The organism is Persicitalea sp. (assembly GCF_041751555.1).
Taxonomy (GTDB): domain Bacteria; phylum Bacteroidota; class Bacteroidia; order Cytophagales; family Spirosomataceae; genus Persicitalea.
In genome coordinates, this window is record NZ_JBGSXF010000540.1 from 1 (window position 1) to 42,492 (window position 42,492).

Genomic DNA, 42,492 nt, shown 5'->3' on the forward strand with positions numbered 1-42,492 from the left:
GCAGTCGGGCCAGCAGAATACGGGTACTGCCCTGCAGTCAGGCAACGTAGCACGCAGCACGATCAACCTGACCCAGCGCAAGGACAACAACATGGCCACGCTGACCCAGACCCAGGGTGATCTGAACGTGATCGCGGTTCGTCAGATTCCTGACAACTTCGACACGCAGATGAACACGACGACCATCAGCCAGGCTGGTAGCGAAAACGAAGCTCGCCTGACGCAGACGGGCTACAACAACTCGTTCTCGCTGACCCAAACGGGAAACGAGCACAGGGTTCGGCAGAACGGTACCAATCTTTTCGCCCTGCAAAGTGGCAACGGCAACACGGCCGATCTGACTCAGTCGGGCAATGGTGATGGTGCGGCCGGTGGTCACACGATCAACTTCGACCAGTCGGGTACGAGCAACACGGCTGACATCGACCAGTCGGGTACGGGTGACAACGAAATCACGCTGATCCAGCAGGACGACGACAACGACGCCACGCTGTCGCAGGATGAAGGTTCTAACAACATCATTGTGGTGAATCAGAACCCTGACAACGCCGGTACAATGGGCGGCATGGTGATGATCAGCCAAACGGGTGGTAGCGACAACGAGGCTCGTCTGAGCCAGACGGGCAAGGAGAACGAACTGACGCTGACGCAAGACGGCGACGGTAACATCCTCCGCCTGAGCGGTGCTAACAACACGGCTGTTCAGGCTGGTGACGATAACACAGCGTTGTTGAGCCAAACTGGTGAAGACCATATCATCAACTTCAACCAGGGTGGTATGCGTAACTCAGCCACCATCACGCAAATGAATGGCACCTTCTAAGGAGTAGCCAATCATTCTGCGGAATAGTGCAGTACGGCATGAAGACCGGGCCGAAAGGTTCGGTCTTCATGCTTTTTTTATGTAAGCAATATTTCCCCCCAATGGGAGTTCTATAACTGACTCCCCAATAGCCGGAAGACTGAAAATTCCGAGGCATCACAAACTTTAACCTTTTAGACATAACCAGATGAAAAATACACTCCTCATTCTGGGGTTGATCGGTTCCGCCACGGCGGTATCCGCGCAGACTACCCCCCAAAAAAATCAAATCGTGCAACAAGGCAACAACAACGTCTTTCAATTGGAAGTAAAAGGCACTCCGGGCGACACGCTTCCCCGCACCCGGGTCATTACCCAAAACGGTACGAATCAAATCCTGATCGACACGACTGCCGTGTCTGGCTCCGCCGAAGGAGTCATGGAAAACGTAGCCGTGGAGCAGCGCGGCAAGAAGAATGTCGTAGCGATCGAAACCAAAGGCGGGAAAGGAAACTCGGTGCAGGTAACGCAATCAGGATCAGGCAATACGGTTTCTATTAAGCAAAACTGAGTCCGGCAGTTTTTCGTAATTGCGTTAGTGGATGACCATTCGATAAATCGATTGGTTTTGTTTATAAAATTTTAAAAAAATTACGATACCTTTGCAACTCTTTTCGGGAGGGGCGCGTACCTTAATGAAACACACATAACAAATTAGCTATGGCCAATACTATCAAACAAACCGCCGGGTTGGCTTTCTTGCTGCTCATGGGTTCGACTTTTGCCCAGGCTCAGCAATTGGGTACCGACCCGGAACTTACCGTTCTCAACAAATCAGACCTGATGATGCAGAGCAGTCTTACAAACGCTTCTTCTTCTTCGGTGCAGGTGATGCAGGTAGGGCAAGTCACAAGCTACCAGCAGGGGGACGGCAACCGTCAGTACGTGAATCCCAACGCCGGAGAAAACAACCTGCGTCTGGTTCAGCAGGGCGACTTCAACAACATGGATCTGAACTTGCTGGGTGAGGGCAACACTTATCAGTTTTCACAACTGGGTAATAACAATGACCTACAGCTTCGCAGCCTGGAAGCCAGCAACAATACGCTGCAGATCATCCAGCGCGGCAACAGCAACCAACTCATTGACAATGGTTCCGGCTTACTGGATCGCCCCATCAGGATTGAACAGAGCGGCGGCATGAAAGTGTTAATCAATGGGCAGTAAATCGAAAATATTTCCGGCAATAATGTGCCTGCTGGGCATACTGCTGTTCGGAGAATGCCGGGGACAAGATGTGGAGAGTGGAGGAAGTGTGGAAGGGTATTTCGATGAAAGCCAGGCTGTGGCGCAGGAACAAAACCTTTTTCTGGAGAGTGCTACCGGTATCTTTTTGCTGGATGAAACCCGCACTAAAAACGGGCGGGATTTTTACGAGTACGTTTACCAGAGGTGGCTCACTATTCAGTCGGATACCACTCTTATTTCACCCACTGCCTTTGCCGATATTGGCGAAGAACTCACTGTCTCCATCGACGAGCAGCCCGTGCCGGGTGGCATTGGCACTTCTACCATCGTCTCGGTCTCCGTCAATGATGTCATGATTTACCAACAGTTCCTCCAGCCGCGTCTCGGGGTGGTGGAAGAAATGGCGGGTGATGCCGCCAATATGTTGACGCAGTACATACAATATTTTCAGGAATACCAAAAACAGCTAGGCAGCGAAGACCAAAAGGGAAACGGAATTTACTAGACGATTTAGGCCAGAGATAAATGTTACTATGAAAAAAATCACTTTACTTATCTTCTTCATGATGTTGGGTGTGACAGCCACTATGGCTCAGCAGCTCAACTACCGCCCCCAAAACCCTGCTTTTGGCGGGAATACTTTCAACTACCAGTGGCTGCAAAGTTCCGCCACGGCCCAGGATAAGCTAAAAGATCCTAACGCAACCGATTTTACTACTTCCCGAACCAGCTCGCCTACCAACCGTAACTCGCTGGATGATTTTTCGCAGACCTTGAGTCGGCAGATCCTCAACCGGATTAGTTCTCAACTACTGGCTAATCAATTTGGCGAGGACGCTTTGCAGGAGGGTACCTTCCAGTTTGGCGACCTGCGTGTGGATGTCACCAACGGCTCCACCGGAGTGAATATCCGTATCGTGGATGGTAAGGGTGGCGAGACCACCGTCACTGTTCCCTATTTCTGAAAGCAGTTACTGCTCCCCTTCCTCATTTCCTCATTGTTTTTTAGAAAATGCATCTGAAAAAGTACCTGGTCAAGCCTGGCTTGATTACCCTCATCGCCTTAGTGGGCGGCTGCAGGGCCTATTTTCATCAGCCCACCGCCCTCCACTCGGCTCGCCTGGGTGAAGAAACTACGATCACTGATGAACTGCGACTACTTCCTCCACCCAAGGAAGCTCTGGCGGCGGCGGTGTACAAGTTCCGCGACCAAACCGGACAATACAAGCCCGCCGAAACCTCCAACTTCTCCACTGCCGTCACGCAGGGTGCTACCAACATTCTCCTCAAGGCGATGGAGGATAGCAAGTGGTTTCTGAACATCGAGCGGGAGAACGTAAGTAACCTGCTCAACGAGCGGAAAATCATGCGCTCCAGCATGACGCAGTACAACAATGCCAACGAACTGCTCCCGCCGCTGCTGTTTGCGGGAATGATCCTCGAAGGAGGCATCGTGTCCTACGACGCCAATATCATCACAGGCGGTGCGGGACTCCGGTACTTCGGAGCGGGCGGTTCTACCGAATACCGGCAGGATCGCGTGACGGTTTACCTGCGGGCCATCGCCACCCGCAACGGTAAAATTCTTAAAACGGTTTATTCTTCCAAGACCATCCTTTCGCAATCCGTGAATGCCAGCTTGTTTCGTTATGTGCGTTTCAAGCGCATTTTGGAGGCGGAGACGGGTTTTACGACCAACGAACCTTCGCAAATGGCCGTGACAGCGGCTATCGAAAAAGCCGTGCAGGCGCTAATTATGGAAGGAATCAAGGACAACTTGTGGTTGGCTGATGAAAAATATGCTGAACAGACCCAGCAGCAGATGGCCGATTACGAAGCTGAAAAAGCCGAAATGCAGGGAACCGATATTTATGGCGTCACCAACTCCACCGAGCGGCCGCGCCTTAGCATTACGCCTTATGTATCGATGCTGCGGCTGAACGGCGACTACGCCATTCGTAGCTGGAAGCCCGGTTATGGACTGAACGTCAACTACAATATAACCCCAAAGTGGGGCGTTCAGGCAAATGGCTTCATGAGTTCGTTTTCGACGTTCACGAAGGATCGCTCTTTCACCTTAGATCGCAACTGGCGCAATGCCGACCTGTCGGTCGTTTATCAAGGATTGCCCTACCAGCGCATTACCCCATTTGGAAGCCTGGGCATGGGTCTGTCGCAGACCTCCACGGGGAATGGCTTTTCCAATAATCTCAAAACCTTCTCGTACGCCAAAGCGGGCGGAGGGCTGGAGGCACTGGTGAGTAATAAGATCGGTTTCCGGATGATGGCCGATTACTATTTTATGACCAACGACCAGGTGGACGACATCGCCAATGGCCAATTGAATGACTCGTTCTTGCGGCTCTCGGGCGGCATATCGTTCTACATTGGTCGGGGCTCCAAAAAGCGGGCCGTAACAGCACCCGTGTTGAATCAGACCCCCGCTACAAACTAGGAGACGATCCCCTTTATTCGATAAAATATTTCTGATAACAACATCATTTCTATGTCATTCATGAATTTCAAATTTAGCCGCATTGCAGTGTTCCTGGTGGTTGCGTTGACTGCGCTCTGGTCAGCGTCCTGTACCGAGGATGTGTTCGTAACTCCCAAAGTATTCGGTAAGATTACGGGCAAAGTAATCGATAACGTGACGAAGAAGCCTTTATCGGATGTATTGATAAAGCTCAATCCTTCGGGAAGGAGCCTATTGACTGACACGACGGGTAATTTCTTGTTCGATAGTCTCACGGTTGGAAGCTATACGATCAGCGCTGAGAAAACATCCCTTTTCAACGAGTACGTCACTGTGGAAGTCGCTGATAGCCAGAATCCGGTCGTTACGATTTATATGTCGGAGGACATCAAGTCCAACCGTGCTCCGACTCAGCCCACCAGACCGATTCCCGCCACGGGTACTACGCTGAGTGGCGTCAATGGCCAGTTGTTTGCCTGGACCGCTACCGATCCGGATCGTGACACGCTTACCTTCGATGTGTACCTGTTCAAGGAGGGCAGTTCGCCTGCTACGCCTTTCCGAACCAATTATGGCAACGACACTTTGTTTGTCGATAATCTGGAATACGACAAAACCTACTACTGGCAGGTAGTGGCCAAAGACAAGCGGGAGAAGGTATTCAGTGAAATCTGGACGTTCAAAACGCCGAAGTTCCCCTCGCTTAGCTACGTCTTCGCGCGGGAAACGGGCGGGATTTACCAAATCTACGCCGCCAACGACGACAAAACTGTGGTACAACTGACCACGGAAGGAAGCAACTGGCGACCCATTGTCAGCCCCGACGGGGAGAAAATCGCTTTCATTTCCAACCGCTCGACTAACCTGCACATTTTCACGATCAACCGGGACGGATCGGGGTTGCGCCAGGTCACCGACGTACCCGTAGGTGGTCTGCTAGCTCTCGACCTTTCCTTTTGCTGGGCAAACAACGGTTCTAAAATCATTTACCCCAGCAACAACCGACTCTATTCAATCAATATCGACGGGACGGGACGAACTGAGGTGGCCCGCGCCCCGTCGGGACGGCAGTTTGCCGGTTGCGATTGGAATGAAGCCACCAAAGCCATCGTGGCCCGCACCACCGGAGAAACCGTGTACGATAACCAATTGTCGATCATTTACAACGGCGGTTTCTCAACAACGATCTTCACCACTGACAAACGGATGAGCAATCCCGCAGTTTCAATCGATGGCGGCGAAATTTTGTTCTCGTTGGACACTAACCCATTGCGGAGTGAGAACGGCCGACAAATAGACGCCCGGATTTACGAGTTATACCTCGATCAGTTGCCTGAGGTATCTTTGCGAGATCTCTCGTCTGCCACGGGAACCAATAGCAACAACGCTGTGAAGCCAGCAGGCACTAATGATTTGGATCCGCGTTACTCACCCAACGGGCAAAGCATAATTTTCACGAACGTGAACAACGTCGTGGGATCGGTACCGAGCCTGTACACCACGCCCCTGGGCGGCAGCCGGAACCGAGTCAAGATCGTCTCCACCGCCGAAATGGGCTACTGGCGGCAACAGTAAAGAAGTAAGGTGCAATGAGCGGAATTGTGGGGCTAATCCGGTGGGACGGTGAAGAGCCATCCGCCGGATTAGCCCGGCAGATGGCCGACCGGATTGCCCACCGGGGAGCCGATGGAGTACACGTTCATAATTTACTGAACGTCTCTGTAGGTTATTTACACCTGAATGTTACGCCGGAGTCGTTTCAGGAAGCCCAACCGCTGGTTAATGAGCGGGGTAACGTGCTAGTTGCCGATGCCCGCATTGACAACCGCGCCGAGTTAAGGAGATTTTTGAATTTGCCCGTTGAAATCGCTGGTGATTCGATTCCCGACAGCCAATTGATCCTGAGTGCCTACGAGAAGTGGGGGGCAGATTGTCTGGATCATCTCATTGGCGATTTTGCATTTGTCATCTGGGAACCTGTTACCCAAACTATCTTTTGCGGACGCGACCATTCCGGGGTGCGTCCGTTTTATTTTCATTATGTTCCGGGCAAGTACTTTCTGTTTGCCTCGGAAATAAAAGCCCTCTGGGCATTTCCTTCTTTACCGAAAGCGATCGACAAAAGTCGTGTGGCCAACTATCTGTGCCATTGGGGACAATTCAACATTTACCAGCGCAACACATTCTTCGAAGCGGTGAGTAGTCTGCCCCCCGCACATTGCCTGCTGGTCAACGAGCAGGGAGCATCGGAGAAGATGTATTGGCGAATAGACGCCGAGAAGTACCGTTTTGAAACAGATGTGGAGTACCTGGCTGCCTTCAAAAAGGCTTTCCTCGAAGCAGTTGCCTGCCGAATCCGGACTCCATTTCCCGTAAGTGCTTTTCTGAGCGGTGGTCTGGATTCGTCTTCGGTGTCTGCCGTGGCAAGTACCTTACTGGCAGAGGAGAAGCGGACGCTTGATACCTACTACATTGATACGGAACTGGAAGAAACTTCCGAAAAGGAGTACGTTGCGCCTTTTCTAGAAATGCACCCGGTCCAACATCACGAGCAGACGGCCGACCGTGATTACTATGGCTCTTTGAAGGAAATAGCGAACATCACTGATATGCCGGAGATGTTCTCACTGACTTATAATCATTTCGCTCCGATTTTGCGCGGAGTGTCTGGCAAGAACAGCCGGGTAATGCTGACTGGGAGTGATGGCGATACCGTAGTGGGTTACGGGACGGAATGTATTTACGAGGCCATTGGACGGAACGATTGGAAAGAAGCCGTTAGACTGATGGATATGGCACACAACAGGCAGTACTACCAGGAAAAATTTGGTCGCAAAAAGGGACATGAACTGTACGCCGGACGAATGGTAAGCGTATTCTGGAAGCGTCTCCCGGCAATTTTTCCAGGACGCATCAGGTCGAGGTGGCATTTCATCAAGGGCATGTTGTTCTACCTGAAAATTTCGCCGCTATACCTGCTACGTATTGCAATCAAAAGATTTTCCAGGAAGACTAACACCGCAGCCAGCTACGAAGTTGATCCTGAGTTGGCGGCCCAATGCACTCCGTTTATGAAGGAAGGGCCGGATCACCCTCCGACTACGAATTTGCTCATCAATAGTGGCTTGTATTACCAGATGATGAGTGAGATCAGCGAGTACTACGACATCATTGGAGCGCGTCACCAAGTGCAGATTTGCCACCCTTTCTTCGATAAGAGACTGATCGAATTATGTCTGTTCATTCCTGCTAAATTGAAGTTTTACGAGGGGTACGGTCGAGGCCCACTTCGGGTAGCCATGCGTGATTTTTTACCAGAAAAAATTTTGCAACGAAAGGGAAAAGCCGACTTTACGGCGAGCGTCGATGAGCAGTTGAACAAGCAAGAGCGTGACCCACTCACCGAGATCGAGGAAAACAAACACCTGCTAGAGGGCTTTATCGTTTCCAATAATGAGAAGCCCGAAAATGCCTCCCGAAATATTAAGGACTGGCAACGTCTGCACCACAGAATCTTGTATTTCCTGCATTGGCGCAAGGCACAGGGAATCTAAAAAAGAATTGGCTTGTTCCTAAGTTTTCGGCAACTTTATAGCCGAAAAATGATAGAGCTACTTCTATTCTTTTATTCTTTCCTAAATGGAGCAATACGCCAAAATCCTGACCATCGCCATGCCCGTTTTTCTGCTCACAGTGATGGGAGAAAAACTGTACGGCTGGGTCCGCTTCCGGCATCATTTCAAAAACATGGATATGATCTCGAGCCTTAGCTCGGGTTTCACCAATAGCCTGAAAGACGCGTTGGGATTGGGCATTTCCATCATTACCTACGCATGGATGGTGGAGCATTGGGCGGTTTTTGAAATAAAATCGACGATTTGGGTGTGGCTCATTGCTTTTGTGGCGCTGGATTTAGCGGGGTATTTAGGTCATTTGCTCAACCACAAAGTCAACATCCTGTGGAACCGCCACCTGATCCACCACAGCAGTGAAGAATTTAATCTGGCCTGCGCCCTGCGGCAGAGTATTTCAGGCATTCTCAATATTTTCACCATCTTCCTCATTCCCGCCGCCATCGTCGGGGTACCGGCCGTGGTCATCGCGGTACTGGCTCCCATTCACCTTTTCGCGCAATTTTGGTACCATACGATCTATATTGGCCGGATGGGGTTTTGGGAGAAATTTCTGGTCACGCCCTCGCACCATCGGGTTCATCACGCCATCAACCCAATTTATATCGACAAGAACCATGGGCAAATTTTTATTATTTGGGATAAAATCTTTGGTACTTTCCAGGAAGAACTACCCGACGTACCGCCTGTGTACGGCATCACGCGCCCAGTAAGTACCTGGAACCCAATCAAAATCAACTGGCAGCATCTTTGGCTACTCGTACAGGACGCCTGGCGCACCCGAAGCTGGTACGACAAAGCCCGCATCTGGTTCATGCCCACGGGCTGGCGACCCGCCGACGTCCCGGAACGCTATCCGGTCAAGAAAATAGAGGACGTTTACAATTTCGAGAAGTATGCCCCCGCTGCCTCCCCTACTCTTATCGCCTGGACCTGGATACAATTCGCCTTCACTTTTCTGCTGATTTTCACGCTGTTCAGCAATCTCATGCAGATCGGACTCCCCAATGCTATTCTCTGCGGGGCGTTTATATTTCTGGGGATTTATGCCTACACCGAACTTATGGATCGCAACCCTCAGGCCTGGCTTTGGGAAACCGCTCGCAACGTCCTCGGTATGGGCATCTTATTTTACATGGGGAATTGGTTCGGCGTTGAGACACCCGGCAGTTGGCTCAGCTACCTCCTCGGCAGCTATTTTGTCCTGGCCACGGGCTTAACTATTGCCCTCACCGTTGTAGACATAAAAGTAAAGCCCACTCAAGAAGCGGAGCGTGTTTTAGAATGGGCAGAGTAGTTTTTGCTTAGCAGGCCCCTGCGGTGTACCGACCCCGTGGCGTGTGTAGATGTTTAGAGGCGTCAGCAACTTTGTACCTTTGGAACTTTGCCCCTCCCCTACCTTATCGCCGAAGCATACCGCACTTCGTAACGATTGATCCAGTCGAGCAGACGGTTGACATCAGGAACATGAAATAATTCGCTACCGGGATTCATGGTAGCGGCGGTGCCACAGGCCACGCCCATGCGGGCCGCTTCGCGTATTGTCCTCCCCTGCGAAAGCGTCCACACCATTCCGGCAACCATACTGTCGCCCGCGCCGACGGTACTCTGCTTGGTTACGGGCGGGGCGGGGACGTGTTCAACATAGTCGGCCGTAACGAGCATTGCTCCCATCGGCCCCATCGAAATCACCACAATTTCGCAGTTCCCCCGGATGATCAGGGCGCGAGCGGCTTCGTCCAATTCATCCATTTCCAGATGTTCTACTCCAACCAGTTCGCTCAATTCGGTTACGTTGGGCTTTAACAAGTACACTCCTGCCTCCGAAGCCAGCCGCAACGATTCACCCGAGGTATCGGCAATGAATTTGGCACCCTGCCGCTTAGCCAATTCCGCAATCTGTTGGTAAAAATTGGTAGGTACGCCCGGTGGTAAGCTTCCACTGGCAATGATGAACGATGGGTGCGGATCGATTTCTTCCAGGGTGTCGAGTATCGCTTCGACTTCGGTGGGCATCAATTGGGTGCCGGGCATGCCAAAGCGGTATTGTAACCCGGTGGTAGTTTCAACGATATTGAGGTTTTCCCGCGTCCATTCCTTGGTTTCTACAATGCGGATAGAAACATTCTCTGCCTTGACAAGTTTTTGCAGACGCTGCCCGGTGGGGCCACCGGAGGTGAATACTGCAATGGGGTCGCCTCCCAGACGGTGAATGGCCTTGGCGACATTGATGCCGCCACCTCCCGCCTCGAAAAGCGGCGTTTTGCAGCGGAGTTTACTATCCGGCACCAACCGCTCGACGGTGGTACTTTTATCCACGGCTGGACTGACCGTGAGGGTGACAATTGGTTTCTTGAGAGGCACGGGAGCTAATTTTGAATTGGTAAATTAGAAAATGAGTAAATAATGCGCTTATCTTCGCTTGGAGGGAAGCTAGTCAGGCCAAATTCGCTCTCGTTCAAATTTATACTTTTCTATGGAAGAAAGAAGAGGATTCTTGAAAAAATTGGGGGCTGTGTCGGCGGGGATCACTTCTCTTTCTCTTTTGTCCACTCCATCGGCTGTGCCGTCTTCTACACCTGAAACGATTTCCAGCGACCGTATGAAAGTCGCTTTTGTACTCTTCAACGGCATCACGATGCTGGATTTCGTAGGGTTTTACGATCCGGTTTCACGACTGAAATCTCAGGGTTACATTCCGAATCTCAGTTGGGATTTTTGTTCGTTCACCGACACCGTACAGGATAGTTTCGGACTGTCGATTGGGTCAACGCGGGTACGGCAGTCGCTGGACGCTTACGATCTCATTTTCGTGCCGGGAGGCTTCGGTACCCGCGCTTTATTGAATGACCGCGATTTTCTAAACTGGCTCAAAACGGCCCAGAATGTACCGCATAAGATATCGGTATGCACGGGAAGTCTGTTGCTCGGGGCCGCTGGGTTCTTGCAGGATCGGATGGCAACTACCAATTTCAAAGAGTACGAAAGGCTGAAACAATACTGTCCCAACGTCCAGAAAGTTCGTATCGTGGAAGACCGCAACGTGATTACCGCCGGAGCGGTGGCGGCGTCATTGGACCTTGGACTTTATGTCTGCGAGAAATTTGCGGGCGTAGAGGCGCGCGAAGCAATTCGCGCCAACATGGATTACCCGAAAGTAGAGGTGTCGGTGAAGAAAGTATAGTACTTACGGCTGGCTCTCACTTGATTCCCATCTTCTTTGAGATCAATCTCCTTAAAAACCTCGACCACTTTCAGGCAACTCACGAACAAATTCCACAGCAGCCCCCGAAGGAAAGAGCGAATAGCAATAATAGGGCAAGGGTATTTTTCAGCCAGCAGCCTTCAATTTTTTGTGCAGTCAGCGCACAAACCCTGGATCAGCAGATTGATTTCCTGAGCGCGGTAGCCGGCGGGAAGTTGGACAGCCGGGACGTGCAGGTTCTCCAGGCAATTGGTTTCGCCACAGGCATTGCATTTGAAGTGTACGTGGTCGTGGTGATGATTGTCCTCGGTGCATCGTTCTTTACACAGAGCGTAGCGGGTGCCTTCATCATCCAGTACTTTGTGAATGATACCCTTTTCAAGAAATGTTTTCAGGGTGCGATATATCGTTACGCGGTCGAAGCGTTCTTTCAGGCTGCCTTCCAGGTCACCGTGCGAGAGAGCTTTTTCGCGGGCGAGGAAGGTCTGAAGTACTTCCTCGCGGCAGCCTGTGGTACGGAGGTTGTGTTCTTTTAGGGTGTCGTTGATTGTTGCTTCCATTGGCTTTTTTTGCTTTCGCTCTACTGATCAACGGGCTGTCAGGCAACCGTTGCTCCGACCATACCACAGGATAATAATGCAACAGCGTTGCAAAAGACTAAGTTTCATGCTACTTTTGCAACAGCATTGCATAAAACGATGAAAAATAACACTTCCACCCATCTTGGACATTCCCATGGCAAAGCCGACTTTGTGGGCATTGCAGGTTCGCTATTGTGCCTGATTCACTGTCTCATCACGCCCGCTTTGGCAATCGGTGGTTCGCTTTCTGCTCATGAACAACTGGCAGTCGGACCACTCCATCTGGATTATTTCTTCATTCTCATTAACGGTGTTGCCGTGTACTTTGCCACGCGCGATCACAAAATTCCGGTTCTACAGCTCTTCCTGTGGTCTTCCCTCGTGCTGTTTTCCTCGTCACTCCTTTTGGAAGACATCAACCCGGCATTCAAAGTAACGGGGTACTTGGGTTCCGCTTTTCTCATCCTCGGCCACGGGTATAACTTGGTGTATTGCAAGCCTTGGAGAGTCAATCGGTGAATTACTTATCGTACTCCACCTCAAAACGGCTCAAATCCGGGCGACCACGTTTTTTTCGGTTCATTTCGTACTCGAAAATGGCTTCGCCCAGATGCGCCATGAAGGGAAATCCCACGCTTTCGTAGGCGTAAGTATCGTCGTTGTAAATCTGGTTTTCGTTGCAATCGATCACGGCAGTGAGCATGAACTCGATGCCGCGCTCGAAATCGACGATGTAGGCGTTGTCTAGTAAGTACCCGTAGGCATCGCCCACCTTATTGAACACGCGGATGTGGCGGGGCATCCGCTTTTTGTTATTGCCAAAAATAAAAAACTTCACGTAGCTGTCGTAAAAGTCCTCCGAATAATGTTCGGGGTAGCTCGTCTCCATGGGCAGTTGCGACATGTACCGATACAGGAATTGGTAGTCGTCAGGCTTCAGGTCGAAGCGCTCGGTGGGTTCCAGAGTTTCGGAAAAAAAGATGGCTTTCAGCAACTTGTGTTGATCTTCCAGCGCAAAGGCATTTTTCTCCGTAAAATCGAAAGGCTCATTCACCAGATTACCATCCTTCATATAACCTTTTCCGAGCAGAATGGGCGCGGCGGGCTTTTCAACTTTCTCGGCGTAGGCTGCTGGTTGCTGATAAATCACCTTTCCGTTTTTCTCAAAGCGTAGCGGATTGGTATAGCGGTTGTTCTCAGTGCTCATTGGCAGTTGCAGACGATGCCGGATGCGGGTGTTCAGGTAGCCTTTTTCCCGCAGCTTTTCATTGAATTCTTCTTGTCCGATAAACTCGTAAAGCCGATTGAAGGCATCATTGTCGCTCACCAACAGAACTTTCTTCGCATAATGCGACACCGACGGCAAGCCGTTTTCGGCAGTGGTGTCGGTGGTGACGGCGGTTTGTTCGGGGCGGGTGGCTTCGGTAAACATCGGCGTGTCCTTATCTAGCCCCGCGATACTCAATTGGTTTATTTTTTCAAAGGCCAGCAGTACGGCGGGCAACTTGACAGTACTGGCCGGATAGAAGTACTTGTCCTTATCGATATTATAGCGATAGGTCGTAAAATGAGGTTCGTTGCGGCGATTGCGGTCGATTTTGGTGTACATGATCTGCACGCCATGAGCACTCGGGTTTTCCAGAATTTTGCCGAACCATTCCGGATTTTTCCGTAAGATTTTTTCAAGAAAAGCGTCCGAGACGGGCTGAGCGGAAAGCGTGGAGGCAAACATACATACCAAAGCGGCCAAAAGCAGACCGCATTTTGGGTGGAAAGGCAAAGTCAAACGGAACATAGCATAGAAAGCGATAAAAACGATACGCAAGATACGTTATAAATCCACCAAAAGTACCTTTGCTTCCCATTGACTACTCATTGAATTTCAAAACCTGTTATGGACAATAAGAAAGAACTGCGCAGCCGGGGCTGGTTTGGCAAAGAAGGAAAAGACGGATTCATCTACCGTGCCTGGATGAAAAACCAGGGCTATCCCGCCGATGAATTCGAAGGACGGCCCGTCATCGGTATTTGCAATACCTTCTCGGAGCTCACGCCCTGCAACGGACACTTCCGCGAGCTGGCCGAGTCGGTCAAGCGCGGCGTGTGGGAGGCGGGTGGCTTTCCGCTGGAATTCCCGGTGATGTCGCTGGGCGAGACGCTTATCAAGCCCACCGCCATGCTCTACCGTAACCTGGCCAGCATGGACGTCGAGGAGTCCATCCGCGCCAACCCTATCGACGGCGTGGTTCTGCTTTGTGGCTGCGATAAAACTACCCCCTCGCTGGTAATGGGTGCCAGCAGCGTGGACATTCCGACCATCGTCGTGTCGGGTGGACCAATGCTGACGGGCCGTTACCGGGGCAAAAGTATCGGTACGAGCGATGTCTGGCGGTTCAGCGAAGCCTTCCGTCAGGGCAAGATTACCCAAGAAGAATTCACGACTTCCGAAGCCTGCATGTGCCGAAGCGCGGGTCACTGCGCCGTGATGGGAACGGCCTCCACCATGGCCTGCATGGTGGAGTCGCTGGGCCTGACGCTGCCCGAAAACGCCGCTATTCCCGCCGTCGATTCGCGCCGCAAGGTCGCCGCCCACCTCTCGGGCCGCCGCATCGTGGATATGGTCAAGGAAGACCTCCGACTGTCGCAGATTTTGACGCGCGAGGCCTTCGAGAACGCCATCAAAATCAACGCCGCCATCGGCGGCTCCACCAATTTTGTTATTCACCTCCTGGCCATCGCGGGCCGCATCGGCGTGGATTTGAAACTGGACGACTTCGACCATTTATCCTCCGACATCCCTTTGCTGGCCAATTTGCAACCATCAGGCGGGTACTTTATGGAGGATTTTTACTACGCGGGTGGCTTACCCGTGGTGATTAAGGAAATGCAATCGCGGCTGCACGGCAACGTCATCACTGCCAACGGCAAGACGATGGCTGAGAACTGCGCCAACGCCGAATGCTTCGACCCCGAAGTGATCGGTACTTTGGAAAAACCCGTGAAAGACTTGACCGGACTGGTCGTGGTGAAGGGCAATTTGGCCGTCAACGGCGCGGTGCTGAAACCCTCGGCTTCGCTCAAACCCGAATTGATGCAGCACCGCGGCCCGGCCCTGGTGTTTGACGACATCGACCACTACAAGGCCCGGCTCGACGACCCTAACCTGGACATCGACGAAAATACGGTGATGGTTCTGAAAAATGTCGGCCCAAAGGGTTACCCAGGCATGCCCGAGGTGGGGAATATGTCCATTCCCAAGCGGCTTTTGGAAAAAGGCGTGATGGACATGGTACGCATTTCCGACGGCCGCATGAGCGGTACGGGCTTCGGCACGGTAGTACTGCACGTGTCGCCCGAGGCGGCCGTGGGCGGCACCCTCGCTCTGGTACAGGACGGCGATATGATCGAACTCGACGTGAAGAACCGCCGTCTGCATCTGGATGTGTCGGACGAAGAACTCGAAAAACGTCGCGCCGACTGGAAGCCGCTGGAGCTGGGTTACACGCGCGGCTTTGTCAACCTGCACATCGACCGCGTCATGCAAGCCCACGAGGGTGCCGACATGGATTTCCTGCGCGGCGGCTCGGGAGATAAAGTAACGCGGGATTCGCATTAAGGAAGTTCCAAAGGCACAAAGTTCCAAAGTGAAGCCGTTGTTTTATGAAAAACATCCTCTTACCTAGTCTGGCTTGCGTTTCCGTATTACTCATCCTATCGGGATGCGCGCCAACAAAGGAAAAGAGCAATTCAAAACAAATAGAAGAAGTAGCCGCCAACGAAGACGTGGCCGCCTACATGAAAGCCTTCGAGGGACGGGGCGATCTATCTGACACCTCCCAACTCACTCCGCCGCAGAAAGCTTTGGCCGGGTTTCGCTACCCGGATGATTTGAAACTGGAACTGGTGCTGGCCGAACCCGCCATTCATCAGCCGCTGGACATCAGCTTCGATCACCGGGGCCGGATGTGGGTGGTGCAGTATAATCAATATCCCTACCCCGAAGGCGTCAAAGTCACAGGTGTGGATCACCACCTACGCCTAACCTTCGACAAAGTACCCGCCCCACCGCCGCAAGGCGTGAAGGGAGCCGACAAGATTACTTTCTTCGAAGATACGAACGGCGACGGAAACTACGACAAAGCCACCGACGCCATCACCGGACTGAACATCACGACCGGCGTGGTACTGGGGAGAGGGAAAATCTGGGTACTTAGCCCGCCCTATCTGCTGGCGTATCCTGACTCAAACGGAGACGGTCTGCCGGATGGGAAGTCGGGCGACGCCTCGCCGGAAGTACACCTTGAAGGATTCGGATTGGAAGATACCCACGCCGTGGCGAACAACCTGCGCTGGGGGCCCGACGGTTGGCTTTACGGGGCACAGGGCAGTACTACTACGGCCAACGTCAGTTCGAGCGTTACGAAGAATGTGAAATTTCTGGGACAAGGCATCTGGCGATACCATCCCGACACGCAGATATTCGAACTCTTCGCCGAGGGTGGCGGCAACACCTTCGACGTCGAGATCGACGAGAAGGGCCGGGTTTTTTCGGGCGACAATGGGGCGGATCGCGGGTTTTATTATAAACAAGGAGGGTATTATAAAAAAAATTGGGGCAAACACGGGCCGCTTACCAATCCTTACTCCTTCGGATACTTGCCCAGCATGCTTTTGGAAGGAGACAAGAGAAGGTTCACCCACGCCTGGATAAAGTATGACGGAGGTAGTTTACCCGCTCGCTACCAGGGCGATGTGATCGCCATCAATCCATTACAAAGCTACCTACAGCTCACCCGACTAGAACGCCACGGCTCCACGTTCAAATACTTCGATGAGGCTCGCATTTTGGAAACAGACGATCACTGGTTTCGGCCAGTAGACATCAAGACGGGACCGGACGGCGCGGTCTATATCGCCGATTGGTACGACAGCCGCCTCTCGCACGTCGATCCACGTGACACCTGGCACAAATCCAGTGGCCGGATTTATCGCTTAGTCAACAAAAGTACCCCCGCCAAAGTACCTGCCTTCGACCTAAGTATCTACTCCGACGAGCAACTCATCGCCTTGCTCTCGCACCGGAACAAGTGGTTTCGCCAGCAGGCTTTGCAGCAGTTTGGGGAAAGAAAAAATCCGGTTACGGTCGCCAAACTACTTCCGCTTTTACAATCTAAAAATGACGGCCAATTGGCTTTGGAGGTACTTTGGGCGATTCATCTGAGCGGCGGTTTTACCGACGAAGTAGCTGGCCACGCGCTTCGGCACGCTGATCCGTTCGTCAGGATGTGGGGCGTCCGTTTGCTGGGCGATAAAAGGGTAGTTTCTCCAAAAATAGCGGGAGAACTGGCTCGTTTGGCGGAGCGGGAAGATTATTCCGAGGTGAGAAGCCAATTGGCTGCCAGTGCCAAACGCCTGCCCGCCAAAGATGCGCTGCCGATCATCAGAGGACTGCTGTCGCACGAAGAAGATGTCGATGATACGGAAAATCCGCTGCTGATCTGGTGGGCGTTGGAAGCCAAGACCGATACGGGCCGCGGGGAGGTACTTTCTCTGTTCGAGGATCGGGCGATTTGGCAAAATAAAATCGTGCAGCAGGGACTTTTATCGCGCGTGATGCAGCGTTTTGTAATGGATAAAAAGCCCGAAAATTTAAAGGCCGCCGCCCGGCTACTTGCCTTGGCTCCTAACGAAACCTCGGCTAAGCCGCTGCTAAATGGTTTGCAAGAGGGTCTTCGTGGTCAGAATATTAATGAACTACCCCCGTACTTGCTGAAAGCGTTGCAGCCTTACCAACATCTGTTCGGTGACGCTCCGCAGGCTTTGGCCTTGCGCCAGGGTAAGTCGGAGGTGTTGAAGCAGGTTTTAAATACAATCGCCGATCCCGGCGCGCCCATCCAGGAACGTTTGTCTTACATCCGTATTTTGGGAGAAATCAACCAGCCGGACGCCATTCCACAATTACTCAAAGTCGCCCAAAGTGCCGAATCTTCGGGGGCGATCAAGCAAGCGGCCTTGCAGTCGTTGCAGCGTTACGACAATCCCGACATTGGGCAGCAAATTATTCAAGCTTATCCCGACAAGCTACGTGCCGACCCGGACGTGCGGCTGGCGGCTTTACAGCTTTTCGCCAGCCGCGCCGCCTGGACGCAGCAGTTGCTGACCGCCATCGAAAGTACCAGGCAGATCAGTCGAACGGATGTACCCATTCAGGTGGTCAATCAACTGAAACTGTTGAATGACCCGACCATAACTACCTCCGTCAACCGCCTGTGGACAGGCGCACAATTGGCTACTTCCTCTGCCAAGAGAGAACAGATACAAAAGATTGTCAAAGTACTTCAAACCAAGTCGGGAAGTACCGATGCCGGACGGAGCATTTACCAAATAAAATGCGGAAGCTGTCATAAATTATTCACCGAAGGCGGCGACCTGGGGCCCGACCTCACCGGATATGACCGCCGGAACGTGGACGAACTGCTGCTCAATATCGTGGACCCAAACGCCGGCATTCGGGAAGGCTACGTCAACTATCGCGTCAAAACCAGGGATGGCCGTACATTGGCAGGAACCATGCAGGCCCAAAGCGGCAACACGATCACGCTCAAACCCTTTGGCAGCAAAGAAATTACGCTTTCCAAAAATCAAATCTCGGAGATGCAGCCGCAAACTACCTCGCTCATGCCGGAGCGTCTGCTGGACGGCATGAGCGAGCAGGAGGTACGTGATCTTTTTGCCTACATCAGGAAGATGGAGTAGGTTGAGGGCGGTCAGTCGATGTTATTGAAGGGTTGAAAAGGGCCGGGAACAGGAAAAGTAGTGGTAGAAATCGACGGAGTAGTTCACGATACGATCTCTCGGTTCGACGCCTATTGTACTTACTACCGGATGAGTAATTATTTGATAGAAGACCTGGAAGACACCACGCACGAGGTAGTTTTTAAAGCGCTGGCCGAGCCGTTCGACAAAGCCACTATTCTGGCGGAGCGGGGAGAGATAATCAGGAAGGCCGAAGACTATGCGGAGAATAACTGGTACGTGGGAAAAATTCTGATAAACGGCGAATTATTGAAGTAGGTATGACTGAAAAAACATTTGAAGATCAAGTCGCGATCGTGACCGGGGCGGGGCAAGGGATAGGCTTCGAGATCGCCCGGCAACTGGCGCAATCGGGTGCGTCGGTAGTTCTGAACGACCTTGACGTGGGACTAGCCGAGGAAGCAGCAGCGATCATCGTGGCGGAAGGCGGCGTCTGCGTGGCCGTGCCTGGCGATGCTTCGAACGCAGATGTTATAGAAAGAATGGTGCAGACCGCCGCTGCCAACTATGGCAAACTGACGATCGCGGTAGCCAATGCAGGCGTTACGCTGTATGGAGATTTCTTCGAATACCCGGCTGCCGACCTGCGCCGGGTACTTGACGTAAACTTAGCGGGATCATTTTTATTAACCCAAGCGGCAGCGCGACAAATGAGGGCGCAGGAGACGGCATTCGGGCGGATTCTGTTGTTCTCGTCGGTGGTGGGCCATCAGGCGCACCAAAACCTGGCCGCCTATGCTATGACTAAGGCCGGCCTGGAAATGCTGGCCAAGAATCTGGTAATTGAACTTTCTCCCTACGGTATTACAATTAATACCATTGCGCCCGGCGCAACACTTACCGAACGTACTTTACGGGACGACCCGTCCTACGACAAAGTTTGGTCAGCCATTACACCCATTGGAAGGATAGCCGAGACGAGCGACATCGCCCGTGCGGCGCTTTTTTTGCTTTCGCCTTTTTCCGGCAATGTTACCGGGCAAAGCCTGATTGTGGATGGCGGTTGGACGTCGGTAAGTCCACTGCCTGATTTGAGTGGAATGAAATGAAGGAGGAAAGGAAAGCTGGCGCAAGCTCCTTTCCTCCTTTCCTCCTTTCCTCCTTAACTTTCTTCAAACCACTTCTTAAACATCGGCACGCGTTCTTTGCTGATAAGGATGGGTTTCTTGGATACGGGATCGACGCGGATGAGGAGGCGGCCGTTGAAGTAAAACTCGATTTCGCGGATGCTGCGGCGGGCGACGATGAACTGGCGGCTGGCCCGGAAAAAGTCATCGGGATTCAGCATTTTCTCCAATTCCTCCAAACTCTTATCTATCGCGTAGTTGCGGCCATCGGTAAGTCTGCCGTCCACGATGCCATTCTCAATCTTGAACCAGGCAAACTCCTCGTCCCGGATCGGGATCAGTTTATCGCGGTACGGTACCAGAAAATTGCGGCGGGTCGTTTTGCCCGACAGCATTTGGCTGCGGATGATTTCTTCCAGCGACTCCATCTTGCCTTTTAGTCCTTCGCCACTGGTTTGCTGGTACTTGTCAAGGCTCTGGTGCAAAGCAGTGGATTTGATGGGTTTCAACAAATAATCAACGCTGTTGAGCTTGAAGGCATTGATGGCGTACTCATCGTGGGCGGTCGTGAAAATAATCGGGCAGCGGACGGTGGTCTGCTCGAAAACATCGAAACAGGTACCATCGCCGAGCTGCACATCCGAAAAAATCAAGTCGGGGGCGGGGTGGCTTGTCAGCCATTGCACCGATTGCTCCACGCTTTCCAAAATATCCAGAATCTTGGCTTCCGGCATAATTTGTTGAATCAGGCTTTGCAGGTACTCCCCGGCAGGCTGCTCGTCTTCAATAATCAGAATATTGGTCATGGCGATTCAATCAAGGGAATAGTAACGGAAAAATGCTCCTCGTCGTTGGCCAGCGAAGTGTTACGGCCCGAAACAAGCTCGTAACGTTTGTTAAGGTTGCTGAGTCCGATTCCCAGGCCGTCAGTATGGGGTTTGCGATTGATGGAATTGGAAATCACCAGTCGGCCTGCGGCTTCATCGACTTCGACCTTCAGATGGAGGACATGGTTGGAAGTAATCACATTGTGCTTGATGGCATTCTCGATCAGTAGCTGAAGCGAGAGTGGCACGACGTACCACTCCTTATGCACATTGGTATTTTCAAAAGTGAAAATCAGTTTATCGCCAAACCTTGCCTTGTACAGTTCCAGGAATGATCGCGCTACTTCCAACTCCTCCGACAATCGCACCAGGCTCTGCTTCTGAATCTTCAGATTGTAACGCAGGATGTCTGACAGATTATGGACGATGTTCTGCGCCTTACCGGGATCGGTCGTGATCGAAATATTGAGGATATTGAGCGCATTAAAGAGGAAGTGCGGGTTGAGCTGGCTGTTGAGAGCATCGAGCTGGTTTTTCACCTCCAACCTCTTCAACTGCTCGTTTTCCAGATTCACCCGATTGGTGTGAGCTATAGTTTTGACATAGTACCAATAACCGTATACGGCGGCAAAGCATGCCAAATGCCGTATGTAGTAGCCGAGATGCAAAAGCCCCGTTTGCCAAACGGGTCCCGTCAGAAAAAGCTGCAAATGGAAAAGCAGTTCGGTCAGGGCCACGAACAACAGGCACTGAAAGGCAATCTGTACGACGGTGGACTGCTCATGGAACCAGTGAGAGAATCGACCCAGAGAATCCACGTAGAGAAGTGAAAACACCCTGGCGAAGAGAAAGCAGTTCAATACCTGCACTACGAGAGCTTCCGGGCCATACCCAGCCGAAGTTTCGAATTCCGCCGGGTTCCACAGGCAAAGCACAATGGGGTACATATTGATCACTACACTCACCACTAGACCGTACAGCCAAGCCTGCTTCAACTCAAAGGAGCGCTGCTTGGTCATCGGTTAGGCGGATAGGCGAAAACTCAGGGCGCGATTGGGAGCACCTGTTTTTCTGCCCGACTCGTCTTTCAACAAATGGGCTGCTGTATGGACAAACTCGGTTTCGGCCGGACTCCACTGTCTTTGGTAAGTCACGTCCTCAATGCCCAGGTGAAATACGTGGCCGTCGGTACGCTGGACAGAAACCTCATAGGCCGATCGCTGGGAACCCAATATCGGCAGATGTCCAGGTGCGGCGATTTCGTGGGTGACGACAGGCGACCCAGTTTGGCCAATGGGGGTTTCGCGAATATAAACGCGACTGACCTCCATAACTTCGAGTATGACCTTCAGGGCCTGATCGACCGCTCCGCCGGAGATGTTTTTCAGTTCTCTAATACAACGTTCCAGGGCACTGGCATGGCGCAATTGTTGGGATTCCAAATGCAGTCTGGTCTTCCCTTCTACTTTACACTTCCAGTCGTCGAGGGTTTGTCCCAGCATTACGACCCAATCTTTCGACGTCCGTTTTTCGCGCAGTATGAGGCAGGCCATCGAGCCGTCAAGAACCTCGGTCAAGTCTTCCGGGGTACCGTCCGGCAACAGATGATTAGCCACCAGAACATCGAATCTAAATCTGGAGCAGGCCAGCAAAGCTTTTCGCTTATCGGTTGCTTCTGAAATTTCGAAGGAATAACTGGAGGCGTTTAGAGATTTTACTAGAGAATCCCTCCCGGAAGAAGGAACGGCCACGAGTAGTATTCGTAAAGTTTTCATAGTGCGCTATGTTGAGGGGTTGGGGACGCGATCAAGTCATTGGAAGGATCGATACTTCGTTCATGGGTTGACTATTCTTCTATTACATTGAGAATGGCGGAGATTGTGGGTTAAGCGAAAATATGTTCGTGTCGAAAGATAATTTTTGAGGAATGAATATAACATATTTTTGCTAAGTGACCGATATGGCAAATGTAGCAATATGATGGTTCTGTCACTTGGCGCATGGTTTCTAAAGCTTAGTGCCATGTGTCATCTTTAGTCTATTGTTTCATAATAGATAAAAAATATCAGTCAATTCGTTCCGATCAATGATTACGCGATTTCAGGAAACCAGTAAGTACCTGGCAATAAGAAGACGAAATTTACACCAAATATTCGGGCAATGGAGTTGCCATTGCATTCTAACTCTTCAATATAATAGCTGTAGTACAGCCAGACGATCCAGATCAAAGCCGCGAAGACCAGCATGATGGCCGTCGGTTGAAGTACCCACTTTCGATTTTCAAAGTCCTCTAAAAAAGCAGCCATATTGCGCGAAAGGTTTCTTAACACTACAATCGATCGCAAAAGAGGGCTATGCGAACAGCAAAAGCAGAGCGTGGACAAAATACTCGAAAACGTGGACAAAAGGCTATTGTAGTACCTGCGACTACCGCTGAAGCAGCTTCTTGAACAAGAAATTATGCTAGAACCATGCCTAGTTCACCTTAGCCATGGGCGCAGGTAGGCCGAAGTCTTTCAGTATTTCCAGGAAGCGCGGGTCGCGGTGGTGGAGGCGGAAAGCGGGGTGAAGTAGCATATCGGTGTAAACGAAACCTTGGTTGGCGGCTCTTTGCAGAGAAGCAATACTTGATTCGGCCTGCTTCGTGCCTGCGTAGATGATAGCACGCGATAGATCATCGTCGGGAGAAGTACCCAAAGTAGCTAAGTGCCTGCGAGCGGAATTTTCCTTACCCAATCGTGCCTGGCAGAAAGCCACTAGCGAATGAAAGTGCTTAAGGCCAGGGTTCAGTTCTTCGGTTTTCTTGAGATTTGTTAGGGCTTCGGCGTACTGTTCTCTGTCCAAATGATAATATCCCCGACAGATGTAAAAGATGAAGGAATTTTCGAAGAGTTGTTTTCCATTCTCTATCCCCTTTATCGCCAAGTCATACCGGCCCGCGTAAGAGCAGTTACGAATATGACCACTCAGTATGACAGGGTGCAGCGGATCCAGTTCTACGGCTCGCGCACTGTACGACACGGCCTCGGCAGGCTTGCCGACCGTTCTTAACAGCAAACTATACCAATAAATGGTCAGGGCGTCGTTCGGATTCAGTTCGAGGGCGATTTGGTAAGCCGAGCGGGCTGTGTGCTTGACATGAACGATCTGCAGCGATCTTATTTTCCAGGGTTTTTCATAAAGTTAAGGCTTTTGACCGGGATTGGAAAAAGCCTGGCAAAAGTTCAGGGTGCGGTTCTGAGCGGTTCACCCCCCGATTTGTCAGGTTCACCTAAAAAAACGGTACTAAACCTGGCAATCTTCGCCAGTTTTGGAACATCTAATTCCAGGACAGGCCACACTATACACACCCCACATGATTTCATTACATCCGGCCTGAGCAAGTTCCAATGTTATTTACTCAACGTTATCAAAAGCTCTCTTTTCCACACCACCATTTTCTCTTGAATTCAATTTACTCAACGTTATGTTAAACTTTATTTTACTATGTCAAAAAAAGTATTAGCCATCCTCTCAGAATACGGCTACTGGGGCATCGAACTCGTCGGCCCACTCGAAAAACTGGAAGCGGCGGGCTACACCGTCGAGTTCATGACCCCCAACGGCAAGCGGGCCGAGGCCCTGCCGCCCAGCTACGATCCCACCTACTTCGACCCCCCGCTCGGCGTGTGCGTCACCACCGAGGAAGCAGCCGAGAAAGTGAAAGCATTCGAAGCCACCGACCGCCTGGACGCCTGCCAGGATATGTCGGCTATCATCCCTGAGCGGCCCTATTTCTCAGAACCCGATTTTTTGCGGAAGTTCGAGAAATACTTCGCCGATCTGAAAACAGCGCAGGCCGAAATCACCGAGAAGTACGATGCCCTGCTACTGGTAGGTGGCAGCGGGCCGATCATCGACATGGTCAACAACCAGCGCGTCCATGACCTCATCCTGGCTTTTTATAAGAAGCAAATGCCCGTTGGGGCCATCTGTTACGGCGTAGCCCCCCTGGTGTTCGCCCGCGATTTCAACGAACGTAAGTCAATCATTCGCGGCAAGCACGTCACGGGCCATTGCATCGAGTACGACTACCACGACGGCACGGGCTTCCTGCACACCGACCTGAACATGGGGCCACCTCCCTACGTGCTCGAGTACTTGCTCTCCGACGCCGTGGGCCCCGAGGGACAGTACCACGGCAACTTCGGCAAGGAGACTTCGGTGATCGTGGACTACCCCTTCATCACGGCCCGCTCGTTGCAGTGCGCTTTCGAGTTCGGGGATCAGTTTGTCAATGTTCTGGACAATGGACTCACGCGCTATGGCTGGTAAAACCGGAAATCAGAAGATCATCGAACAGTTCCTGGCCGACGGCATGGATCATATGTACGGCAACCCCGGCACGGTGGAGCAGGGCTTTCTGGACGCCGTGTCGGAGTACCCGGCCATGAAGTACATCCTCACCTTGCAGGAAAGTGTGGCGCTGATGATGGCCGACGGCCACGCCCGCTACTCGCAAAAGCCCACGCTGGTGCAGCTCCACAGCGCACCCGGCATCGGCAACGCGGTGGGCGCGGCTTACCAGGCCAAACGCGGCCACGCGCCGCTGGTCATAATTGGCTCCGACGCCGGGACGCAGTACATGAACATGGACGCCCAGATGGCCAACGACCTGGTAGGCATGATGCGGCCTGTCACCAAGTTCTCGACGATGGCGCTGTCGTCCAAGTCCCTGTTGCGGACGGTGCGGCAGGCAGTCAAGATCGCGGCCACGCCACCCATGGGACCGGTGTATGTCTGTCTGCCCATGAATATTCTGGACGAACCCAACGACGAGCCTGTCTTTCCGGCCTGCATTCCCTCGACTCGAGTTCGGCCCGACGAGTCGCTGATCAAAGAAACGGCGCAGGCTTTGCTAGCCGCCGAAAAGCCGATGATGTTCATCGGCGACGGCGTAGCCTATTCCAATGCCATTCCCGAAATGACCCGCGTAGCCGAACTGCTGGGAGCCGAGGTTTACGGCGTGGAGTTCGGCGATGTCATTATGGACAACACCCACCCGCTGTACCAGGGCACGACGGGCCATATGTTCGGCTCGTTCAGTAAGCCAATCACCAGCAAAGGCGACGCCAATCTGGTGGTGGGTACTTACATGATGCCCGAGGTTTTTCCCGAAGAAGGCGAAATCTACGCCGAGGGGGCCAAGGTGATTCACTTCGACCTCAACGCCTACGAAATCGCCAAGAACCACCGCGTGGATTTGGGCGTAGTGGCCGACCCCAAACTCTCGCTGCAAGCCCTAGCCGACGAACTGGAAGCAACCATGACCGACGACTACCGCCAGGCCGCCGCCGCGCGGGTGCAGGAACTCGGCAAGGCGAAAAAGCAAAAACTGGCCAAGGATTTTGAAAAAGACCAGGACCAGAAAGGCAAATCGCCTTTGCAGATGTCGCAATTCGCCGAGGTACTTGCCCAAAAACTACCCTCGGACGCCATTATTTTTGACGAAGCCCTGACGAGTTCACCCGCTATCACTCGCTATATGCCGCCACGTGAGGCCGGACACTACTTCTTCACGCGGGGCGGTTCGCTGGGCGTGGGATTTCCGGGAGCCATCGGCCTCAAACTCGCCAACATGGACAAAACCGTAATCGGCTTTGCGGGCGACGGGGGTAGTATGTACACGATCCAGGCACTTTGGTCGGCGGTGCGGCACAAGGCGGGGGCCAAGTTTGTGGTCTGTAACAACGGCTCTTACAAACTCCTGCAAATGAACATCGACGTCTATTGGCAGGAGCGCGATCTGAAAAAGCACGACTACCCGCTGCCCTTCGACCTCTCCTACCCCGCTACCCGCTTTGACCTGCTGGCTCAGGCGATGGGGGTGAAAGCCGTGCGGGTGGAAAAAGAAGAAGAAATCGGCCCGGCCATCGAGCAAATGCTGGCCGACGACGAGCCTTTCCTGATCGACCTCGTGCTGGAAGGCGACCACAAATCCGACTGGGTGCAGGTCAATTGCTCCCAATAATTAAACAACATCAATCCTCAACGAAAAAGAAATCATGCTTAAAAAAGAAACGATTGAAAAAATGGCCAAAGACTGGTATCGCAAACTTGACGTCCACGCACCGATGGTGGAGGTACTTCCCATGCTCATCGACGACGGACTGGAAATGGTCTTTCCCGAAGCGACCGTGTATGGCTACGCCGGATTCGAGGGCTGGTACCAGCGTGTGATCCGCATTTTTTTTGACGAAGTCCATACGGTGAAGTCGGTGGAATCCAAAATAGACGGCGACAAGGCCGTGTCCAAAGTGGTCGTGAAGTGGGAGGCTAGCGTTTGGAACGCCCCCGACGCCGAAAGCAAGCGCATCACGCTCGACGCCTTCCAGACCTGGGAAGTGATGGCCGATGCGGAGGGCAACGCGCTCATCACCAAATACACCGTGGACGGCCTCGAATATTACGAAGGATCGGCCCAACTCTAATTTTACCAAATCCTTGAAACCATGAAACTCGAATATCTCAACGTAAAGAAAATTGAACTGGGAAGCACCACAGTCCACTGCGTGCAGGCCCCCGAGTCGGGAGAATGGGTCAACGCTCAGTTGATCGAAACGCCCAACAAACTGCTCCTGGTGGACACCCTGCAACTGGTGCCCCACGCCAACGAACTCCGGCAGTACATCGAAAGCCTGGGTAAGCCGCTGGAAAAGATTCTGATTACCCACCACCACCCGGATCACTGGTTCGGTGCGGCCTCCTTCGAAGGCTATCGCATGGAAGCATTGCCCGAAACCATCGGCATCATCAATGCCCTGGCTGATTTTGTCCTCGACTACCACCGCAAGCTTCACCCTGACGACCCGGAGGTGATCCCCGACCGTAAGGTGGTTCCCACTATCGAGGCGCAGGAAGGTACTTTCGACTTCGACGGTGAGAAGATCAATTTGATCAAAATACTTGACACCGAATGCCCTTGCAACATGGTACTCGAACTACCCGAACATAAAACCCTGCTGTCGCAGGACTTGATCTACAACGGGGCCTACCCCTACTTCGGTGAGAAGACCAGTACTGGCGAATTGAGCGTCGATAACTGGATCGGAGTACTCAAATCTTTCCAGGAAAAAAACTACGAGCGCATCATCCCCGGTCACGGCGACCCCACCACGCCCGCAATCATCCCGACTATGATCGGTTACCTGGAATTTGTCAAAGCGCAGCTCGCCAAAGGATTGCAGGGTGATGAACTCATCGACAGCATCAAGAAAAAGTACCCCGACTACAAACTGGAACTCACCCTGATCATGTCCAACTATATGCTGTTCGAGTACCAGCCCTAAGCAAGAGAACACGCCACCAGACCTAACGTAACTACCAATATCTCAATGACATGAAAAACGTGCCTAATACCAAGCTGGGCAAGATGTATAAAGAACATATCCAGCACATTCTCGACAAAGACATCGACGCCCTGCTCGACCAGTACACCGACGACGCCCTGCTCATCAGCAGTTTTTCTAAGAAGCCCGTGATCTACAAAGGCCGGGAGCGAATCAACGAACATATGCAGGGCATCCTGGGCATCGACGGCCTGGAAACCGACATCGTGTTCTGGGCCGAAACCGAAGACCCCGAAACGCTGATGATTACCGAGCAAATCACGATGACCGTGGACGGAGAAAAAAGCGAAATGCGCTTCGCCGATAGCTGGGTGCTGAAAGACGGCAAGATCGCCATCCACTTTGCGGGCATGGTGCAGCATCCCGACGGCTCACTGGCCTGATCAATTTAACTTTTGAACAGTATAGCTGATAAATGATGTACCCCGTTTCTCCGCCCCAAAACGCCATGCGCCATCGTAAACCAAATCCGCTTCCGGTTCCCGCCGACGTATCGGTGGAGCCGGATGGTGGTTTGCGTATCGGGCTTACGGTAAGTTTCCAAGCATTGGCGCAACAGCCCTGCGTGTGGTACTACCCGGCGCTGCAAATGGCACTTCGCAGCCTGCTGCAACCGACCGCCACTCGCCAGGGCGACATGAGGCAGGTGTTGAGCGGAGAAGCGGAGGTACAAGGATTGGCGGCGGCCCTGATTGCACTCGATACCGAACTGTTCATTACCGGGCCCATCCGGGAACGCTCGATCGGGCTGCTCAAATATTTGTCGCTGGATAGCCTGAAACTCAGGGCCGAAGAAGTGATTACCGATTTTTACATCCCAAATACCCCTTCGTCCAGATTCAGGCCCGGCAGCCAACAAAACAGCAACTATCAATCGATCGACTACCTGCGCTCGGGGCAGGCCGTATGCGGCGTGGCGGTCTGGGCACGTAAATCCGGCGATACGCTCGACGAAGTCCGGCTGGTACTTTCGGGTTGCACGCGACTCCCGGCTCCGCTGCGGCGGGTGAGCGCGGCCCTGCGAGGGAAAGACTGCTCAACCGAAAATATAGAACAAGCTACCCGTAAGCTGGGCGAAGAACGATTAACGCTTTACAACCCCGAACTCACCCTCGGCAGCCATCTGTTCAACTTGTCCAAAACGCTGATCAAGAGGGCAGTTTTAATGGTGTAAAATACTTTTCGGTCAAGGGTCAACGGTCGAAAGGCCAATCGGCATTCTACGATTTTATTCCGCTGTCTATCCAGCCTTGGTCTTTGTTAACTTAAACCTGAATAGTTAGATACTGACATTTAAGAATATCTACGAAGAATCCAAGTCACTCTTAACCTTTTAACCCTTGACCATTAACCCACAGAACCACCGCTGCCAAATCACTCCAACGTTATAACTATGAAATTAAAAGGAAAAAAAATCGGCGTATTGTTCGAGGCCGACTACTTCGAGAATGAGATATTTTACTATAAGTTCCGCTTCCCGGAGGAGGGGGCCGAGCTGCACTTTCTGACCCGGCTTTGGGGGAATCCCAGCATTACTTTTCATGGGCACGAATACCGGGCTCCAATGGAGTGCAACGAGAGTTTTGAGAACATGAGCGACGAGGAATTGCGCAGCTACGACGCCATCATAGTCCCGTCAGGAATGGTGTCGGATCGGTTACGTTATACAGAAGATGTAACAAAAATTCCGCCCGCGACTGAGTTTTTGAAACGCGCCTTCGCCGAGCCGGGAATTTTGAAAGGCATCATTTGTCACGGCCTATGGCTTACCGCTCCGGCGACTGAACTGGTGAAAGGTCGCCCGTTGGTTTGCCACAATAACCTGATCGGCGATGCCAAAGCCTACGGGGCAATATACACCAATGAAGATGTAGTTGTGGATGGCGATCTGGTCACAGGTCGTTCAGGCGGGCATGCCCATCTTTTTGCCGCTAAGATTATTGAAATACTGTCCGATCCAGCTTGATAAATTTTATAAAATATGAAAACGTCTTTCTTCCACATCGCGGTTACGGTCAAAGACTTAGCTCCGTTCGAGTCCTTTTACGCCAAACACTTTGGTTTCGAGCGAGCACGAGTCATCGACCTAGGCGACGACGCTGAGTTGATCTTTCTCAAAAATGACGACGGCTTCTACCTGGAAGTTTTCCCCCCAGAAGAAGAAAGACCCTGCGAGATGGCCGGAGCCGACGGCCCGCACTACCCCGGCCTGCGCCACATCGCTTTTCAAGTGGACGACGTGGATGCCAAGCTGGAAGAAATGGGAAAAGATGCCGTGCTAAGTCTTGGCCCACTTCGCTTCGACGACTTCATCCCCGGCTGGAAAACTGCCTGGCTCAAAGATCCAGAGGGAAATATTGTAGAGATAACGCAGGGTTATAAAGATAGCTCAAATTTACCGTCCCACTCATAAACTCACCTACCTATAAACTCCAAACTCAATCTTATGAAAATCGACTTCACCTTCTCAGACACCATCGCGGGCTACGTAACCGACTACAAGCCGGAGGAGCGGTGGTTTTCGCTCGAAACTTCCGACGGCCGGCCCTTCAAGATCAACATGACGCCATCGCTTTACGCCCGTACTACGCGGAATCTGACCGAAGGCTACCAGGATGCTTCAGGACAGTTGGATGAGCTTCTGTCCAACAAAGGGCAGCACGTGTTTGTGTATGGCACTTTCTATCCCGGCCAGGAAACGTCGGAGAATATCTTCGAAGGCCAGTGGATCATTTTCCCGGGTCACAAAGCGGGTGAGTACCGCCACGAGGAGCCGAACTGGTGGATAGAGCAAATCAGATCGCTGGGAACGAGTTACCTGAAGTGGCAATTCGACTACCCCAACGAGCGAATCAATTACAACAATTACCGTACACTGCTGAATTTGGCGGGAACCAAGCAGGGTGATTACTTGCAAGAGACCGATACCATTTCCCGGATGGTGTATGGCCTGGCGTCGGCCTACATGTTGACGGGTCAAGATGAATTTCTGGAAGGAGCCGAGCTGGGTACCGAGTACCTACGTGAACACCTTCGCTTTTTCGACCAGGACGACGACCTGGTTTATTGGTACCACGGCCTGAAAGTGGAAGGTCAGAAGGAAACCAAACTCCTGACATCCGAATTCGGCGACGACCTGGACTCGATCCCGATGTACGAACAGATTTACGCGCTGGCTGGTCCAACCCAGACCTACCGCCTGACGGGCGATGCCCGCATCCGCTACGACATCGATAAGACGCTCGACCTTTTTGAAAAATACTACAAAGACCACGATGGCGAGGGCTACTACTCGCACATCCACCCCATTTCGCTGAGCGCCAAGGAAGAGTCGCTGGCCCATAACATGGCGCGAAAAAACTGGAATTCCGTAGGTGATCACGCCCCGGCTTACCTTATCAACCTCTATCTGGCCACAGGCGAAAAAGCCCACGCCGATTTCTTGGAGTACACCTTCGATACCATCACGAAGTACTTCCCCGACTACGAAAACAGCCCATTCGTGCAGGAAAAATTCATGGACGACTGGAGCAAGGATCAAAGCTGGGGCTGGCAGCAAAACCGCGCCGTGGCGGGTCACAACCTCAAAATCGCCTGGAATCTCATGCGCATGCAGTCGCTGAAGTACAAAGAATCCTACCAGGAATTTGCCGAAAAGATCGCCGAACTCATGCCCGACGCGGGTTCCGACCGACAGCGCGGCGGCTGGTACGACGTGGTGGAGCGCGAAACCATCGTCAACGGCCACCATCAATTTGTGTGGCATGACCGCAAGGCATGGTGGCAGCAAGAGCAGGCTATTCTGTGCTACATGATTCTGCAAGGCATCGACGGAAAGGAAGAATATCAGAAACACGCCCGTGAGGCGGCGGCGTTCTACAATGCCTTCTTCCTCGACACTGACGACGGCGGGGTGTACTTCAACGTCTTCGGCAACGGGATGCCCTACCTGCTCGGTACCGAGCGCTTCAAGGGTAGTCACTCGATGAGCGCCTACCACAGCATGGAACTTTGCTTTCTGTCCACAGTCTATGTCAACCTGCTCATCACCAAGACGCCCACTTACTTTTATTTCAAACCCTACCCGAACGCCTTTGAGAATGGTATCCTGCGCGTATCGCCAGATATCCTGCCCGAAGGAAGCATCAGCATCACCGAATGCTACATCAACGACAAGCCTTACGACAATTACGACGCCGAGAAACTGACCGTTACGCTACCCAAAGGGGAAGAGCAAGTGCGGGTGAAAGTACTGCTCACGCCGAAAAAGTAAGTGGAAGAGTGATGATCTGGTCGAACCCAAAAATTCATCACTCATCATTCATCACTCATCATTCTAAAATCATGAAAGTTACCACAAAAACCATCAAAGACATTACTGTCATCGAGGCCGAGGGCAACATCGACAGCCGTACCGCCGGGGAGTTCGAGAAAGCAAGCATCGCGGCCACGCAGGACGAGGACAAGGTCATCATTGACCTCAGCCAGGTAGAGTTCCTATCCAGCGCGGGGCTGCGTTCGTTGCTCATGCTCTACCGGCAGGTTAAGGCTCGTGACGGTAAGATCGTCCTCGTCGGGGTTTCTGAGGAAATCCAGGAAGTGATGGAAAACACGGGCTTTATCAATTTCTTCACCCTGACCGAGCTTCTCGAAGACGGTGTAAAAGAACTCAGCTAATGGCTACTGTAAAGACAAAAACTACCAAAGCAAAAGCGGAGCCCGCCAAAGCGGCTCCGGTAAAAACCGCCATACTCAGTAAGAGTATCAACGACATACGAATTGATTACTACCCAACCCACGAACATGAGGGCGTCAAGTTCCGGCGCGGTCACGCCATGCCCTTCGGGGCAACCACCGTACCGAACGGCGTCAATTTCAGCATCAGTTCCAGCGCGGCTACAGCCTGTACGCTCGTTCTGTTTGATCGCGGGGCTGACAAGCCTTTCGTTGAAATCCCGTTTCCCGACGAATTTCGGGTGGGCGATGTGTATTGCATGACCGTCTTCGACCTCGACGTCGAGCGGCTGGAATATGGTTACCGAATGGACGGGCCTTTTGCGCCCGAACGCGGCCACCGCTTCGACAAGAGCGTCATCCTTAGTGATCCCTACGCACGATCCCTCGGGGGGCGCGACACTTGGCTGGCCGAACCCAACTGGGACGACGTGTATCCCTACCGCTCACGGCTTGCTTTCGAGGATTTCGACTGGGAAAACGACCACCCGCTGGAGTACCCGATCGAGGATCTGGTGATTTACGAGATGCACGTCCGCGCATTCACCAAGCATGAGAACGCCAAAGTAAAAAACGGCGGTACCTTCAGCGCCATAAAACAGAAGATTGCGTACCTGAAAGAACTCGGTGTCAACTGCATTGAACTGATGCCGATCTACGAATACGACGAATGGGAAAATAGTAAGCCCAACCCCGTTACGGGCGAAATGCTAGTTAATTTTTGGGGGTACAGCACCGTCAATTTCTTTTCGCCCAAAGCGGGTTACGCCGCCACCGGCAAGTTTGGGATGCAGGTAGATGAGCTGAAAACGGTCATCAAAGAATTGCACAAAAACGGCATCGAAGTCATACTCGACGTAGTGTTTAACCACACTGCCGAAGGCGACCACCGTGGCCACACGATTTCATTCCGGGGCATCGACAACAAGACATATTACATGCTCACGCCCGAAGGGTATTATTTCAACTTTTCGGGAACGGGCAATACGCTGAATTGCAATAACCCCGTGGTACGCGACATGGTACTAGACTGCCTGCGCTACTGGGCCGCCGACTACCATATCGACGGCTTCCGCTTCGACCTCGCCGCCATTCTGGGTCGGGCGCAGGACGGCAGTCCGTTGAGCAATCCGCCACTGTTAGAGTCGCTGGCTTACGACCCAATTCTGGCCAAGTGTAAACTCATCGCCGAAGCCTGGGACGCGGGCGGACTCTATCAGGTCGGTACTTTCCCGGCCTACGGTCGCTGGGCCGAGTGGAACGGCAAGTACCGTGACGCGCTCCGCAAGTTCCTCAAAGGCGACGAAGGAATGGTGGGCGAAATGGTACAACGCATTCAGGGTTCGCCCGACCTGTACTACTACCGTGGGCCGACCGCGAGTATAAATTTCATTACCTGCCACGACGGTTTTACCCTTTACGACACCTTTGCTTACAACGAAAAGCACAACGAGGCCAATGCCGAAGAGAACCGCGATGGGGCTAACGACAACAACTCCTGGAACTGCGGAGCAGAAGGTGATACCGACGACATCGAGATCAATTTTCTCCGTCGCAAGCAGATCAAGAATGCACTGGCGATCCTGATGGTCAGCCAGGGTGTGCCGATGATCCTGATGGGCGACGAAATGGGTCGCACTAAGCACGGTAACAACAACACCTACTGCCACGACAATGAACTCAACTGGCTCGACTGGTCTTTGCTCAAAAAGAACCAACACCTTTTCGAGTTCACCCAGAGCCTGATCCGCTTCCGCAAGGCACACCCCGTGTTGCGCAGTTCTACGCACTTCACCCATACCGACTACGTCAACAGTGGTTACCAGGATATCAGCTTGCACGGTACCCACGCCTGGGCGCTCGACGGTTCGCCGAGCAGCCGCTCGTTTGCCTTCATGCTCGACGGCGACCACGCCAAGCAAGGCGCAATCAAGGACGATACGATTTACGTGGCGATGAACATGTACTGGGAGGGCCTGTCATTCGACCTGCCACAACTTAACGATGGCCGTCAGTGGCATGTCTTCGTCAACACCGACATGCCCGAGAAGGAAGCTGTCAGTCCTCTCGGCAAAGAACCCCGCACCGACAGCCAAAACCACGTGCTGGTTGGGCCGAGGTCAGTGATGATTTTAGTAGGAAAATGATTGGAGACTTTAAACCGCCAGGCGGCCCTGTTTAAACAAATAAACTTTGAACCTTAAAACTAAAAAAAGATGAGCTTCGCAATAAAATCAAACGTAAAAGACGCGGCCGACGGCGGCAAAGTGGCTACCATTAACTTGGAGGGCGAACTGGACTCACTTTCGGCCCGCTTATTTCAAAAGGAAATCGAAAAAGTGGCGATGGAATCGCCCAAGGATCTGGTACTGGACATGGAGAAACTCAGCTTCATGGCTTCGGCGGGACTACGGGTACTTATTTTCTCCAAACAAAAGATTGGCTCCGCACTCAACATTTACCTCGTCAAGCCACAGCAACCCATCGTGGACACGCTCGAGCATACGGGCCTGCTACACAGCGTCAGCGTTGTGGACAAGTACCCTGGCTAATAAAACCGGGAATAGTTAAAATCAACTGCCGAGGGTTCTAGCCCTCGGCAGTTGAAAATCAGGACTTTTGATTTAAACCAATGCACTCAAAAACCTTCCCCGGCACAGTCGAATCCATCGACTCGATCCGGCATTACATCGCGGATATTGCCCAGAGCGCGGGACTCGATAAAAAGGCCAGCTACAATCTAAAGCTGGCCGTTGACGAAATCGCGACCAACATCGTACTATACGGCTACGAGGAGCCGGGCCTGGAAGGGAACATTGATGTCCTACACGAGCAAACGGATGAAGCCCTGACGGTAGTTTTCGAGGACACGAGCGCCCCCTTCGATCCGCTCGCCCGCGAACTACCCGATGAGGAAGACCTCGCTAAGCCATTGGAAGAAAGAAAAATCGGCGGCCTAGGTATCTTTCTTACTGTAAAAGGTGTAGACGATTTCAGCTACGAACGAGTGGAAGGAAAGAATCGAAATATTTTTAAGATGCTCCTGGCGACTTGAGAAGCTTGGGGCGCTTTGTTTGAGCGGAATTCCTGCGAATTATCGCCCCCGTAACAGTCTGAAAATATAATTTTCTCTCTCTTCTAAAATAAAAAATCAACTGTTCAATTTATAATAATTATTATTTCAAATAATGGAGATTATTTCTGACAAAATTTAATCCTAAACCCTACATTAAACACTTAAAATTTTGAATATTTAAACAAAAAAATAACCGAATTTACACACCAATAGTATGCCCCGCCACGCCAACCCCTTTCCTGGATTAAGGAGTTTCGAGTCGCAGGACTCGGAATTGTTTTTTGGGCGGGAAAGTCACATCAAAGAATTGCGCGTAAAGCTTTCGATGAACCGCTTTCTAGCGATCGTGGCTTCTTCGGGAAGTGGTAAATCCTCTCTAATCAAGGCGGGTTTGATCCCTTCGCTACACCGCGATAAACTTAACGACACGGCCCACGACGAGTGGAATGTCATTCTATTCAAGCCCGGCGCGACGCCGATTCGCTCATTGGCGCAGGCGCTTCAAGTACATTTGTATGGCTCGGAAGACGGGTACCTGGAATTAGCAAAAAAAATCAGAGAGACTCCCCGCGTAGTGTACGGTCTCTTCAAGGAACTGATCGGTAAGAATATTCTGCTGGTCATCGACCAATTCGAGGAAGTTTTCCGCTACGCCCAGCCGAGCGCGGCCGAGCAGCGCGACGACGAGATCCATCATTCCGGAGCCACAGCCAAGCTTATTGCGCTAATCATGGACATGATCCAGCAGTCTGACTGCCCGGTCTACGTCGTACTGACTATGCGTTCTGACTACCTCGACGAATGCACCAACTACGTGGGTTTCACCGAAGTCATCAATCGGGGGTACTACCTTTTGCCCAAAATGAATCCGGCCGAGATCAGGCGGGCTATCGTCAAACCCATCGAACTACAGGAGGCGATGATTGCCCCGGATCTTACTGATCGGCTGGTAACCGAAATCGGCAGTAGTTTCGACCACCTGCCCATCATGCAGCATGCCCTGATGCGTACTTGGGATTATTGGGAAAGTCAGGAAACGGAAAAACCACTCGACGAAACCCACTACGAAGCCATCGGCACGATGGAAAAGGCCGTGTCACGCCACGCCGAGGAGATTTACCACGGCCTGGCGAATGACAAGTGTCGCCTGGCAACCGAGAAAATATTCAAGTCGTTGGTCGTGTTGGCGCCCGGCGACATCGGGGTGATGCGCCCCACGCGGCTGCGCACCATTGTGCGCGTGACGGGCATGGAGCGGGAGTTGCTCACCGAAGTTGTCAATCGCTTTCGCCAACAGGGTTCGTCGTTTCTAACGCCCTCCTACACGCAGCGTATCGACTCCGATTCGTTCATCGACATTTCGCTCGAAAAAATCATGACGCTCTGGGAGCGGCTGGGCGGTTGGATTGCCGAGGAGACCGAGTCGGCAAAACTTTACAAGAAAATAGGCGCGGCAGCGGCGTTGAATCAGGCCGGAAAAACGGGGCTGCTTGTCAATCCTGAACTGCAACTGGGCATTCAGTGGCTGCGCGAAGAGCATCCTACGCTGGAATGGGCAGAGAAATATGACCCGTACTACGAGCGGGCCATCAACTACCTGGATCACAGTAGGATTCAGCACGAAAATGCGATTAAGAATAATGAGGACCAACAAAAACGGGAGTTAAAAAAGGCCCGTTATTTCGCCATTGTAATGGGCATGGCTTCACTGCTGTCGCTGCTGTTCCTGGTCATTTCGCTAGTGCTGCGCTACGACGCCGAACAGAGTCGCAAGCAGTCGTTGGAAAAGGAGAAGCAGGCCATGCTGGAACGGATAAGAGCCGAGGAGCAGACGAAAGAATCTATTTCGCAGAAAAAAATCGCTGAGCAGCAGGAGATCATCGCCGAGCAGCAGCGCCGCCTTACCGAGGAGCAGCGATCCATCGCCGTGCGCGAGCAGCGACTGGCCGAGGTGAAGCGGCTGGAAGCAGAAATCGCCAAGCAAATCGCCGAAATCGAGAAGGTCAAGGCCGACTCCGCCCAGCGGCGGGCCGAAATGCAGAAAGATCTGGCCGTAAAATCCAAAGCTTTGGCCGACGTGCTACGCATTCAGGCCGACTCGTCGCGGCGCGAGGCGCAGCTCTCGCAGAAGGACGCCGAACAACAGCGAGCCCGCGCCGTCGCCCGCTCGGTCGCTATTCAATCGTACCAGATGAACGACAGCGGGCAAGACGCCCTACCCGCTTTGCTAGCCGCACAGGCTTTCCGCTTCAATCTCCGCACGGGCGGACAAAAGGATAACCCCGAGATTTTTAAAGCCCTGTCCAACGCCGCCAACGCCAAGTCGGTACTACGCTGGCACAGTGGCATGGTACGCAACGTGATTTCCAAACCCGGCGGCAACGCCTACGCTTCCACGGGCGACGATGGCACGGTGAAAGTGTGGAGTGCAGAACCGGGCGGGCAACCAAAAGTGAAATCCTATACCGCCAACGAAAAAGGCGCGGTGTCACTGCGTTCGCTGGCTTTCTCCGGCAGCGGCGACCAAATGTTTGCGGGCAGCGCGACGGGGAAGCTTTATATCTGGCCAACTGACCAAATCCTGAACATACCCAAAGTCATCCAGGCCCACAGCGGAATCATTAATACTGTTTTGGTGGGCAAATCTTCTGAGCAACTCATTAGCGTTGGCGATGACGGTTCGCTACGTAGCTGGAAAATCACTCCCACGGGTCTGGATTCATTGCAAAATGTACAAACCGACATCCCTATTCTTTGCGCTCGCCTTACCCCCGACGGCGGGCACCTGGCTTGCGGCGCGGACAAGGGAAGGGTAGTTATTTTCGATTTACAAGATTTAAGTAAAGAACCCGTCTCCTTCAACTACTACGGCTTCGGCAACCGCGTCACGGCTCTGGCATTCGATGCCGACGGCTCACACTTGATCACCGGTAATTCGGCGGGTTCGCTGTATCGCTGGGAGTATGAGAAAAACGAGATCGGCCGCATCGGTCTGCCGCTGTCGGGTAGGCACACCTCCCCGGTCAACGAGATAACATTTTCGCCAGATGGCAAATTGGTGGCTTCGTGCAGTTACGACTGGACGGTTCACCTCTGGAATTACGGCAATATCATCAATCGGCAGGTGCAGCCCATCGTGCTGGACGATTTCGATACCTGGGTATATGGCCTTGCTTTCTCGCCCGATGGCAAGCGGCTCGTAGCCGGCGGAGCCGACCGTACCATCCGATCCTGGCAGGTGGACCCAGACGAGCTTTACCAAAAAGTACTGGAGAAAGCCAATCGGGATATGACTATCGATGAATGGAATCGCTACATCGGGAAGGAGATTCCGTATGAGAAGGCGGTGAAGAGTGATGCGGCAGTGCAGTAGTACAAAGTACTTAGTTCAGAGTTTATGAGTTATAATTTACAGAAAACAATACTTAAATCTTACTCATCCAAAGCGAAAACTACGCTTTGGATTTTGGGAGGTTTTGTGTTGTTTTTTTTGGTTTCATCGGCAAGAGTCCAGGCCCAGGATTCTTGTGATCAGTCGATCATGTTGCCTGAGGCAGAGAAGCGATACGCAACGGGAAATTTTGATGAGTTGCTGGAAATTTTGCTGCCTTGCGTCGAGAATGGCTTTAACGAAAACGGTCGGGTGCAGGCATACAAAATATTGGTCAGGACCTATCTGGCTATGGATTCTGTGAGCCGGGCAACGGAAACCATCCGAAAGATACTCGTCATCAACCCACAGTTCGAGCCCGAATTTTCGGCTTCCGACCAGTTCAAAAATTTGGTGCAGGATATGAAAGATTTTCAGGAAAAAATCATGGAGATTACTTCCGTTTCCAAGAAGGCTGAGAATCTGCTCCAGGTACCCGCCACGGTGATGGTACTGACCGAAAAAGACATCGTACAGCGCGGTTACCAAAGTCTGGAAGAAATGCTGCACGACTTGCCGGGCTTCGACATTGCTAAGGGCAATGGCCCCGGCTACGCCTACTTTTACCAGCGCGGCTACCGAGCGATTTCCAACGACCGGATTCTGCTGCTGATCGACGGCGTGGAGGAGAATGATTTGGTTTCTAACAATATCCCCATTTCGCGGCAGTACCCCATCGCCGACGTGGCGCGGGTAGAAGTAATTTACGGCCCGGCCTCTACACTTTACGGAGCCAATGCATTCTCGGGCGTCATCAATGTGATTACCAAAAGCTACGCCAAAAGTACGGGTACTAACAAAAAACTTGCCTTTACCGGACAAACCCGCGGCGGCACCTGGAACACGGGCTACTTCGACGGCATCCTGACGGGCAAAACCAAGGACGTGGCTGTGTCGGTCATTGGTCGCTATTACCGCTCCGACGAAATGGATCTCTCACGCAACTCCGACACCTGGAATTACGATCCGCGCACCGCCGGTCAGTACAATGGCCTTTTAGATATGCAAGGACAAGCGGCGAATAAATACCTCAATAGCAGTGGCCTGCTCACAAAATTCCCTAACAGTAGTTTATTTACCGTCGACCGTGCCGCGAACGGAGATGCCACGGCCATTCGGCTCACGTCCGAAGGCCGTCAAAAGGCGGCTGAACTAGATAACCAAGGCGTTTTTGACAGCGACGTAACGGGCGAACCCGTGCAGTTTGATAATAAGACCTCGGATTTCTTTGTCCGGGTAAAAGTGGAGTTCAAGGAGTTGACGCTGTCGGGATACAGTTGGAAGACCAATGAGGGAGCCACGCCCTGGTACACGAACAAGTCGCGGTTGTCGGCCCCGAACCGCTCTCGCTGGATCACGGCTAACAACGCTTTTTCCAGCGTCTATAATAAGACTTTTAGCGAGCGATTCCAGGTTTTGAACATTACTTCTTTCAAGATTCACGAGATCGAAGGTGGCACCAATCTTGCTTCTTACTCGGGCTATTATAATAACCGTTATTCGCTCCTCGACCTGGCCAATGGCCGTATGCCCGTGACATCCACCCAGTATTTTTACCGCTACTCGAACCAGTTAAGAAATGAACTGCGCTATTTTCTGACGCCCTCCCCTCAGCTTGAAGTAAGCGGCGGCCTGGAAATCCGCGCCAGCTACATTCAGGGCGACTACATCCGCTCGGCCCGTAAATTCCCTGACGAAACGGGCTACCAGGTGGATTCCATCGTGGGCGGCAACAACTACCGCAGCTATGATCTCGGCCTCTATTCGCAGTTGACATATCGGCCCGTAAGTTATCTAAAGATGGTGGGCGGGTTACGGCTCGACAACAACCGGATTCGGAATTTAGGTGGCTACGGGACGGTGTTTAACCCCCGTTTGGCTGTCGTTTATATCAAAGACAAGTACATTTTCAAAGCCATTTACGCCACGGCTTTTAAGGATGCCTCCAACCTGCAAAAGTACGGCACTGCTCCTGACCGTCAGCTCAATAATCCTCGTCTACAGCCCGAGCGGGCACAAAACATAGAAGTGAGCGGCAACCTACGCGTGAATAAAGATTTGTCATTCAATGTGGTGGCCTACCGGGCGATTTACAGTAGCGTAATCGGTACGGCCCGGGTACAACTACCCGATGGCAGCACGACTACACAGTTTCAGCCTCTGGGCCGACAGTTGATTTACGGCCTACAAGGCGAAGGTTCTTACAAGACAGAAAACCTGAATATTTGGGGGAATTTCACGGTCGCGAAACCGCTGGATCTCGAAACCAACCAACGCATCAGCGACATCGCCGACTTCCAGTTTAATCTGGGCGGCAACTACCAAATCACCGAGAAATTGAGCGCTAATCTGACCACCAACTACGTGAGCGCCCGGAAAACCGGAGCCGGTACTTTCGGAAGTAACAATCCAATTACCCGTTTCAACCCCTATCTAATCCTGAACTCGACCATTACCTACCAGAACATCGTGCGGGGCGTTTCCCTGCAACTAACGGTCAACAATATAGCCAATACCGAATACTTCGTTCCCGGCGTCCGCACCGCCGACGGCACAACCTTCGCCTCTCGCTTCCCGCAGGAACGGCGGTACGTTTCGGTAGGGGCGCTTTTTAATTTTGAATGAGTGAATGAGTAAATACCGGATCTCGCTGTCATTCACTCATCACTCATCACTCATCACTCATCACTCAGAATGTACTCTACACACACTAACTACTCAGCGTTTAAAAACTTCACTATGAATCGCCCTCATTCGCCCTTTTCTCTGGGCTCACCTGGTCCCGTAGCGTATCGCCAGGAACAGCCAAAGTATCGAAGTCTGCCTAATTTAGAGTTGATTGAAGTCACCTATCCCGAGCGCATCTTAGACATCGGGAAATTTAGGATAGAGGGTTGGCGAAATGAGAAAGGCGTCGATCCTGATTTTTTTGCCCAAAAAACCTGGCTTGATGAACTCGATAAAAAAGCAAAGCATTGGATCGTAACGGATGGGGAAGAAATCGTAGCTGCGGCCCGGCTCAGCTTACACGACTCACTGGATGATGTACCCTACGCCGATATGCTGACACCCGAACACCAGCGACATTTTGAAAGCAGAAAACTCGCGTCTCTCAACCGTTTGGTAGTAGCACCCGAATACCGGGGTCATGGGCTGTCTGGTCAGTTAGATGCCATCAGAATTGAAAGCGCCAAAGCGCTGGGTGCGGAA

The 42,492-nt window shown here is 52.3% G+C and carries 38 protein-coding genes and 1 pseudogene; 31 read left to right on the top strand and 8 right to left on the bottom strand.

Translation table 11 applies throughout. The annotated features are described in order from the left end of the window. From ACEW8P_RS19255 to ACEW8P_RS19295, 9 genes and pseudogenes are all read left to right on the top strand, one after another. Nucleotides 1-823: pseudogene (locus ACEW8P_RS19255) on the top strand (hypothetical protein); the annotation flags it as partial. A gap of 187 nt (nucleotides 824-1,010) precedes the next feature. Continuing rightward, the gene (locus ACEW8P_RS19260; protein WP_373514704.1) at nucleotides 1,011-1,373 is read left to right on the top strand and encodes a hypothetical protein; all 363 of its coding nucleotides are present in this window, start codon (nucleotides 1,011-1,013) and stop codon (nucleotides 1,371-1,373) included. A gap of 149 nt (nucleotides 1,374-1,522) precedes the next feature. Continuing rightward, nucleotides 1,523-2,029, top strand: a complete 507-nt coding sequence (locus ACEW8P_RS19265) for a hypothetical protein (protein WP_373514705.1) — start codon at nucleotides 1,523-1,525, stop codon at nucleotides 2,027-2,029. 22 nt (nucleotides 2,030-2,051) lie between these two features. Next, the gene (locus ACEW8P_RS19270; RefSeq protein ID WP_373514706.1) at nucleotides 2,052-2,555 is read left to right on the top strand and encodes a CsgE family curli-type amyloid fiber assembly protein; all 504 of its coding nucleotides are present in this window, start codon (nucleotides 2,052-2,054) and stop codon (nucleotides 2,553-2,555) included. 28 nt (nucleotides 2,556-2,583) lie between these two features. After that, nucleotides 2,584-3,015 carry a curli production assembly/transport component CsgF gene (locus ACEW8P_RS19275; protein ID WP_373514707.1) on the top strand — a complete coding sequence of 144 codons (432 nt, stop codon included), beginning with the start codon at nucleotides 2,584-2,586 and terminating at the stop codon, nucleotides 3,013-3,015. 47 nt (nucleotides 3,016-3,062) lie between these two features. After that, the gene (locus ACEW8P_RS19280; protein ID WP_373514708.1) at nucleotides 3,063-4,505 is read left to right on the top strand and encodes a CsgG/HfaB family protein; all 1,443 of its coding nucleotides are present in this window, start codon (nucleotides 3,063-3,065) and stop codon (nucleotides 4,503-4,505) included. A gap of 60 nt (nucleotides 4,506-4,565) precedes the next feature. Beyond that, complete coding sequence (locus ACEW8P_RS19285; RefSeq protein WP_373514709.1) at nucleotides 4,566-6,101, top strand: carboxypeptidase-like regulatory domain-containing protein; 1,536 nt, start codon at nucleotides 4,566-4,568, stop codon at nucleotides 6,099-6,101. A 14-nt stretch (nucleotides 6,102-6,115) separates the two neighbouring features. After that, nucleotides 6,116-8,080, top strand: a complete 1,965-nt coding sequence (locus tag ACEW8P_RS19290; protein WP_373514710.1) for an asparagine synthase-related protein — start codon at nucleotides 6,116-6,118, stop codon at nucleotides 8,078-8,080. An 85-nt stretch (nucleotides 8,081-8,165) separates the two neighbouring features. After that, entirely contained in the window at nucleotides 8,166-9,455 is a 1,290-nt protein-coding gene (locus ACEW8P_RS19295; protein WP_373514711.1) for a sterol desaturase family protein, read from the top strand. Between the two features lie 98 nt (nucleotides 9,456-9,553). Here ACEW8P_RS19295 and ACEW8P_RS19300 read toward each other — a convergent pair whose 3' ends face one another. Beyond that, the gene (locus tag ACEW8P_RS19300; protein WP_373514712.1) at nucleotides 9,554-10,522 is read right to left on the bottom strand and encodes a 1-phosphofructokinase family hexose kinase; all 969 of its coding nucleotides are present in this window, start codon (nucleotides 10,520-10,522) and stop codon (nucleotides 9,554-9,556) included. A 112-nt stretch (nucleotides 10,523-10,634) separates the two neighbouring features. Here ACEW8P_RS19300 and ACEW8P_RS19305 point away from each other — a divergent pair, with 112 nt between their 5' ends. Then, a complete protein-coding gene (locus ACEW8P_RS19305) occupies nucleotides 10,635-11,342 on the top strand; it encodes a DJ-1/PfpI family protein (RefSeq protein ID WP_373514713.1) in 708 nt (235 codons plus the stop codon). A 161-nt stretch (nucleotides 11,343-11,503) separates the two neighbouring features. On the opposite strand, the gene ACEW8P_RS19310 is transcribed toward ACEW8P_RS19305, so the two are convergent. After that, a complete protein-coding gene (locus ACEW8P_RS19310) occupies nucleotides 11,504-11,923 on the bottom strand; it encodes a Fur family transcriptional regulator (protein WP_373514714.1) in 420 nt (139 codons plus the stop codon). 138 nt (nucleotides 11,924-12,061) lie between these two features. Between ACEW8P_RS19310 and ACEW8P_RS19315 the strand changes: the two genes are divergently transcribed. Next, nucleotides 12,062-12,463 carry a MerC domain-containing protein gene (locus ACEW8P_RS19315; protein WP_373514715.1) on the top strand — a complete coding sequence of 134 codons (402 nt, stop codon included), beginning with the start codon at nucleotides 12,062-12,064 and terminating at the stop codon, nucleotides 12,461-12,463. 1 nt (nucleotide 12,464) lies between these two features. Here ACEW8P_RS19315 and ACEW8P_RS19320 read toward each other — a convergent pair whose 3' ends face one another. Continuing rightward, the gene (locus ACEW8P_RS19320) at nucleotides 12,465-13,694 is read right to left on the bottom strand and encodes a serine hydrolase (RefSeq protein WP_373514716.1); all 1,230 of its coding nucleotides are present in this window, start codon (nucleotides 13,692-13,694) and stop codon (nucleotides 12,465-12,467) included. 144 nt (nucleotides 13,695-13,838) lie between these two features. Here ACEW8P_RS19320 and ACEW8P_RS19325 point away from each other — a divergent pair, with 144 nt between their 5' ends. From ACEW8P_RS19325 to ACEW8P_RS19340, 4 genes are read left to right on the top strand one after another with little or no spacing between them, the layout of a single operon-like run. After that, complete coding sequence (locus ACEW8P_RS19325; protein WP_373514717.1) at nucleotides 13,839-15,560, top strand: IlvD/Edd family dehydratase; 1,722 nt, start codon at nucleotides 13,839-13,841, stop codon at nucleotides 15,558-15,560. 44 nt (nucleotides 15,561-15,604) lie between these two features. After that, a complete protein-coding gene (locus tag ACEW8P_RS19330; RefSeq protein ID WP_373514718.1) occupies nucleotides 15,605-18,700 on the top strand; it encodes a c-type cytochrome in 3,096 nt (1,031 codons plus the stop codon). A gap of 60 nt (nucleotides 18,701-18,760) precedes the next feature. Next, on the top strand, nucleotides 18,761-19,018 hold the full coding sequence (locus tag ACEW8P_RS19335) for a hypothetical protein (protein ID WP_373514719.1): 258 nt from the start codon (nucleotides 18,761-18,763) through the stop codon (nucleotides 19,016-19,018). A gap of 2 nt (nucleotides 19,019-19,020) precedes the next feature. Continuing rightward, a complete protein-coding gene (locus ACEW8P_RS19340; RefSeq protein ID WP_373514720.1) occupies nucleotides 19,021-19,809 on the top strand; it encodes an SDR family NAD(P)-dependent oxidoreductase in 789 nt (262 codons plus the stop codon). A gap of 53 nt (nucleotides 19,810-19,862) precedes the next feature. Here ACEW8P_RS19340 and ACEW8P_RS19345 read toward each other — a convergent pair whose 3' ends face one another. From ACEW8P_RS19345 to ACEW8P_RS19365, 5 genes are all read right to left on the bottom strand, one after another. Continuing rightward, nucleotides 19,863-20,633, bottom strand: coding sequence for a LytR/AlgR family response regulator transcription factor (locus ACEW8P_RS19345; protein ID WP_373514721.1), 771 nt, complete (start codon nucleotides 20,631-20,633; stop codon nucleotides 19,863-19,865). After that, nucleotides 20,630-21,673 (bottom strand): sensor histidine kinase, encoded by a 1,044-nt coding sequence (locus ACEW8P_RS19350; protein ID WP_373514722.1) that lies wholly within the window; start codon nucleotides 21,671-21,673, stop codon nucleotides 20,630-20,632. Before ACEW8P_RS19350 ends, ACEW8P_RS19345 begins: the two co-directional genes overlap by 4 nt. 3 nt (nucleotides 21,674-21,676) lie before the next feature. Next, nucleotides 21,677-22,429: a hypothetical protein gene (locus tag ACEW8P_RS19355; protein WP_373514723.1), complete on the bottom strand. Its 753-nt coding sequence runs from the start codon at nucleotides 22,427-22,429 to the stop codon at nucleotides 21,677-21,679. A gap of 315 nt (nucleotides 22,430-22,744) precedes the next feature. Next, a complete protein-coding gene (locus ACEW8P_RS19360) occupies nucleotides 22,745-22,960 on the bottom strand; it encodes a hypothetical protein (protein WP_373514724.1) in 216 nt (71 codons plus the stop codon). A gap of 169 nt (nucleotides 22,961-23,129) precedes the next feature. Further along, nucleotides 23,130-23,711: a tetratricopeptide repeat protein gene (locus ACEW8P_RS19365; RefSeq protein WP_373514725.1), complete on the bottom strand. Its 582-nt coding sequence runs from the start codon at nucleotides 23,709-23,711 to the stop codon at nucleotides 23,130-23,132. Between the two features lie 429 nt (nucleotides 23,712-24,140). Between ACEW8P_RS19365 and ACEW8P_RS19370 the strand changes: the two genes are divergently transcribed. From ACEW8P_RS19370 to ACEW8P_RS19445, 16 genes are all read left to right on the top strand, one after another. Then, on the top strand, nucleotides 24,141-24,968 hold the full coding sequence (locus ACEW8P_RS19370; protein ID WP_373514726.1) for a type 1 glutamine amidotransferase domain-containing protein: 828 nt from the start codon (nucleotides 24,141-24,143) through the stop codon (nucleotides 24,966-24,968). Continuing rightward, entirely contained in the window at nucleotides 24,943-26,664 is a 1,722-nt protein-coding gene (locus ACEW8P_RS19375) for a thiamine pyrophosphate-binding protein (RefSeq protein WP_373514727.1), read from the top strand. Before ACEW8P_RS19370 ends, ACEW8P_RS19375 begins: the two co-directional genes overlap by 26 nt. A gap of 34 nt (nucleotides 26,665-26,698) precedes the next feature. Continuing rightward, nucleotides 26,699-27,124: a hypothetical protein gene (locus ACEW8P_RS19380; protein ID WP_373514728.1), complete on the top strand. Its 426-nt coding sequence runs from the start codon at nucleotides 26,699-26,701 to the stop codon at nucleotides 27,122-27,124. Nucleotides 27,125-27,145: 21 nt separating this feature from the next. After that, a complete protein-coding gene (locus tag ACEW8P_RS19385; RefSeq protein WP_373514729.1) occupies nucleotides 27,146-27,982 on the top strand; it encodes an MBL fold metallo-hydrolase in 837 nt (278 codons plus the stop codon). 50 nt (nucleotides 27,983-28,032) lie between these two features. After that, entirely contained in the window at nucleotides 28,033-28,425 is a 393-nt protein-coding gene (locus tag ACEW8P_RS19390) for a nuclear transport factor 2 family protein (protein WP_373514730.1), read from the top strand. 65 nt (nucleotides 28,426-28,490) lie between these two features. Then, complete coding sequence (locus tag ACEW8P_RS19395; RefSeq protein WP_373514731.1) at nucleotides 28,491-29,216, top strand: hypothetical protein; 726 nt, start codon at nucleotides 28,491-28,493, stop codon at nucleotides 29,214-29,216. A gap of 219 nt (nucleotides 29,217-29,435) precedes the next feature. Beyond that, complete coding sequence (locus tag ACEW8P_RS19400; protein ID WP_373514732.1) at nucleotides 29,436-30,008, top strand: DJ-1/PfpI family protein; 573 nt, start codon at nucleotides 29,436-29,438, stop codon at nucleotides 30,006-30,008. A gap of 15 nt (nucleotides 30,009-30,023) precedes the next feature. Continuing rightward, on the top strand, nucleotides 30,024-30,455 hold the full coding sequence (locus ACEW8P_RS19405) for a VOC family protein (RefSeq protein WP_373514733.1): 432 nt from the start codon (nucleotides 30,024-30,026) through the stop codon (nucleotides 30,453-30,455). Between the two features lie 33 nt (nucleotides 30,456-30,488). Next, nucleotides 30,489-32,315, top strand: a complete 1,827-nt coding sequence (locus tag ACEW8P_RS19410) for an AGE family epimerase/isomerase (RefSeq protein ID WP_373514734.1) — start codon at nucleotides 30,489-30,491, stop codon at nucleotides 32,313-32,315. 71 nt (nucleotides 32,316-32,386) lie between these two features. Beyond that, nucleotides 32,387-32,719, top strand: coding sequence for an STAS domain-containing protein (locus ACEW8P_RS19415; RefSeq protein WP_373514735.1), 333 nt, complete (start codon nucleotides 32,387-32,389; stop codon nucleotides 32,717-32,719). Beyond that, a complete protein-coding gene (glgX, locus tag ACEW8P_RS19420; RefSeq protein WP_373514736.1) occupies nucleotides 32,719-34,923 on the top strand; it encodes a glycogen debranching protein GlgX in 2,205 nt (734 codons plus the stop codon). Before ACEW8P_RS19415 ends, glgX begins: the two co-directional genes overlap by 1 nt. 69 nt (nucleotides 34,924-34,992) lie before the next feature. Then, nucleotides 34,993-35,328: an anti-sigma factor antagonist gene (locus tag ACEW8P_RS19425; protein WP_373514737.1), complete on the top strand. Its 336-nt coding sequence runs from the start codon at nucleotides 34,993-34,995 to the stop codon at nucleotides 35,326-35,328. A gap of 80 nt (nucleotides 35,329-35,408) precedes the next feature. Beyond that, nucleotides 35,409-35,831: an ATP-binding protein gene (locus tag ACEW8P_RS19430; protein ID WP_373514738.1), complete on the top strand. Its 423-nt coding sequence runs from the start codon at nucleotides 35,409-35,411 to the stop codon at nucleotides 35,829-35,831. A gap of 235 nt (nucleotides 35,832-36,066) precedes the next feature. Next, nucleotides 36,067-39,225, top strand: a complete 3,159-nt coding sequence (locus ACEW8P_RS19435; RefSeq protein WP_373514739.1) for a hypothetical protein — start codon at nucleotides 36,067-36,069, stop codon at nucleotides 39,223-39,225. Nucleotides 39,226-39,393: 168 nt separating this feature from the next. Next, nucleotides 39,394-41,907, top strand: coding sequence for a TonB-dependent receptor plug domain-containing protein (locus tag ACEW8P_RS19440; protein ID WP_373514740.1), 2,514 nt, complete (start codon nucleotides 39,394-39,396; stop codon nucleotides 41,905-41,907). Between the two features lie 114 nt (nucleotides 41,908-42,021). Next, the coding region (locus ACEW8P_RS19445) for a GNAT family N-acetyltransferase (RefSeq protein WP_373514741.1) at nucleotides 42,022-42,492 on the top strand (471 nt) is incomplete at its 3' end.

Excerpts from the sequence above, each read along its gene's own strand:
- ACEW8P_RS19260 (WP_373514704.1), top strand. The coding sequence starts at position 1,011 with ATGAAAAATACACTCCTCATTCTGGGGTTGATCGGTTCCGCCACGGCG.
- ACEW8P_RS19265 (WP_373514705.1), top strand. The coding sequence starts at position 1,523 with ATGGCCAATACTATCAAACAAACCGCCGGGTTGGCTTTCTTGCTGCTC.
- ACEW8P_RS19270 (WP_373514706.1), top strand. The coding sequence starts at position 2,052 with ATGTGCCTGCTGGGCATACTGCTGTTCGGAGAATGCCGGGGACAAGAT.
- ACEW8P_RS19275 (WP_373514707.1), top strand. The coding sequence starts at position 2,584 with ATGAAAAAAATCACTTTACTTATCTTCTTCATGATGTTGGGTGTGACA.
- ACEW8P_RS19280 (WP_373514708.1), top strand. The coding sequence starts at position 3,063 with ATGCATCTGAAAAAGTACCTGGTCAAGCCTGGCTTGATTACCCTCATC.
- ACEW8P_RS19285 (WP_373514709.1), top strand. The coding sequence starts at position 4,566 with ATGAATTTCAAATTTAGCCGCATTGCAGTGTTCCTGGTGGTTGCGTTG.
- ACEW8P_RS19290 (WP_373514710.1), top strand. The coding sequence starts at position 6,116 with ATGAGCGGAATTGTGGGGCTAATCCGGTGGGACGGTGAAGAGCCATCC.
- ACEW8P_RS19295 (WP_373514711.1), top strand. The coding sequence starts at position 8,166 with ATGGAGCAATACGCCAAAATCCTGACCATCGCCATGCCCGTTTTTCTG.
- ACEW8P_RS19305 (WP_373514713.1), top strand. The coding sequence starts at position 10,635 with ATGGAAGAAAGAAGAGGATTCTTGAAAAAATTGGGGGCTGTGTCGGCG.
- ACEW8P_RS19310 (WP_373514714.1), bottom strand. The coding sequence starts at position 11,923 with ATGGAAGCAACAATCAACGACACCCTAAAAGAACACAACCTCCGTACC.
- ACEW8P_RS19315 (WP_373514715.1), top strand. The coding sequence starts at position 12,062 with ATGAAAAATAACACTTCCACCCATCTTGGACATTCCCATGGCAAAGCC.
- ACEW8P_RS19325 (WP_373514717.1), top strand. The coding sequence starts at position 13,839 with ATGGACAATAAGAAAGAACTGCGCAGCCGGGGCTGGTTTGGCAAAGAA.
- ACEW8P_RS19330 (WP_373514718.1), top strand. The coding sequence starts at position 15,605 with ATGAAAAACATCCTCTTACCTAGTCTGGCTTGCGTTTCCGTATTACTC.
- ACEW8P_RS19340 (WP_373514720.1), top strand. The coding sequence starts at position 19,021 with ATGACTGAAAAAACATTTGAAGATCAAGTCGCGATCGTGACCGGGGCG.
- ACEW8P_RS19345 (WP_373514721.1), bottom strand. The coding sequence starts at position 20,633 with ATGACCAATATTCTGATTATTGAAGACGAGCAGCCTGCCGGGGAGTAC.
- ACEW8P_RS19350 (WP_373514722.1), bottom strand. The coding sequence starts at position 21,673 with ATGACCAAGCAGCGCTCCTTTGAGTTGAAGCAGGCTTGGCTGTACGGT.
- ACEW8P_RS19355 (WP_373514723.1), bottom strand. The coding sequence starts at position 22,429 with ATGAAAACTTTACGAATACTACTCGTGGCCGTTCCTTCTTCCGGGAGG.
- ACEW8P_RS19360 (WP_373514724.1), bottom strand. The coding sequence starts at position 22,960 with ATGGCTGCTTTTTTAGAGGACTTTGAAAATCGAAAGTGGGTACTTCAA.
- ACEW8P_RS19370 (WP_373514726.1), top strand. The coding sequence starts at position 24,141 with ATGTCAAAAAAAGTATTAGCCATCCTCTCAGAATACGGCTACTGGGGC.
- ACEW8P_RS19375 (WP_373514727.1), top strand. The coding sequence starts at position 24,943 with ATGGACTCACGCGCTATGGCTGGTAAAACCGGAAATCAGAAGATCATC.
- ACEW8P_RS19380 (WP_373514728.1), top strand. The coding sequence starts at position 26,699 with ATGCTTAAAAAAGAAACGATTGAAAAAATGGCCAAAGACTGGTATCGC.
- ACEW8P_RS19385 (WP_373514729.1), top strand. The coding sequence starts at position 27,146 with ATGAAACTCGAATATCTCAACGTAAAGAAAATTGAACTGGGAAGCACC.
- ACEW8P_RS19390 (WP_373514730.1), top strand. The coding sequence starts at position 28,033 with ATGAAAAACGTGCCTAATACCAAGCTGGGCAAGATGTATAAAGAACAT.
- ACEW8P_RS19395 (WP_373514731.1), top strand. The coding sequence starts at position 28,491 with ATGCGCCATCGTAAACCAAATCCGCTTCCGGTTCCCGCCGACGTATCG.
- ACEW8P_RS19400 (WP_373514732.1), top strand. The coding sequence starts at position 29,436 with ATGAAATTAAAAGGAAAAAAAATCGGCGTATTGTTCGAGGCCGACTAC.
- ACEW8P_RS19405 (WP_373514733.1), top strand. The coding sequence starts at position 30,024 with ATGAAAACGTCTTTCTTCCACATCGCGGTTACGGTCAAAGACTTAGCT.
- ACEW8P_RS19410 (WP_373514734.1), top strand. The coding sequence starts at position 30,489 with ATGAAAATCGACTTCACCTTCTCAGACACCATCGCGGGCTACGTAACC.
- ACEW8P_RS19415 (WP_373514735.1), top strand. The coding sequence starts at position 32,387 with ATGAAAGTTACCACAAAAACCATCAAAGACATTACTGTCATCGAGGCC.
- glgX (WP_373514736.1), top strand. The coding sequence starts at position 32,719 with ATGGCTACTGTAAAGACAAAAACTACCAAAGCAAAAGCGGAGCCCGCC.
- ACEW8P_RS19425 (WP_373514737.1), top strand. The coding sequence starts at position 34,993 with ATGAGCTTCGCAATAAAATCAAACGTAAAAGACGCGGCCGACGGCGGC.
- ACEW8P_RS19430 (WP_373514738.1), top strand. The coding sequence starts at position 35,409 with ATGCACTCAAAAACCTTCCCCGGCACAGTCGAATCCATCGACTCGATC.
- ACEW8P_RS19435 (WP_373514739.1), top strand. The coding sequence starts at position 36,067 with ATGCCCCGCCACGCCAACCCCTTTCCTGGATTAAGGAGTTTCGAGTCG.
- ACEW8P_RS19440 (WP_373514740.1), top strand. The coding sequence starts at position 39,394 with ATGTTGCCTGAGGCAGAGAAGCGATACGCAACGGGAAATTTTGATGAG.